Origin of the sequence: Nocardia yamanashiensis NBRC 100130, assembly GCF_001613325.1 — a bacterium.
Taxonomy (GTDB): Bacteria; Actinomycetota; Actinomycetes; order Mycobacteriales; family Mycobacteriaceae; genus Nocardia; species Nocardia yamanashiensis.
In genome coordinates, this window is sequence record NZ_BDCD01000009.1 from 114,096 (window position 1) to 170,332 (window position 56,237).

54 protein-coding genes, 1 tRNA gene and 1 pseudogene (1 of these 56 only partly in view) are annotated in these 56,237 nt (G+C 67.9%); 33 read left to right on the forward strand and 23 right to left on the reverse strand.

Going from position 1 to position 56,237, the window contains the following annotated elements; translation table 11 throughout:
* Positions 1-42 precede the first annotated feature (42 nt).
* The 3 genes from NY1_RS44465 (at position 43) to NY1_RS09570 (ending at position 1,295) form a co-directional block, all read left to right on the forward strand.
* Complete coding sequence (locus NY1_RS44465; protein ID WP_233434262.1) at positions 43-276, forward strand: dihydrofolate reductase family protein; 234 nt, start codon at positions 43-45, stop codon at positions 274-276.
* A 127-nt stretch (positions 277-403) separates the two neighbouring features.
* The gene (locus NY1_RS09565) at positions 404-826 is read left to right on the forward strand and encodes an Ig-like domain repeat protein (protein WP_067710545.1); all 423 of its coding nucleotides are present in this window, start codon (positions 404-406) and stop codon (positions 824-826) included.
* A gap of 70 nt (positions 827-896) precedes the next feature.
* Positions 897-1,295, forward strand: a complete 399-nt coding sequence (locus tag NY1_RS09570) for an NUDIX domain-containing protein (RefSeq protein ID WP_218028338.1) — start codon at positions 897-899, stop codon at positions 1,293-1,295.
* 30 nt (positions 1,296-1,325) lie between these two features.
* Here the strand turns inward: NY1_RS09570 and NY1_RS09575 are convergent, their stop codons facing one another.
* Positions 1,326-1,994: a TetR/AcrR family transcriptional regulator gene (locus NY1_RS09575; RefSeq protein ID WP_067710547.1), complete on the reverse strand. Its 669-nt coding sequence runs from the start codon at positions 1,992-1,994 to the stop codon at positions 1,326-1,328.
* A 121-nt stretch (positions 1,995-2,115) separates the two neighbouring features.
* Between NY1_RS09575 and NY1_RS09580 the strand changes: the two genes are divergently transcribed.
* The gene (locus NY1_RS09580; RefSeq protein WP_067710548.1) at positions 2,116-2,901 is read left to right on the forward strand and encodes a helix-turn-helix domain-containing protein; all 786 of its coding nucleotides are present in this window, start codon (positions 2,116-2,118) and stop codon (positions 2,899-2,901) included.
* Here NY1_RS09580 and metG read toward each other — a convergent pair.
* Positions 2,898-4,457, reverse strand: a complete 1,560-nt coding sequence (gene metG / locus NY1_RS09585; protein WP_067710549.1) for a methionine--tRNA ligase — start codon at positions 4,455-4,457, stop codon at positions 2,898-2,900. The genes NY1_RS09580 and metG overlap by 4 nt on opposite strands.
* Between metG and NY1_RS09590 the strand changes: the two genes are divergently transcribed.
* Both NY1_RS09590 and NY1_RS09595 read left to right on the forward strand, forming a co-directional pair.
* Positions 4,456-5,316, forward strand: a complete 861-nt coding sequence (locus tag NY1_RS09590; protein WP_067710550.1) for a TatD family hydrolase — start codon at positions 4,456-4,458, stop codon at positions 5,314-5,316. The two genes, metG and NY1_RS09590, sit on opposite strands and share 2 nt — an antisense overlap.
* Positions 5,317-5,549: 233 nt before the next feature.
* On the forward strand, positions 5,550-6,677 hold the full coding sequence (locus NY1_RS09595; RefSeq protein WP_067710724.1) for a resuscitation-promoting factor: 1,128 nt from the start codon (positions 5,550-5,552) through the stop codon (positions 6,675-6,677).
* Positions 6,678-6,725: 48 nt separating this feature from the next.
* Here the strand turns inward: NY1_RS09595 and NY1_RS09600 are convergent, their stop codons facing one another.
* Positions 6,726-7,496: an SDR family NAD(P)-dependent oxidoreductase gene (locus tag NY1_RS09600; protein ID WP_067710551.1), complete on the reverse strand. Its 771-nt coding sequence runs from the start codon at positions 7,494-7,496 to the stop codon at positions 6,726-6,728.
* A gap of 145 nt (positions 7,497-7,641) precedes the next feature.
* Here NY1_RS09600 and NY1_RS09605 point away from each other — a divergent pair, with 145 nt between their 5' ends.
* From NY1_RS09605 to rsmA, 3 genes are all read left to right on the forward strand, one after another.
* A complete protein-coding gene (locus NY1_RS09605; protein WP_067710725.1) occupies positions 7,642-8,799 on the forward strand; it encodes a lipase family protein in 1,158 nt (385 codons plus the stop codon).
* 132 nt (positions 8,800-8,931) lie between these two features.
* On the forward strand, positions 8,932-10,071 hold the full coding sequence (locus NY1_RS09610; RefSeq protein WP_067710552.1) for a lipase family protein: 1,140 nt from the start codon (positions 8,932-8,934) through the stop codon (positions 10,069-10,071).
* Between the two features lie 26 nt (positions 10,072-10,097).
* Positions 10,098-10,979: a 16S rRNA (adenine(1518)-N(6)/adenine(1519)-N(6))-dimethyltransferase RsmA gene (gene rsmA / locus NY1_RS09615; protein ID WP_067710553.1), complete on the forward strand. Its 882-nt coding sequence runs from the start codon at positions 10,098-10,100 to the stop codon at positions 10,977-10,979.
* Positions 10,980-11,000: 21 nt separating this feature from the next.
* Here rsmA and NY1_RS09620 read toward each other — a convergent pair whose 3' ends face one another.
* The 3 genes from NY1_RS09620 to NY1_RS09630 form a co-directional block, all read right to left on the reverse strand.
* Positions 11,001-11,528: an LpqN/LpqT family lipoprotein gene (locus NY1_RS09620; RefSeq protein WP_067710554.1), complete on the reverse strand. Its 528-nt coding sequence runs from the start codon at positions 11,526-11,528 to the stop codon at positions 11,001-11,003.
* Positions 11,529-11,613: 85 nt separating this feature from the next.
* The gene (locus NY1_RS09625; RefSeq protein ID WP_067710555.1) at positions 11,614-11,853 is read right to left on the reverse strand and encodes a hypothetical protein; all 240 of its coding nucleotides are present in this window, start codon (positions 11,851-11,853) and stop codon (positions 11,614-11,616) included.
* A gap of 52 nt (positions 11,854-11,905) precedes the next feature.
* A complete protein-coding gene (locus tag NY1_RS09630; protein ID WP_157762132.1) occupies positions 11,906-12,430 on the reverse strand; it encodes an SRPBCC family protein in 525 nt (174 codons plus the stop codon).
* Between NY1_RS09630 and NY1_RS09635 the strand changes: the two genes are divergently transcribed.
* Both NY1_RS09635 and NY1_RS09640 read left to right on the forward strand, forming a co-directional pair.
* Entirely contained in the window at positions 12,429-13,817 is a 1,389-nt protein-coding gene (locus NY1_RS09635) for a winged helix-turn-helix transcriptional regulator (protein WP_067710556.1), read from the forward strand. The genes NY1_RS09630 and NY1_RS09635 overlap by 2 nt on opposite strands.
* Positions 13,818-13,849: 32 nt before the next feature.
* The gene (locus NY1_RS09640) at positions 13,850-16,270 is read left to right on the forward strand and encodes a hypothetical protein (RefSeq protein WP_067710557.1); all 2,421 of its coding nucleotides are present in this window, start codon (positions 13,850-13,852) and stop codon (positions 16,268-16,270) included.
* Positions 16,271-16,346: 76 nt separating this feature from the next.
* Here the strand turns inward: NY1_RS09640 and NY1_RS09645 are convergent, their stop codons facing one another.
* The 4 genes from NY1_RS09645 to NY1_RS09660 all read right to left on the reverse strand — a co-directional run bounded on the left by NY1_RS09645 (position 16,347) and on the right by NY1_RS09660 (position 20,404).
* Entirely contained in the window at positions 16,347-18,587 is a 2,241-nt protein-coding gene (locus tag NY1_RS09645) for a heavy metal translocating P-type ATPase (RefSeq protein ID WP_067710558.1), read from the reverse strand.
* Positions 18,587-19,477, reverse strand: coding sequence for a DUF8832 domain-containing protein (locus tag NY1_RS09650; RefSeq protein ID WP_067710559.1), 891 nt, complete (start codon positions 19,475-19,477; stop codon positions 18,587-18,589). The genes NY1_RS09645 and NY1_RS09650 overlap by 1 nt, the downstream gene beginning before the upstream one ends.
* Position 19,478: 1 nt before the next feature.
* Positions 19,479-19,685 carry a heavy-metal-associated domain-containing protein gene (locus NY1_RS09655; RefSeq protein WP_067710560.1) on the reverse strand — a complete coding sequence of 69 codons (207 nt, stop codon included), beginning with the start codon at positions 19,683-19,685 and terminating at the stop codon, positions 19,479-19,481.
* Between the two features lie 104 nt (positions 19,686-19,789).
* Positions 19,790-20,404: a TetR/AcrR family transcriptional regulator gene (locus NY1_RS09660; RefSeq protein ID WP_067710561.1), complete on the reverse strand. Its 615-nt coding sequence runs from the start codon at positions 20,402-20,404 to the stop codon at positions 19,790-19,792.
* 93 nt (positions 20,405-20,497) lie between these two features.
* On the opposite strand from NY1_RS09660, the gene NY1_RS09665 reads away from it, so the two are divergent.
* The 3 genes from NY1_RS09665 (at position 20,498) to NY1_RS09675 (ending at position 24,089) form a co-directional block, all read left to right on the forward strand.
* On the forward strand, positions 20,498-21,250 hold the full coding sequence (locus NY1_RS09665) for an SDR family oxidoreductase (RefSeq protein ID WP_067710562.1): 753 nt from the start codon (positions 20,498-20,500) through the stop codon (positions 21,248-21,250).
* Positions 21,251-21,269: 19 nt separating this feature from the next.
* Entirely contained in the window at positions 21,270-22,208 is a 939-nt protein-coding gene (locus NY1_RS09670) for a 4-(cytidine 5'-diphospho)-2-C-methyl-D-erythritol kinase (RefSeq protein ID WP_067710563.1), read from the forward strand.
* A 69-nt stretch (positions 22,209-22,277) separates the two neighbouring features.
* Positions 22,278-24,089, forward strand: coding sequence for an ABC-F family ATP-binding cassette domain-containing protein (locus NY1_RS09675; protein ID WP_067710564.1), 1,812 nt, complete (start codon positions 22,278-22,280; stop codon positions 24,087-24,089).
* A gap of 209 nt (positions 24,090-24,298) precedes the next feature.
* Here NY1_RS09675 and NY1_RS09680 read toward each other — a convergent pair whose 3' ends face one another.
* Positions 24,299-25,204: a LysR family transcriptional regulator gene (locus NY1_RS09680; protein ID WP_067710565.1), complete on the reverse strand. Its 906-nt coding sequence runs from the start codon at positions 25,202-25,204 to the stop codon at positions 24,299-24,301.
* Positions 25,205-25,274: 70 nt separating this feature from the next.
* On the opposite strand from NY1_RS09680, the gene dapA reads away from it, so the two are divergent.
* The gene (dapA, locus tag NY1_RS09685; RefSeq protein ID WP_067710566.1) at positions 25,275-26,141 is read left to right on the forward strand and encodes a 4-hydroxy-tetrahydrodipicolinate synthase; all 867 of its coding nucleotides are present in this window, start codon (positions 25,275-25,277) and stop codon (positions 26,139-26,141) included.
* Here dapA and NY1_RS09690 read toward each other — a convergent pair.
* On the reverse strand, positions 26,138-27,025 hold the full coding sequence (locus NY1_RS09690; RefSeq protein ID WP_233434264.1) for an Abi-alpha family protein: 888 nt from the start codon (positions 27,023-27,025) through the stop codon (positions 26,138-26,140). The two genes, dapA and NY1_RS09690, sit on opposite strands and share 4 nt — an antisense overlap.
* Complete coding sequence (locus NY1_RS09695) at positions 27,022-28,344, reverse strand: DUF445 domain-containing protein (protein WP_067710727.1); 1,323 nt, start codon at positions 28,342-28,344, stop codon at positions 27,022-27,024. Before NY1_RS09695 ends, NY1_RS09690 begins: the two co-directional genes overlap by 4 nt.
* A 351-nt stretch (positions 28,345-28,695) precedes the next feature.
* On the opposite strand from NY1_RS09695, the gene NY1_RS44470 reads away from it, so the two are divergent.
* Entirely contained in the window at positions 28,696-29,571 is an 876-nt protein-coding gene (locus tag NY1_RS44470; protein ID WP_067710567.1) for an Abi-alpha family protein, read from the forward strand.
* A gap of 138 nt (positions 29,572-29,709) precedes the next feature.
* Complete coding sequence (locus NY1_RS09705) at positions 29,710-30,234, forward strand: nuclear transport factor 2 family protein (RefSeq protein WP_067710568.1); 525 nt, start codon at positions 29,710-29,712, stop codon at positions 30,232-30,234.
* A gap of 3 nt (positions 30,235-30,237) precedes the next feature.
* Here NY1_RS09705 and NY1_RS09710 read toward each other — a convergent pair whose 3' ends face one another.
* Positions 30,238-31,863, reverse strand: coding sequence for a peptide chain release factor 3 (locus tag NY1_RS09710; protein ID WP_067710569.1), 1,626 nt, complete (start codon positions 31,861-31,863; stop codon positions 30,238-30,240).
* Positions 31,864-31,905: 42 nt separating this feature from the next.
* Entirely contained in the window at positions 31,906-32,460 is a 555-nt protein-coding gene (locus tag NY1_RS09715; protein ID WP_067710729.1) for a TetR/AcrR family transcriptional regulator, read from the reverse strand.
* Positions 32,461-32,554: 94 nt separating this feature from the next.
* Between NY1_RS09715 and NY1_RS09720 the strand changes: the two genes are divergently transcribed.
* The 3 genes from NY1_RS09720 to pth all read left to right on the forward strand — a co-directional run bounded on the left by NY1_RS09720 (position 32,555) and on the right by pth (position 34,735).
* Positions 32,555-33,217, forward strand: coding sequence for a lysophospholipid acyltransferase family protein (locus NY1_RS09720; RefSeq protein WP_067710570.1), 663 nt, complete (start codon positions 32,555-32,557; stop codon positions 33,215-33,217).
* A gap of 296 nt (positions 33,218-33,513) precedes the next feature.
* Complete coding sequence (locus NY1_RS09725; RefSeq protein WP_067710571.1) at positions 33,514-34,110, forward strand: 50S ribosomal protein L25/general stress protein Ctc; 597 nt, start codon at positions 33,514-33,516, stop codon at positions 34,108-34,110.
* A gap of 43 nt (positions 34,111-34,153) precedes the next feature.
* Complete coding sequence (gene pth, locus NY1_RS09730; RefSeq protein ID WP_067710572.1) at positions 34,154-34,735, forward strand: aminoacyl-tRNA hydrolase; 582 nt, start codon at positions 34,154-34,156, stop codon at positions 34,733-34,735.
* A gap of 126 nt (positions 34,736-34,861) precedes the next feature.
* Here pth and NY1_RS09735 read toward each other — a convergent pair whose 3' ends face one another.
* Positions 34,862-36,514, reverse strand: a complete 1,653-nt coding sequence (locus NY1_RS09735; RefSeq protein ID WP_067710573.1) for a fatty acyl-AMP ligase — start codon at positions 36,512-36,514, stop codon at positions 34,862-34,864.
* 96 nt (positions 36,515-36,610) lie between these two features.
* Entirely contained in the window at positions 36,611-37,786 is a 1,176-nt protein-coding gene (locus tag NY1_RS09740; RefSeq protein ID WP_067710730.1) for an aminotransferase class V-fold PLP-dependent enzyme, read from the reverse strand.
* Between the two features lie 112 nt (positions 37,787-37,898).
* Here NY1_RS09740 and egtA point away from each other — a divergent pair, with 112 nt between their 5' ends.
* The 6 genes and pseudogenes from egtA to NY1_RS09765 all read left to right on the forward strand — a co-directional run bounded on the left by egtA (position 37,899) and on the right by NY1_RS09765 (position 43,150).
* Positions 37,899-39,164, forward strand: coding sequence for an ergothioneine biosynthesis glutamate--cysteine ligase EgtA (egtA, locus tag NY1_RS09745; protein WP_084534816.1), 1,266 nt, complete (start codon positions 37,899-37,901; stop codon positions 39,162-39,164).
* Complete coding sequence (locus NY1_RS45075; protein WP_267888403.1) at positions 39,161-39,295, forward strand: hypothetical protein; 135 nt, start codon at positions 39,161-39,163, stop codon at positions 39,293-39,295. Before egtA ends, NY1_RS45075 begins: the two co-directional genes overlap by 4 nt.
* Positions 39,292-40,632 (forward strand): ergothioneine biosynthesis protein EgtB, encoded by a 1,341-nt coding sequence (gene egtB, locus NY1_RS09750; RefSeq protein WP_067710574.1) that lies wholly within the window; start codon positions 39,292-39,294, stop codon positions 40,630-40,632. Before NY1_RS45075 ends, egtB begins: the two co-directional genes overlap by 4 nt.
* Positions 40,632-41,021: pseudogene (locus NY1_RS42735) on the forward strand (class II glutamine amidotransferase domain-containing protein); the annotation flags it as partial. The gene egtB and the pseudogene NY1_RS42735, both read left to right, overlap by 1 nt.
* A 713-nt stretch (positions 41,022-41,734) precedes the next feature.
* Positions 41,735-42,706, forward strand: coding sequence for an L-histidine N(alpha)-methyltransferase (egtD, locus tag NY1_RS09760; protein ID WP_067710576.1), 972 nt, complete (start codon positions 41,735-41,737; stop codon positions 42,704-42,706).
* Between the two features lie 54 nt (positions 42,707-42,760).
* Positions 42,761-43,150 carry a hypothetical protein gene (locus NY1_RS09765; protein WP_067710577.1) on the forward strand — a complete coding sequence of 130 codons (390 nt, stop codon included), beginning with the start codon at positions 42,761-42,763 and terminating at the stop codon, positions 43,148-43,150.
* Position 43,151: 1 nt separating this feature from the next.
* On the opposite strand, the gene NY1_RS09770 is transcribed toward NY1_RS09765, so the two are convergent.
* From NY1_RS09770 to NY1_RS09795, 6 genes are all read right to left on the reverse strand, one after another.
* Positions 43,152-43,790, reverse strand: a complete 639-nt coding sequence (locus NY1_RS09770) for a DUF2461 domain-containing protein (RefSeq protein ID WP_067710578.1) — start codon at positions 43,788-43,790, stop codon at positions 43,152-43,154.
* 1 nt (position 43,791) lies between these two features.
* Positions 43,792-44,556 carry a polyadenylate binding domain-containing protein gene (locus NY1_RS44015; protein ID WP_067710579.1) on the reverse strand — a complete coding sequence of 255 codons (765 nt, stop codon included), beginning with the start codon at positions 44,554-44,556 and terminating at the stop codon, positions 43,792-43,794.
* Positions 44,557-44,634: 78 nt separating this feature from the next.
* The gene (locus NY1_RS09780) at positions 44,635-44,952 is read right to left on the reverse strand and encodes a hypothetical protein (protein WP_233033580.1); all 318 of its coding nucleotides are present in this window, start codon (positions 44,950-44,952) and stop codon (positions 44,635-44,637) included.
* 270 nt (positions 44,953-45,222) lie between these two features.
* Positions 45,223-46,203 carry a ribose-phosphate diphosphokinase gene (locus NY1_RS09785; RefSeq protein WP_067710580.1) on the reverse strand — a complete coding sequence of 327 codons (981 nt, stop codon included), beginning with the start codon at positions 46,201-46,203 and terminating at the stop codon, positions 45,223-45,225.
* Positions 46,200-47,681: a bifunctional UDP-N-acetylglucosamine diphosphorylase/glucosamine-1-phosphate N-acetyltransferase GlmU gene (gene glmU / locus NY1_RS09790; protein WP_067710581.1), complete on the reverse strand. Its 1,482-nt coding sequence runs from the start codon at positions 47,679-47,681 to the stop codon at positions 46,200-46,202. The genes NY1_RS09785 and glmU overlap by 4 nt, the downstream gene beginning before the upstream one ends.
* A gap of 107 nt (positions 47,682-47,788) precedes the next feature.
* Positions 47,789-47,859: transfer RNA gene (locus NY1_RS09795), tRNA-Gln, on the reverse strand.
* Positions 47,860-48,084: 225 nt separating this feature from the next.
* Here NY1_RS09795 and NY1_RS09800 point away from each other — a divergent pair.
* The 7 genes from NY1_RS09800 to NY1_RS09830 form a co-directional block, all read left to right on the forward strand.
* Positions 48,085-48,714 carry a TetR/AcrR family transcriptional regulator gene (locus NY1_RS09800; RefSeq protein ID WP_067710582.1) on the forward strand — a complete coding sequence of 210 codons (630 nt, stop codon included), beginning with the start codon at positions 48,085-48,087 and terminating at the stop codon, positions 48,712-48,714.
* Positions 48,715-48,916: 202 nt separating this feature from the next.
* Positions 48,917-49,564 (forward strand): TetR family transcriptional regulator, encoded by a 648-nt coding sequence (locus NY1_RS09805; RefSeq protein ID WP_067710583.1) that lies wholly within the window; start codon positions 48,917-48,919, stop codon positions 49,562-49,564.
* Positions 49,565-49,759: 195 nt separating this feature from the next.
* The gene (gene mfd / locus NY1_RS09810; protein ID WP_067710584.1) at positions 49,760-53,377 is read left to right on the forward strand and encodes a transcription-repair coupling factor; all 3,618 of its coding nucleotides are present in this window, start codon (positions 49,760-49,762) and stop codon (positions 53,375-53,377) included.
* Between the two features lie 35 nt (positions 53,378-53,412).
* Positions 53,413-54,099, forward strand: a complete 687-nt coding sequence (locus NY1_RS09815; RefSeq protein ID WP_067710733.1) for a nucleoside triphosphate pyrophosphohydrolase — start codon at positions 53,413-53,415, stop codon at positions 54,097-54,099.
* Between the two features lie 139 nt (positions 54,100-54,238).
* Positions 54,239-55,237 (forward strand): hypothetical protein, encoded by a 999-nt coding sequence (locus NY1_RS09820; protein WP_067710585.1) that lies wholly within the window; start codon positions 54,239-54,241, stop codon positions 55,235-55,237.
* A gap of 101 nt (positions 55,238-55,338) precedes the next feature.
* Positions 55,339-56,040: a sensor domain-containing protein gene (locus tag NY1_RS09825; protein ID WP_067710586.1), complete on the forward strand. Its 702-nt coding sequence runs from the start codon at positions 55,339-55,341 to the stop codon at positions 56,038-56,040.
* A 119-nt stretch (positions 56,041-56,159) separates the two neighbouring features.
* A protein-coding gene (locus tag NY1_RS09830; protein ID WP_067710587.1) for a helix-turn-helix transcriptional regulator crosses the window boundary here: on the forward strand, positions 56,160-56,237 show its beginning. It continues 2,919 nt past the right edge of the window; only the first 78 of its 2,997 coding nucleotides appear in the window; the start codon lies at positions 56,160-56,162; its stop codon lies beyond the right edge, outside the window.

Below are 56,237 nucleotides of genomic sequence, written 5' to 3' on the forward strand. Positions count from 1 at the left end.
GGCGGTGCTCGGGCGGGGGAATGCCGAAGGGTTCATCGGGTATTGGTCGACGGTGGCGGGGGCGGGGACATTCTCGTCAACACCAGTCCGAGCATTCTGAAGCCGCTGCTGGCGGCAGACCTTGTCGACCGCCTCTACCTCGTCATCTGCCCGGAGATCGCCGGCGGTGGTGACCGGCTTTTCGAAGACGGGCTGCCGGGATCGGAATGGACAGTGGTACAACAGGAAATCGGGGAGCTCGGCGAGATCGCCGTGGTTTACGACTGGGTTCGGTGAGCGGCGGCCGGGCGGCGGCGAGGATCATGGTCTCGGTGGCTTTCCGTCGAAAACTGCACCGATGAATGAGTGAAGCACTATTGTTTCGGATTACTCACGCAGCTGTGAGTACCGAAGGAGCACACTCATGACGAAATTCCACCGGGCCGGCTTCGGCGCCACCGCCTTCGGCGCCCTGGCCGCCACCGCGGTCCTCGCCGCCCCGAGCGCGAACGCCCTGGTCACCGGCATCTCCGTCTCCGGCGACAAGTTCTGCACCGGCAAGACCTACACCGTCACCGTCGACGTCACGGTCACCTCATTCCTGTTCGACGTCACCCTGACCGACGGCAGCACCGAGGTCGGAAAAGCCAAGCCCTCCAACGGCAAAGCCACCTTCTCCTGGACCCCCACCACCACCGGCTCCCACACCCTGAAAGCCGTCCAGGAAGTAATCAGCAGCAAGACGACCACCGTCTCCGTCGTCGACTGCACCCCCACCGGCGGCGGCACCGGCTCCTTCGACGGCAACCCCTTCGCCAGCATCCTGAGCAGCCTCTCCGCCAAGTAACCCCCCGCCCCGAGCCCCCGACGATCGAGCCCGTCCGGCATCCCCGATGCCAACCCGGCAAGATCGTCGGGTGGGTGAAAAACATCTGGTCTACTGCCGCATCGAACGCGACGGCGCAATCCTGCTGATCCGCCGCGCACCCGGCGTCTTCCTATCCGGCCGCTGGGAACTCCCAGGCGGCGGCGTCGAACCCGGCGAACTCCCCGAAGCCGCCGCCATCCGCGAGGTATCCGAAGAAACCGGCCTCGCAATCCAAATCACCGCCGAACGCGCCACCCACTCCTGGATGGACATAACCGGCCGCCCCCTCCGCATCCACGCCCGAATCTACGAAGGCATCGAATCCGCCACTCACCCAGTAACTCTCAACCCCGCCGAACACGACGACCACGCCTGGTTCACCCCGGAAGAAGCGATTGCCCTCGACCTGGCCGACCATTTCCGCGCCGCACTGACCCCCAACCCCTGACCGGCTCAGCTCTGCACAGGGCGGCTCGGGTCATCGGGTGGGGGTGAAACCCAGGACGGCGTGGACGAATTGGATGAAGGTGGGGGCGAGGGTGGGGACTTGGGTGGCGCCTTCGGTGACTATTACGCGGCGGGTGCGTTCGGCTATGGCGTCGGGGATGAGGGCCAGCATGGTGTCGGAGAGGTGGGGGAGGGCGGGGTCGGATTTGCGGGCTTGTTCGTAGAAGAGGCGGTAGAGGGCGGCGAAACCGTCTACGGCCTGGTCTCGGAAGCCGACCGCGCTGGCGTCGACCTTGAAGGATTCGACGAGGATGAGGCGGGCGAAATCCGGTTCGGTGGCCACGGTTTCGCAGAAGGTGTTGACGATGCATTCGATGCGGGTGACGGCATCGGCGTCGGGAGGAAGCTGGGAGAGTTCGTCGGCTATGCGGGCTTGGACGATGTCCATGCCGGCGTGCACGGCCTCCACAAAGCACTGTTCCTTGTTGGTGAAGTGCTCGTAGAAGGTGCTGCGAGAGACGCGGGCGCGGGCGACCAGATCGGTGAGGGTGGTGGCGGCATAACCTTTGGCTTCCACGCATTCCACCATCGCCTCGATGAGGCGGCCGCGCTGTGAGGTGAGTACCGCGTCCCGGGCGGCGCGATGCCGCTCGTCGAAACTGGTGCGCTGCAATGTCGCCCGCACCTGCTGCTCCCGCATGCTGCCCTCTTTCGCCCAACCGATATCAACCGCTTCCTTATTATCGGCCGCGGTGTGAAACTGTTGCGTTCGGTGCTGCTGGCGGGTGACCTCAGTTCCGAATCGGGTATCGTCCGAGCCCGTGCTGGGAGCCATCGATCAGGGGACGGAAAAGCCGCTGCTGCGTGCGTATATGCGGTATCGGCGGGAGAGCCTCGGCCTGACCCAGCAGGATGTGGCCAACCGCATGTTCGTCAGCCTGTCGCTGTACCGGAAATTGGAGAAGGGCGAACGCCCGCTCACCGGCAGCCGGCTAGAGGATTGGTGCCGCGCCATGGACGCCCCGGTCTGGCTGATGGAAAAGATGGCGACCCTGGCCTTGCCGGGCATTTCCACCATCGCGGTAGGGAAATGGCCGCCGGTGCTCACCGCGGAGGATCTCGACCATCTCGAATGCTTTCCGTTTCCGGCGTTCTATCACAAGTTCCCGGAATACGAAGTGCTCGCCGCCAATCAGGTGGCCCGAGAGGCATTCCCGTGGCTGCACCCCGCACCGCTCGACGCCGAACGCCCGACGAATGTGATCGAGCAGATGGCCAGTGTGCCGGAAGCCCGTGCCACCCTGATCAATTGGTACGAGATCGTGCACCGCCTGATCTACATCCTCAAGACCAGCGCCCCCGGCATTGCCGATCCGGTGCGGCTGGCGCAGATCCTGGAAACCTGCCGCCGCGAAATCCCGGAATTCGAAACCATGTGGAACACCGAAATGGACGAGGAAACCTACAACCGGGCGACCGCCCTGGTCCGCACCCCGGACGGCGGCCGCCTGGCCTTCACCATGCGTTCCTACAACTCCTGGCACCCGAACGACCGCCAGTATCAGCTGTTCATGCTGACCCCGGCGCGCCTGCCGGACGAGCCTTAAGCCTTGGGCTCCACGTACTTCGGGAACACCACCTGCGGTTCCGGCAGCGCGATCCCGCCCTTCAGAGGCGTGCCGATATCGGCGAAATCGCGTCCGGTCTGACCGAGCAGATCCAGGATCTTGCCCGCCGACGCCGGAATCACCGGCTGCACCAGAATCGACACGATCCGCAGCACCTCGGAGGTCACGTAGAGAATGGTGCCCTCGCGCTCGGTGGCCTCCGCCGTGCCTTCCTTGGCCAGCGTCCACGGCGCCTGCGCCGAGAAATAGCGATTCGTCTCACCCAGGGTCAGCCACAACTGCTCCAGCCCCAAATGGATCTGCTGCTGGTCGAATTCGGCCCGCACCTTCTCCAGCAGCCCGCCCGCGCGATCCAGCAGCGCCTGATCGTCGGCGGTGAACGCGCCCGGCGTCGGCAGCACCCCGCCGAAATCACGCCCCACCATCTTCAGGCAGCGCTGCGCCAGATTGCCGTACTCGTTGGCCAGATCCGAATTGATCCGCCCCACAATGCCTTCGTGGCTGTAGGACCCGTCCTGCCCGTAGGAGATCTCGCGCAGCAGGAAGAACCGCACCGCGTCCAGCCCGTAGGTGTCCACCAGTTCCATCGGGTCGACGACATTGCCGACCGACTTCGACATCTTCTCGCCCTTGTTGTAGAGGAACCCGTGCACGAAAACGCGCTTGGGCAGCTCGATTCCGGCCGACATCAGGAACGCCGGCCAGTAGACGGTGTGGAAGCGGGTGATGTCCTTGCCGATGATGTGCAGATCGGCCGGCCAGAACTTGCGGAACTGCTCGGACTCGACGTCCGGGAAACCCGCGCCGGTCAGGTAATTGGTGAGCGCGTCCACCCACACGTACATGACGTGCGCCGGATCACCCGGCACCGGCACACCCCAGTCGAAGGTGGTGCGGGAGATGGACAGATCCTTCAGCCCCGCCTTCACATACGAGACGATCTCGTTGCGGCGCGTGCCGGGCGCGATGAATTCCGGATGCGTCTCGTACAGCTCCAGCAGCTTGTCCTGATAGTTGGACAGCCGGAAGAAGTAGTTCGACTCCTCGGTCCACTCCACCGGGGTCTTGGTGTCGGTGGAGATGCGGGTGCCGTCCTCGAGGACGGTGGTCTCCTCGTCGGTGTAGAACGCCTCGTCGCGCACCGAATACCAGCCCGCGTAGGTGTCGAGGTAGATGTCCCCGTTGGCGGCCATCTTCTCCCAGATGGCGATGGCCGCGGCGTGATGATCGGCGTCGGTGGTGCGGATGAACCGGTCGAAGGAGACGTCGAGGGCCTGGTCCATGCGCTCGAACACATCCGAGTTGCCGGAGACGTACTCCCGCTCCGGCTTGCCCGCGGCCTTGGCGGCCTGCTGCACCTTCTGGCCGTGCTCGTCGGTGCCGGTCATGAAGAACACGTCGAACCCGTCCAGCCGCTTGAAGCGGGCCAGGGCATCGGTGGAGATGTACTCGTAGGCGTGCCCGATGTGGGGCGCGCCGTTCGGGTACGCGATAGCCGTGGTGAGGTAGAAGGCGGGGCGTTCGGATGCGCTCATGGTGCTGTCTACTCTAAACGGCGTGTCCGCAAAGAGCAGCCGCCGACCTGCGCCCGAACCGCCCGAGCCGCTGTCGCCGCTCATCGACGCCCACACCCATATCGACGCGTGCGGCGCGACCACGCCGGAAGCGGTTGCCGCCCTGGTCGATCGGGCCCGCGCGGTGGGCGTGCGGGAGATCGTCACCGTGGCCGACGATCTGGAAGCCGCCCGGTTCGCGGTGCGCGCCGCCCATTGGGACGACCGGGTGTACGCGGCGGTCGCGCTGCATCCCACCCGCGCCAACGCCCTCGACGAAGCCGCCAAGATCGAGTTGGAACAGCTCGCCGCGGACCCGCGCGTGGTTGCGGTCGGCGAGACCGGGCTCGACTACTACTGGCCCGGCAAGCTCGACGGCTGCGCGGATATCGAGACCCAGGTGGAGGGTTTCCGCTGGCACATCGATCTGGCCAAGCGCCTCGGCAAACCGCTCATGATCCACAACCGGGAAGCCGATCACGATCTGCTGGCGGTGCTGCTGGACGAGGGCGCGCCGGAAGAGGTGATCTTCCATTGCTTCTCCTCGGACGCGAACATGGCCCTCGCCTGCGTGGAGCAGGGGTATGTGCTGAGTTTCTCCGGCACGGTGAGTTTCAAGAATGCCCAAGAATTGCGGGAAGCCGCGAAACTCGTTCCCGACGATCACATTCTGGTCGAAACGGACGCGCCGTTCCTGACCCCGCATCCCTTCCGAGGTGCGCAGAACGAGTCGTACGTGTTGCCGTACACGGTGCGGGCGCTGGCGGAGTTGCGCGAACAGGATCCGGCGCAGCTCGCCAAGATCACCACCGCCAATGCGCGCAGGGTCTACGGCATCTAGCGCGCCGCCCGGCGGAATACGGCCGCTCGCAGCTTTTTTCGCGTTTCGTATCTTCGGTGCGAAACGCCCTGCCCGATTAGCGCCGTGTGGGATAGCTCACTATGCTGTGTCGCGATCGTGATTTGCCTGTTGAGCGATATCGTCTCGTGATCTTCGATTTCGCTGATCGGCGCGGATCGGTTGTCAATCGCCAAAGCCGTCGTTATCGTACTGTGACCATGCCGGGATTTCCGATGAACGCACTGACGAAGATCAACTCGTCGCGATCGCCGCTCCTGTACGGAGCCATCGCGGCGATGCTCGTCACGCTCACCGTGGGCGCGGGCCTGGCCATCATGAACAAGAAGACCGTCACGGTCGTGGTGGACGGTCAGCGGGTCGTGCAGCACACCATGTTCGGTGACGTGCGCGGCGTGCTCAAGGACGCCGGGTTCGGCATCTCCGAGCGCGACGACGTATCCCCTTCCGCCGCTTCGAAAGTCGCGGACGGGTCCACCATCACGCTGAACCGGGCCCGCGAGGTCGCGCTCATCGTGGACGGATCGCCCTCCAAGGCGTGGACCACCGCGCTCACCGTGGCCGAGGCCGTGGTGAAACTGAACCTGCCCGGTGACGTGTTCACCTCGCCCGCCCGGCCGACCCCGCTGCCCCTGGAAGGCGCGCAGCTGCTGATCACCAATCCGCGCACGGTCGAGCTGGCCGATAACGGCGGCGCGCATTCGCTGGTCCGGCTGGCCGCGCCGACCGTCGGGCAGTTGCTGGAGCTGCAGGGCCGGCCGCTGATCAATCAGGACTTCGTGGAGCCGTCGGCCGATACGGTGCTGCGTGACGGCATGAAGATCACCGTCACCCGCAAGATCGTGCAGAACCGCACCGAGCGGGTGCCCCTCGAACCGACCGAGAACATCATCGAGGACCCGACGCTCAATATGAGCCGGACCGTGGTGGAGAACCCCGGGATTCCGGGCGTGCAGGACGTGACCTTCGCGGTGTCCATCGTGAACGGCAAAGAGGCGGGCAAGGATCCGGTGAAGGCCACCGTGGTCACCCCGGCCGCGCCCAAGACCATTCGCAAGGGCGCCAAGCCCGGGACCGAGGTGCCGGAAGTGCGCGACGGGACCACCTGGGACGCGCTGGCCAAGTGCGAATCGAACGGCAACTGGGCCATCAATACCGGCAACGGGTACTACGGCGGGATCCAGTTCGACCAGTCCACCTGGGAGCGTCAGGGCGGGACGCGGTACGCGCCGCGCGCCGATCTCGCCACTCGGGAAGAGCAGATCGCCATTGCCGAGGTGACGCGGGCGCGGCAGGGGTGGGGCGCCTGGCCCGCCTGCACCAGCCGGCTCGGTATCAGCTGAAACGAGAAGGGGCGTGAGGTCGAACCTCACGCCCCCTTTATTTCTCGACTACATCAGCGCTCCGCCGTCGATGCGGAGTTCGGTGCCGGTCATGTAGCGGCCGTCGTCCGACGCCACCATCGCCACCACGCCCGCGATGTCCTCGGGCTTGCCCAGCGTGCCGCCCTCCAGCCAGCCGGGGAGCCGGGCCATCAGGCTCCAATCGGCATCGGCCGGAAGGTCGAGGCCCGCGGTCAGGCTGGTGCCGATGCCGCCCGGCACGATGTTCACCGCGCGCAGGCCCTTCTTCACGTATTCGAGGGCGATGGTGTGGGTCAGGGCGTTGATACCGGCCTTGGACGCGGTGTAGGCCGCCATGTACGGCGCCGCGCCGAATGCCGACGTGGAGGAGAAGTTCACGATCACCCCGCCGTGCGGCGAATCGAGCAGCTGCGGAATGCCCGCCTGCACCATGAGGAAGGTTCCGGTGAGGTTCACCGCGAGCACCTTGTTCCAGGTCTCCAAGGGCAATTCGTGGGTGTGCCCGGCGCGCATGATGCCCGCCGCGTTCACGAGAACGTCCAAACCGCCGAGGAATTCGAAGGCCGTCGCGGTGGCGGCGGCCACCGATTCCGGATCGGCCACGTCCAGGACGACCGTCTTCAATTTGTCCCGCTGGTCCGCCGGTACCGCTTCCACCGTTGCGGCCAGGCCGTTTTCGCTCACATCCGCCGCCACCAGCTGCGCGCCCTCGGCCAGCAGGCGCAGGGCGATGCCCTGGCCGATGCCGGACCCGGCTCCGGTGACGAGTACCCGACGTCCATCAAATCTGCTCGACATGGCGAGAAATTAGAACAAGTTTCAGGTGGCGTCAATGCTTGCCGGGATAGCGAATTGCCAGAGAGCTTTTAAACTGGTCCGTTGTTCAAATCGTTTAGGCTCGATCGGGTTTGTTGATCATGGGTCGGGGCTGATGGAGGGTTTCATGCGGTTGTTCGGTTGGCGGACGCGGATTTTCACCGCGGCCGTGGCGTCCACGGGTGCGTTGCTGGTGCTGCCGGGCGTACCGGCACAGGCGGCCACACCGGGCAGCGTGATCGAAACCGTCGCCGCGCCGGACGGCTTCCGCGGACTCGCCAACGGCACCATCGTCGACTACTGGACCACCCGATCGAACGGGGAAGCGGTGCAGGCCAGCGGCGCGCTCTTCGTCCCCGACGGGCCGGCGCCGGCGGGCGGGTGGCCGATCATGGCCTACGACCACGGCACCTCCGGAATGGGTCCCGGATGCGGCGGGCAGACCAGCACCAAATTCAGCCGGCCCATCGAGGATCGGGTCATCCAGTACTTCGTGAACAAGGGCTTCGCCGTCGTCGCGCCGGACTATGTGGGGCTGGGGCGGTTCGAGACCGGGCCGCATCCGTACCTGGAGATCCGGACCGAGGCCACCGCCACCATCGACCTGGTGAAGGCGGCGCGCAGCAGCGACTCGCGGCTCTCGCGCACCTGGGCCGCCATCGGGTTCTCGCAGGGCGGTCACGCCGCGCTCGGCGCGGGCCACCTGCAGCGCACCGAAGCCCCGGACCTGGACTTCCGCGGCGTCATCGCCTCCGACCCGGCCTCCGATATCGAGAAGGTCGCGCCCTTCGTCGGTCCGTACGTCCCGGCGATTCCGGGTGATGCCGGTACGGCCGTCAACGGATTCGTGGTCAGCATCATGGCCGGGCTGCGCGCCACCCATCCGGAGCTGGACTTCGACAGCTACCTGACGCCGGTCGGGCAGCAGACCCTGGATCGGATCTCGAGGCTGTGCTTCCGCGACATCATGAGCTCGGTGCAGGGCATGAGCCTCGGCGAGCTGGTGAACAAGCCGTTGAACGACGAGCGCTTCCGGACCGCCATCGATTCGTACATGACCGTGCCGACCAGCGGTTACGACGCGCCGATTCTGTTGCTGCTGAACACCAATGACATCACCGTGCCCTCGCCGCTGCACGCCGCGCTGGCCGCGCAGTTCGCCGCCAACGGGGTGGATTTCCAGACCGTCGTCGGCACCGGTTCGCACACCCAGCTGAACCCGCAGATGTGGGATGCCATCGGGGCGTTCAGCGATCGGATTCTGGCTACCCCGGCGGTCTCCTGAGATCGGCTTGACCGGCAAGGCAATCCATCGGCAAATTCCCGATTCGTTAAGCTCTGAACTGATCTGACGGATGCTGCGGGCGGGGCTGATGGAGGAATTGTCTTGTTCACCAGTGGTTTTGTGAAAAGTTCGATGGCCGCTGCGGTCGCGGCCGGTGTGTTGTTCACGCTGCCCGCGACCGTCGCGCAGGCCGATCCGGCGGGAAGCCTGATTTCGGCAACCGCACAGCCGTCGAGCTTTCACGACATACCCAATGGGTCGGTGGTGACGTACTGGACGACCCGTTCCAATGGCGAGCCGGTGCGGGCCAGCGGGGCGCTCTTCGTGCCCGAGGGGCAGGCGCCGGCGGGCGGCTGGCCGATCATGGCCTACGACCACGGCACCACCGGGCTCGGCGCCGGATGCGGCGGGCAATCCGATCCCGCCACCGCGCCCTGGCCCACCGAACGCGCCAACGAAGACGAGATCATGCGGTACTTCGTGAGCCGTGGCTTCGCGGTCGTCGCACCCGACTATCTGGGGCTCGGGCTGTTCGAGATCGGGCCGCATCCGTATCTCGAACTGCGCAGTGAGGCGACCGCCACCATCGATCTGGTGCGGGCCGCGCGGGCGGCCGAGCCGGCGCTGTCGCGGACCTGGGCCGTCACCGGGGCCTCGCAGGGCGGGCAGGCGGCGCTCGGCACCTCCAACCTGCAGGTGAGCGCCGCGCCGGAGCTGGACTTCCGGGGCACCATCGCCATCGATCCGGCGTCGGATGTGGAGAAGTTCGTGCCCGTGGCCGGGCCGTGGGTGCCGGGGCTGCCGGGCGAATCCGGTTCCGGCATAGACGGATTCATCGCCGGGATCCTGGCCGGCCTGCGGGCCGCGCGGCCGGACGCGCAGGTGGACAGCTACCTGACCGATACCGGGCGGCAGCTGCTGGACAGCATCGGGGACGTGTGCCAGCCGGAGATCACCCGGCGCATGCAGGCCGCGTCGATCGGCGCGCTGCTGTCGCGGCCGCTGTCGCAAGGACCGCTGCCCGCGGTGCTGAACGATTACATGGCGGTGCCGGTGCGGGGCTACGACCAGCCGATCCTGCTGCTGGCCAATGCCACCGACACCACCGTCCCGTCGCCGCTGCACGCACTGCTCGCCACCCAGTTCGCGGCCAACGGCGTGGACTTCTCGACCGTGGTCGGCACCGGCAAGCACTGCCAGTTGAATCCGGCGATGTGGGCGGCCATCGACGCCTTCACCACGCGTGTCCTCGCCACCCCGACCGTGTCCTGAGCTGGCGGGTTGATAGGTTTACCGGAATGTCCGAACCCGAGAACGCCGGCCGCGGGAAAGCCGCTCTGCTCGGCCCCGCCGAAGTCCGCGAGCTGGCCGAGCGATTCGGCGTCCGCCCGACCAAGCAGCTCGGGCAGAACTTCGTGCACGATGCCAACACCATGCGCCGGATCGTGGCGACCGCCGGGGTCGGGCGCGAGGATGTGGTGCTCGAGGTCGGGCCGGGGCTGGGTTCGCTGACCCTGGCCGCACTGGATGTGGCCGATCGGGTGATCGCCGTGGAGATCGATCCGACCCTCGCGAAGCATCTGCCGGAAACGGTCCGCGATCGCGCGCCCGAGCTGGCCGACCGGCTGACGGTGGTCGGCATGGACGCCATGAAGGTGACCCGCGCCGATCTGCCGGCCGAGCCCACCGCGCTGGTCGCGAACCTGCCCTACAACGTGGCGGTTCCCGTTCTGCTCCACCTGCTGGCCGAATTGCCCAGTATCCGAACCACTCTGGTGATGGTGCAGCTGGAAGTGGCCGACCGCCTCGCCGCCACCCCCGGCGGCCGCATCTACGGCGTCCCCAGTGTGAAGGCCGGTTTCTTCGGCACCGTCCGCCGCGCCGGCACCGTCGGCCGCCAGATCTTCTGGCCCGTACCGCAAGTCGAATCCGGGCTGGTCCGCATCGACCGCTTCGAGGATTCCCCCTGGCCGCAGGACGAGGAGTTCCGCCGCAAGGTGTACGCCGTCGTGGACGCCGCCTTCGCGCAGCGCCGCAAAACCCTCCGCGCCGCCCTCGCGGGCTGGGCCGGTTCCCCCGCCGAAGCCGAAAAGCGGCTCACCGCAGCGGGAATCGCCCCCACCGCCCGCGGTGAAACCCTCGACACCGCCGCTTTCGTCCGGCTCGCCGCACAGAACTGAGCGAGCCGGACCCCACCGGCGTCAGAGCGAAACGCTCAGCCCTTCGATCACGGTCGCCGCGTCCGCCCCATCGTGATCATCGCGAATGGTGACCGTCAGCTGCACCAAGAACTGGTCATCCCCGTTCTCCACCACCACATACCGGTGATACGTCCACAACTGGAACGGCTCGACCTTGTAGCTCCCCGTGATCCCCGCCGACGGAAAACCCCCGAAGTCCGCGACATCGGTCTCACTGTCCCGCCACTCCGGCAGCCGCCGCGCATCCCCGAACGCGTAACTCAACAGCTCCTTCGCATCCACGGCCTGCGAGAACTTCACCACCAGCACGACCGCGTTATCGGCCCACCCGCCCTCGGGCGCCTGCGTCCACACCCCATAGGCCCCCGGGAACAACTGCGCCGGCACCTGCTGCCACCCCGCCGGCACCGCGATGGTCACCACCGGCGCCCCGGGCGTCCCCGCCGCCACCGGCGCGGCCTCCACCCCGGCCCCGGCCAGATACTCGGCAATGCTCGGATGCGCATCGGCCGGATTGACAGACGTCATCAGCTTTCCTCCTCAGGCAGCGGTCGGCCATCCCGTACCAGGACGGCGGGGTGAACCCTACCGCTGCACCCCCGCACCGGGGCGCTCAGGACAGCTCGAACCCCGCCTCTAACCAGTCCCCGGCCCCCGCGTGGGCAAGCAGTTTCCGGCGCTCCGGATGATCCTTCAAATCGGCCAGCACCCTCAACATCCGATCCGGATCGCATTGCAAGAGGTAGACCGGCAACCCGAGCCGGTCCGGCGCATCCCAGCCGCGGTGTTCGACCGGAGTCCGGTTGTGCGCCAACCGCAATGCGATCGTGGGGAAGGCGACACGAGCTGTCACGCTACCGCCGGGGCGAACCTGTGACTATCGCGGGGTGATGGGTTGTCGCAGGTCAGGAGGTTGTGGCGCGTTCTATGGTTTCGCGCATCACTTGGAGGCCGCGGTCTATGCGGAGGCGGGCTTCGGTGGCGGCGGGGTGGGGGAGGACGTCGGTTATCCAGAGGAGGCGGGCTTGGCCGGTGGGGGTGTCTAGGACTTGGAAGGAGGCGTGGTGGTGGGTGAGGGGGAGTTGGAAGCCTTCGATGGCGGAGTAGGCCAGGCGGCGGGTTTCGTCGTCGACGGTGATGATGAGTTCGCGGATTATGTTGCCGGTGGGCATGGTGAGGTAGCGGGTGTCGCCGTCTATGCGGGTGTCTAGGACGTAGCCGGGGAGTAGGCGGGTGTGGACGTTGGCGGTGTCGCGGAGGGCGTCCCATACCTGGGCGGGGGTGGCGGCGATGGTTGTTTCGGCGGTGACGGTGGCGATGGCGGGCTCCAATCCGGGTGGGGGCCAGGGTAGTCGGGGGTGGTGACATCGGGGTGCGGGGGCGGCGGGGGCTTCCGGACTGTCGGTGGGCGGATCTACGGTGCGGGGCATGAGTTCGACTGCGGTGCATTCGCTTACGTATCTTCGGCCTTCGGGGCTGGAGCGGTCCGGGGGACGGGATCTGCTCGGGTTGCAGACCAGCGGGGGGAGTACGCCCGGTGGGGCGGTGGCCAATCCGACGTTCTTTCGCGGGTTCGTCACGCGGCCGGAGGTAGCGGCGGGCGGGCTGCTCGCGGTGGCGGATGTGGCGGGGGCGCGGTATTACGATCCGCGGCAGACTCGGGCGGCTTCACTGGATCCGGTGGTGACGGCCAATGGGGATCGGTTGCGGTTCGAGTCGTTCTCCGCGTGCTGCGGGGTGCATGCGCGACTCGACGTGCTGGACAACGGAATCGACGGCGACATCGGCTACGGCACGACGAATGTCGACGTGAACACGCCGTTGCGGGATGCGTTGAACGGGGTGGGGGCGGGCGATCCGCTGCATCTGACCGTCGGGCCGGACGAGCTGGCGGTGGCGACCATCGGGGATCGGGTGGTGGAGAAGAAGGTGCCGCTGCCGGACCGGTGGCTGCGCGGGTTCGCCGAGACGCAGGTGATCACGGCGGGATTCGATGTGCGAGCCGAGGTTTCGGCCGCCGAGGCGGTGCGGTTCCTGCGCGGCCTGCCGCGCTCGGGAACCAATGCGTCGCGGGGCGGGCAGTGGGTGGTGGCCGCCGGCGGGCGGTTGCGAATCACCTCGCGGCCGGTGCCGGGGGCCGTGTGCCTGCCGGGACCGCAGCGACTGGGTGCACTGCAACGAGTACTGCGCCATGCGGATTCGCTGCGAATCTATGGTCCGCAAGCCGCCGGAGACAGCCCGCTGCTGGCCTCCGCCTGGGAGATCGGGCTGCCCGGCATGCGGCTCACGCTCACCCTGTCACCGGAGGCGGGACGGGGATTCTCCGGCGAGGGAACGGTTTTGGACGGCCTCGCCGATACGGACGCCGAATCGGACGCGGAACTGCTGTCGGTGCTGCTGGCCTGGGATCCGCGCATCGAGATCGGTGAGCTGGCGGAGCGGTCCGGCCTCACGCCGGAACGGGTGCGCGCGGCGCTGACCCGGCTCGGCGTCGACGGCCGCATCGGCTACGACATGGCCGAGGCGGCGTACTACCATCGCGAACTGCCTTATGCGGCAGGGCGAGTCGAGCGGCACAATCCACGCCTGAAAGCGGCCCGCGAGCTGGTCGCCGCCGACGCGGTGCGGTTGGATGCACGTGATCCCGCACTGGCGGACGTGGTGTCCGGCGGCTACACCCACCGTGTTCGTTCGGGCTCGGACGGCACCTTCGTCTGCACCTGTGATTGGTGGGCGGAGACCCGCGGCAACCGGGGGCCGTGCCGGCACGCCCTCGCGGTGCGGATCGTCCGCCGTGCCACACCCGTATTGCTCTGATAGTCGAAAAGCTCTGACCCCGAGGTGAATTCATGACCGCTACGATCGACGCCGACCGCCTGCTGCAGATCGAACCGGCGCACATTCCCGCCCGTATATCCCAGATGACGGCGGCAGAACGCAAGGCCATGGTCCCCGCGCTGAAGAAGGCGCGCTCCGCCCTGCCCCGCCGCAATTGGTGGGAGCCGACCTCCGAAAAGCATGTGGCGGTCCAGCTCTGGGGCCTCGGCTGCCTGTCCACCCCCACCGCGGTCGCGCAGTGGCTGTGCGCGGGCGTCACCAGGCAACCCGATACCGCCCCCGAAGCCCTGCTGGCCTGCCTGGAAGCGGGCGACCGCGACAATGCCTGGCGCGCCGAACTGGCCGCACAGCTGGCCGCCGGCCGGGCCGAACGCTGGCAGGGCCTGCCGTACTTCCCGCTGATCGTGCACCTGGTCCGCACCTCGGGCGCGCCGGTTCCCACCACCGACGAGTTCGTCCGAGCCTGGCTGACGAGCCGCTTCAGCCCGGACGGGTTGCCCGACCCGTGGCAGGCGCATCAGCTGCCGGCCGGCCCGAACCTGCTGGCGCGCTTGCGCATCGACCCGTTCCTGCCCGCCTTGGCCCGCCGCGTGGTGGAGGTGACCGGCCTGTTCCTCAACGACAATCCCCACCTCCCGGATGATTCCTGGCCGCACACCCTCGACGTGCTGTCCCGGGAAGGCGTAGTCGATCGGGACCTATTGCACACCAGCACCCTGAACGCCCTGCTACGCAATGACGGCCGCCCCTTGGACGCGACCAGCCGGCTCAGCGTGCTCACCGCCCTGCATGCCGAGCCGAGCGAATGCGCCGGCCGCACCGACGCTTACGCGCGATTGCTCGCCGAAGGCCGCTCGACGGTCGCCGGGCACGCCCAGGAGGTCCTGATCGGATTGCACGGCGCGGGCCTGCTATCCGACGACGAGGCGCTGGCGCTGTCCGATGAGGCGCTCGCCCGGACCGAGAAGAAACTCGTTCGCGCCCAATTGAGCTGGATGGAACGGATAGTGCGCGCCGAGCCCGCACACGCTTCGGCCGCGATCCGGAGTTGGTCGGCCGCCCTCGCGACGCTCGAGGACGCGGCCCTGCGCGCCCGCATCGAGAAGCTCATCGCCCGCTACCTGCCCAAGGCGGACGACGACACCCGCATGGATCTGGCCGTCGAAGCCGCGCCGGAATTGGAGGAGGAATTCCCGCTCCCCCTCCCGCCGGCGCCCGCCGTCCTCACCGGTCTGCCCGAGACCCCGGCGGATACCGCCGAGCTGTACCGCTGGCTGAAGACCGCCGACGACGAGGAAGAGTTCTACGGCGCACGTTTCCTCGACGGCCTCATCCGATTCGCCGCCACCGACCGTCCCGGGCTGACCGCGGCGCTGCGCCCACTGGTGGAAGCCGACCTGGCCGTCGTGAATTCCGCCGGAACCGCGTGGTGGCAGGACAAGTGGTGGAAGAACCGCGGCTGGGATCAACTGACCGTCGCCGCCGTCGCCACCGGCCTGCTCCGGGATCGGCCGCAGGGCAGTTCACACTCGGACATGGTGACCCTGCGCATGATCGAATGGGGCGAGCACGCGCTGACCGGCGCCCCGCTGCCGCCCTGCGCGCTGGCCACCCCCACCTTCGAGAACGGTCAGATCGCCGCCGCCGAACTGGTGGATCGCCTGCGCCGCTACCGTGAGGCGGGGGTGCGACCCGGACATCTCGAATTCGGTCAGGCGCTGGCGCGGGTCGCTCCGGAAGCGGACGCCGAAATCGCCATGGCGGCAGCGGCTTTGGGCATCCCCGAGGGATTCCGGCTGGCCGCCGTCCTGAACGGCGAACCGCCCGCCGATCTCCCCGCGATCCTGGACGGCGTGCAGCGCGGCCCCGACCACGAATGGGGCTGGATGCCGGTGGAAGCCGTCGACTTCCCGAATCCGGAGGTGCTGGCCCGCTGGCAGGAGTGGGAACCCCGCGATATCCACGCGGCGGTGGTGCTGGCGGAGCTGCCGGGCGTCAAGGGCCCGGGGGTGCACCGCCGCGTCATGTGGGCCCTGGTCGCCGAGGACGCGCGGGCCCGCACCGCCGGCGTCGATGCCCTGGTCACGCTGGCCGCCACCGCACAGCTGCAACCGGACCTGCTGGAACTCCCCGAATGGACTTCCGGGAAGCGCCTGGCGGGTTCGCTCCGGGATGCCGTGCTGGCCCTGGGCGCGCACCGCGCCTGGCCGGTGATCGACGTCCTGCTGCCGCCATTGCTGGCCCGCGAGAAGACGACCGGTCTCGCGGACGTCCTCGCGGTGGCCGCCGATTGCGCGCGGCGCTGTGGCGCGGTGGCCGACTATCCGGCCGTGGTGGAACTGGCGCAACGCCGCGGCTCCGGACGATTGGTCCTCGAGGCCCGGACCTTGCTCGCCGCCTTCGCGGGGAACGAGGCTCCGGTGGGCGTCTGATCCCGGAATGCGAAAGGGCCGTCCGGATCCGAGATCCGGACGGCCCTGCCGTGCCACAGGTTCCCGTGCGAGCGGTTCAGCCGCGGAACCGCCGCAACCGCAGCGAGTTGCTGACCACGAACACACTGGACAGTGCCATCGCCGCACCGGCGAGCATCGGGTTCAGCAGCCCGGCCGCGGCGAGCGGAATCGCCGCCACGTTGTAACCGAAGGCCCAGAACAGATTGCCCTTGATGGTGCGCAGGGTGGCGCGGGACAGCTTGATCGCGGTGGGCACCGCGCGCAGGTCGTCCCGGACCAGCGTCAGGTCGGCGGCCTCGATGGCGACATCGGTGCCGGTGCCCATGGCCAGGCCGAGATCGGCCTGGGCCAGGGCGGCCGCATCGTTGACGCCGTCGCCGACCATGGCCACGACCTTGCCTTCGGCCTGCAACTTCTTGACCACGTCCAGCTTGTCGCTGGGCAGCACCTCGGCGATGACCTGCTCGATGCCGACCTGGTCCGCGACGGTGCGGGCGGTGGCGGCATTGTCGCCGGTGAGCAGCACGGGGGTGAGCCCGAGCGCCTTCATCTCCGAAATGGCTTGGGCGCTGGTCGGTTTGACCGCGTCGGCGATGACCAGCACGCCGCGCGCCCGGCCGTCCCACGCCACCAGGATGGCGGTGTTACCGGCCCGCTCCGCCCGAGTCTTGGCGTCCGCCAAGGCTTCCGGCAGTTCGACCGACCAATCCGCCAGGAGTTCGGTGCGGCCGATGACGACCGCCCGTTCACCCACCAGACCCTGCACGCCCTTGCCGCCGTGGCTCACGAACTGCTCCACCCGTTCGGTGTCCAGCCCGCGCTCCTTGGCGCCGCTCACCACGGCCTTGGCGACCGGGTGCTCGGAACCGTGCTCGACCGCCGCGGCGATCGAGATCAGCTCGTCGACCTCCTGGCCCGCCGCCGGAATCGCTTCGGCGAGGGACATTTTGCCGGTGGTCACGGTGCCGGTCTTGTCCAGCACCACGGTGTCGATGCGCCGGGTGGACTCCAGCACCTGCGGGCCCTTGATCAGAATGCCCAGCTGCGCGCCGCGTCCGGTGCCGACCAGCAGCGCGGTCGGGGTGGCCAGGCCGAGGGCGCACGGGCAGGCGATGATCAGCACCGCCACCGCCGCGCCGAAAGCGGTCGCCACGGCCGCGCCAGTGCCGAGCCAGAAGCCCAGCGCCGCAACCGAGATGGCGATCACGATCGGGACGAACACGCCCGCCACCCGGTCGGCCAGCCGCTGTACCGGGGCCTTGCCGTTCTGCGCTTCCTCCACCAGCGAGGCCATCTGCGCCAGCTGGGTGTCCGCGCCGACCCGGGTGGCGCGCACGGTCAGCAGCCCGCCGGCGTTCACCGTCGCGCCGACCACGGCATCCTCGGGCCCGACCTCGACCGGCACCGATTCACCGGTCAGCATGCTCATGTCGAGCGCCGAATTACCGCTCACCACAACGCCGTCGGTGGCGACCTTCTCGCCCGGCCGGACCAGGAATTCCTCGCCGACCTTCAAATCGCCCACGGGGATCCGGATTTCGACGCCGTCCCGCAGGACCGCGACGTCCTTCGCGCCGAGTTCCAGCAGGGCGCGCAGCGCGGACCCGGCTTTCTCCTTGGACCTGGTCTCGAAGTACCGGCCCGCGAGAATGGCCACGATCAGCGTCGCCGCCACCTCGAAGTACAGTGCCGAGGACGAATCGCCGCGCGAAATGGCAAGGCTGAACGGATGTTTCATCCCCGCCATGCCGGCGTCGCCCCAGAACAGCGCGTACACCGACCAGCCGAAGGCGGCCAGGGTACCGAGTGAGATCAAGGTGTCCATGGTGGCCGCGCCGTGCTTGGCGTTCACCCAGGCGGCCCGATGGAATTGCGCCCCGCCCCAGAACACGATCGGCGCGGTCAGCGTGAGCGACAACCACTGCCAGTTGGTGAACTGCAGCGCCGGGATCATCGCCATGGCCACCACGGGCAGGCCCAGCGCCAGGCTGACCAGCAGCCGGTGCCGTAGTTCCTGGGTGGCGGTGCGCGGCGAATCACCGTCGGATTCCGCGGTTTTCACCGGTTCGTTGTGGTGGACGGCGGCGGTGTAGCCGGTGTCCACCACGGTTTCGATGAGCTTGTCCGGGGTCACCGACTCCGGGAAGCTGACCTTGGCTTTTTCGGTGGCGTAGTTGACGGTCGCGGTGACGCCGTCGAGGCGATTGAGCTTCTTCTCGATGCGGGACGCGCAGGAGGCGCAGGTCATTCCGCCGATATCGAGCTCGATCGACCGCTCCGGGGCTGGGGCGCTCATCAGTGACCTCCTCCGTGTTGCGTATGCGCACCCGATTCGGTTGCGGCAGTGGACGTTGCGTTGGTGAACTCGGCGGTGTGCACGACGCCGCCGTGTTTGAAGTCCAGGTACAGGCGGTAGTCGCCGGTGCTCGGCGCCTGGGCGTGGAAGGCCACGTCCGGGCCGGGCGCGGTCTTGCCGACCTCGCCTTCCGGGTGCACGTGCAGGTAGGCGAGGTCACTGGCCCGCAGCGCCACCAGGTGCGCGTAGGCGCCCAGATACGGCTGCAGATCGGTGACCGGTTTGCCGTCCCGGCTGACGGTGAACTTCAATTCGCTGCCGGCGGTGGACAGGTCGCCGGTGAGGGTGACGTCGTAGCCGTCCACCTTGGCGGTCTTGGACGGCGGCGGCAGCGGCTGCGGATTGGGTTGCCCGGCCACGCTCACGGTCCGGCTCAGCGTCAGTTCGCCGGGCCCGCCCGCGGGGGAGAAGTCGGCGAAGACCCGGTAGCTGCCGGGCTCGGCCCACTTCCAGTCCAGGGACCAGGTCCCGTCGGCGGCGAGTTGCGGATGCACGTGCCGGAACTGCGTCGCGTCGTTGCGGACCACGATCAGGTGCAGGTTCTGCTCGTGCAGGGTGTTGTACTGGGTGACGGCCCCCTGCGGTCCGGTGATCCGGAAGCTCAGGGTCCCTTGCTGATTCGGTGCGGCCGGAGCGTTGATCTCGCCGAGCGCGTAGCCGGATTCGTTGTCCAGCAGGCCCGGCGCCGCCTCGCTCGCGTGCCGGCTGTGGTCACTCGCGGTGGAGGCCGGCCCGGACGGGTCGCCCACCAGGGCCCCGATTCCGAGCGCGGCCCCGAAGAGAACGACCAGTCCGCCACCGAAGGCCGCGAACTTGAGTCGATCGTTCATCTCAGCTCGCCACCTCGTAACCGGCTTCGTCCACGGCCGCGACCACATCGGCGTCCACGAGGGGAGCGCTCGACTCGACCTTGACCAGGCCGGAGGCGAGGTCCACGTCGACACTGGTCACGCCGTCGATCTTGCCGATCTCCTTCTTGACCGATCCGACGCAGTGGCCGCAGGTCATTCCGGTGACGGTGTAGGTGCTGGTGGCCATTGTTCGACTCCTTCGCTCGCGCTTTCATACGGTGAGGGGGTATCCCCGACACCGAGAAACATACCCCCCATGGGTACCTGGCGCAAGTGCTTCGCCGAAGTGATTCAGGCCTCCTCCGGCTCCGGCGCATCGGGCCAGCTCAGCATGGCCAAGGCTGCCACGCGCTCGAGTTCCGACCGGTCGGCGCCATCGCGGGACGCCTGCGACATGCCGTTCAGCATCCCCCCGGTGAAGCGGGCGAGCGCGCGCGCATCGGTGTCCACGGGCAGCAGCCCGGCCGCCATGTCCGCGCGAATCCGCTGTTCGAATGCCTCGACATTGCCATTGCGCAGCCCGGTCAGCAGGTCCCGGATCTCGCTATTCGTGGTGTTGATGCCCGCGTGGATGACCATGCATCCCGGCGGTTGCTCCGGTGTGGTGTAGATGGCCGCCGCCTCGCGCAGGGTCCGCTCCGCCGCCGCCCGGGCGGTCGGTTCCTCCGCGAACGCGCGCGCCGCGAACCCGCCGTACCGCTCGCCGTAGGCCTCGAGGGCCTCGTTGAACAGCTTCTGTTTGTCCCCGAACGCCGCGTACAGGCTGGGGGTGCCGATGCCGAGTTCCTTGGTCAGATCGCTGACCGAGGTCGCTTCGTAGCCGCGTTCCCAGAACAGGCGAAGCGCTTTGTCCAGTGCGGCTGCGCGATCGAAGGACCGGGGCCGGCCCCGGGTGTGGATGGCCATGCGGCAATTTTATAGCGCTCGCTAAACAATGTGTTACGGTCCTTTCTGTAACGATCGCTAGATAAATCGATCGACGGATGAAGGAGCAGGTCAATGGGTGCACTCACCGGCAAGACGGCGCTGGTCACCGGCAGCGGGCGGGGTATCGGGCGGGCCATCGCGGAACGACTCGGCCGGGACGGCGCGCGAGTCGGCGTGCACTACAACGGGAACGACGCGGCGGCCAAGGAAACCGTGGCGGCGGTCGAGGCGGCGGGCGGTCAGGCCTTCGCGTTCGCGGCCCCGCTCGGCGTGCCGGGTGACGCCGAAGCCCTCTGGGCGGCTTTCGACGCACACGCCGACGGCCTGGACATCCTGGTCAACAACGCCGGCACCGACGGCATCCGGGAACCCATCGGGGGTACCGACGAGGAGTCCTTCGACCGCGTCTTCGCGATCAACACCAAGGCCCCGTTCTTCGTCACCAAGCTCGGCCTGGACCGGCTGCGCGACGGCGGCCGCATCGTGAACGTGTCCACCGGCCTGACCAAGGGCGGGCACATGACCTCGCTGATCGCGTACACCATGACCAAATCCGCCATCGATTCGCTGACCTCGATCCTGGCCAAGGAGCTCGGCGCGCGCGGCATCACCGTCAATGCGGTCGCCCCGGGCGCCATCGACACCGATATGAACGCCGACTGGTTGCGCACCCCCGAGGGCCAGTCCGCGACCGCCGCGCTCTCGCCGCTGAATCGGGTGGGCCAGCCCGCCGATGTCGCGGATATCGTCGGCTTCCTGGCCTCCGATGACTCGCGCTGGGTGACCGGCCAGTGGATCGACGCCACGGGCGGTGCGCTGCTCTGAGGGCGATTAGGCTTGCCCCGTGCTGTCTGTTGTGCCGAGTCCCGTGATCGTGCGCGCCCCATCGAAGGTGAATCTGCACCTCGGCGTGGGCGATCTCCGCGATGACGGCTATCACGATCTCACCACGGTGTTCCAAGCCCTTTCGCTCAGCGACGATCTGGAGATCTCGTCCGCCTCCGCCATGCGGGTCCGGGTGACCGGCGAGGGCGCGGACGAGGTCCCGACCGACAGCTCCAACCTGGTGTGGAAGGCGGCCGTCCGGCTGGCCGAGCAGGCGGGCCGCGCGCCGCTGATGGAAATCGGGATCTCCAAAGGCATTCCGGTGGCCGGCGGGATGGCGGGCGGCAGCGCCGATTGCGCCGCGGCCCTGGTCGGCCTGAACGAACTTTGGGAACTAGGCCTCGGCCGGACCGAATTGTCCGAAATCGCAGCCGAACTCGGCAGTGATGTCCCGTTCGCCCTGCACGGCGGCACCGCCCTCGGTCACGGCCGCGGCGAGAAACTGCTCCCGGTGCTGTCCCGCAACACCTTCCACTGGGTGCTCGCCCTGGCCAAGGGCGGCCTGTCCACCCCCGCCGTCTTCCGCGAACTCGATCGCCTCCGCGAAGTCGGCGACCCGCCTCGTCTCGGCCAGCCCGAGGAACTCCTCCAAGCCCTGGCCTCCGGCGATGCCAAACAGCTGGCCCCGCTCCTCGGCAACGACCTGCAAGCCGCGGCCCTGTCCCTGAAACCCGAACTACGCCGCACCCTGCGCGGCGGCGTGGCGGCGGGCGCGCTCGCGGGCATCGTCTCCGGCTCCGGCCCCACCTGCGCCTTCCTCTGCGAAGACGAGGAAACGGCCGTCGCGGTCGCCGCCGAACTCTCCGGCGCGGGCGTCTGCCGCAGCGTCCGCACCGCCCACGGCCCGGTCCCCGGAGCCCGCGTGATCGCCGATCCGGCCGATACCGCCAAGCGCTGAGAAAACCCCTGGGTCCACCTCGGTAGGCTGGCCGAGGGCAATTCGCCGTTCGCACGACACAGAGGACCCATGGCCAACCTCATCAACCTGGAACAAGTCAGCAAGAGTTTCGGGATCAAGCCGCTGCTCGACAACGTCTCCCTCGGGGTGCAGGAGGGGGAACGCATCGGGGTCGTGGGTCTGAACGGCGGCGGTAAGACCACCCTGCTCGAGGTGCTGACCGGGATCGAGGAGCCGGACAGTGGCCGGGTGAGTAAGCGCTCGGACGTGCGTATGGCCGTGGTCACCCAGCGCGGAGTGCTGCCCGAGGGCGCGACCGTCGGCGAGGTGGTCCTCGCCGGGCTGGCCGAGGATCAGATGACCGATGGCGTGGCCGAGCACGAGTGGGCCTCCAACACCCGCATCCGTTCGGTCGTCGAGGGCATCGGCATCGCCGACCTCGGTATGGACACCCCCGTCGCCAACCTCTCCGGTGGCGAACGCCGCCGCACCGCGCTGGCCGCCGCCCTGGTCCGCGACCTCGATCTGCTGGTCCTCGACGAGCCCACCAACCACCTGGATGTCGAAGGCGTCCAATGGCTGGCCGAGCATCTCGTCGCCCGCCGCAGCGCCCTCATCGTCGTCACCCACGACCGCTGGTTCCTCGACACCGTGGCCACCCGCACCTGGGAAGTCCAGGGCGGCGCCGTCGAAACCTACGAGGGCGGCTACAACGACTGGATCTTCGCGCGCGCCGAACGCGTCCGCCAGGCCGACGCCACCGAGGCCCGCCGCCGCAATCTGGCCCGCAAGGAACTCGCCTGGCTGCGCCGCGGCGCTCCCGCCCGCACCTCGAAGCCGCGCTACCGCGTGGAGGCCGCCGAAGCCCTGATCGCCGACGTCCCCGCGCCGCGCGACAGCGTCGAACTCGCGTCCTTCGCCCGGAAGCGCCTGGGCCGCGTCGTGATCGAGCTCGAGGACGCCACCCTCGCCACCCCCGACGGCCGCGAACTGGTCGGTGACCTCACCTGGCGGCTGGCCCCCGGCGAACGCGTCGGCCTGGTCGGCGTGAACGGCTCCGGCAAGACCACGCTGCTGCGCGCGCTCGCGGGCGAACAGGAACTCAAGTCCGGCAAGCGAATCCAAGGCCAAACCGTCAAGATCGGCTGGCTGCGCCAGGAACTCGACGACCTCCCCCTGGACATGCGCGTCCTGGAAGCGGTGCAGGACGTCGCCATGCGAACCATGCTCGGCGACAAGGAGATCAGCGCCGGCCAGCTGGCCGAACGCCTCGGCTTCACCCCCGCCAAACAGCGCACCCCCGTCGGCGACCTGTCCGGCGGCGAACGCCGCCGCCTGCAATTGACTCGAATCCTGATGAGCGAACCCAATGTTCTGCTCCTCGACGAGCCCACCAACGACCTGGACATCGACACCCTCCAGCAGCTGGAAGACATGCTCGACGGCTGGCCCGGCACCATGGTCGTCATCTCCCACGACCGCTACCTCATCGAACGAGTCTGCGACACCACCTGGGCCCTCTTCGGCGACGGCAAACTCACCAACCTCCCCGGCGGCATCGAGGAATACCTGAAGAAGCGCGCCGCCCTCACCACCGGCAAAACCGCCCCCGCCAAACCCGCCGCCACCCCCGCTTCGGCATCGAATACCGCTGCCCCCGCGACGGATTCGGCCGCCTACCGCGCCGCCCGCAAGGAACTCGCCAAACTCGAGCGCTCCCTGGAAAAACTCACCGACCGCGAAGCCAAACTCCACACCGCCCTCGCCGAAGCCGCCACCGACCCCGACAAACTGGTCACCCTCGGCGCCGAACTCAAACAAGTCCAATCGGAAAAAGAAGCCACCGAAGAACGCTGGCTCGAACTAGCCGACAACGCCTGACCAATCTGAAACGCCACCCCGGGAAACCCTTCCCGCCCATGATCAACGGCACATGAGTGCGGTGACACGCCGACAGTCCCCACACTCATGTGCCACTCGTCCCAATCCCTCCGTTCGAAATGGCGACAACGGCCGGAACGACGCTGGAAGGCGAGCGAACGGCCGTCGCTGGGGGACCACAGCCGGGGACGGCAGGCGAGGCGACCCCACTAATCTCGTTCGCTCGCGTTGCCGAACTGCGCTGCGGCGGAATGAAGTCCAGCACTCACCGCCGCGAAGGCAGGCTGGTTCCGGCTGCCGCGCCGGTAGGCGATGCGCGTACGGCGGCCGATCGGCAGGGGAGTGAGCACCACCCCCTCCGGCACATCGATCGCCGCGAGCTGCGGCACCACCGCCACCCCACCCCCGGCGGCAACGAGACGCAGCACTGTCGCGAAGTCGTCGATGCGATGCGCGATGCGCGGCTCGAACCCCTGGGAGTGACACGTCCGCATGGCCATCGAATGGCAGAGGGTGCCGTGATTGCCGACGATCCAACGGCTTTCGGCGTGACTGCGGATCACCTGGTCGCCCGGCACGTCCGGGGGTGTGGCGGAGGCCAGGTACACCACTTCGTCCAGGAGCGGTTCGAGTTCGATGCCGGAGCCCATGGCGGAGGGCACGTTGTCGTACTCGTGCACCAAAGCCATATCGAGCCGGCCGCCGCGCAGGAGATCCGGTACCTCGGCGGGGTCGACTTCGGTGACCGTCAGCTGCAGATCCTTTTCGATGCGGCCGATTTCCAGGAGTGCGGGCAGCACGATCGTGGGGAGGGCGGTGGGGAACGCGCCCAGGCGGATCGAGCCGGACAGGGCGGTCCCGGCCACCAGCGCCGCTTCGGCTCGTTCCAGTTCGGCGAGCACGGCTTCGGTGTGCTCGACCAACAGCGTCCCGGCCGGGGTGAGCGTGACCCGGCGTCCGGTGCGGGTCAGCAGCGCGCGGCCGGCCTCGCGTTCGAGGGCCGCGATCTGCTGTGACACCGCGGAAGGGGTGTAGGACAGCGCTTCCGCGACCGCCGCGATGGTGCCGCGATGGGCGAGTTCGCGGAGCAGCCGGAGTTTGCGGATATCGAGCATCAGTTCAGCTTACGGATGGCATCGAAAAGAGTAACTGGATCTTCACTAGTGAGCCGCCCAGACTTGGCCCATGACCTTCCACCCCACCGGCATTTTCGCCCCGCTGATCACCCCCTTCACCGACAGCGGCGAACTCGCCACCGCCGACCTGGAACGCCTCGCGCACAGCGTGATCGAAGCGGGCGCGGCCGGACTGGTCGCCCTGGGCACCACCGCGGAGGCCGCCACCCTCACCGCCGAGGAGCGCCGGGAAGTGGTGCGGATCTGCGGAAAGGTCTGCCGGGAACACGCCGTCCCGCTGCTCGTGGGCGCGGGGTCCAACGACACTGCCGGCACCGTGCGGGCGCTCACCGCCCTGGCCGCCGAAGCCGAGGTGACGGCCGCCCTGACGGTGGTCCCGTACTACACCCGCCCCTCCGAAGCCGGCATCGTCGCGCACTTCGAATACGCCGCCGACCACGGCCCACTTCCCTTGGTGCTCTACAACGTTCCCTATCGCACCGGCCGCGTCCTGGGCTGGGAGGCCATCGTCCGGCTGGCGGCGCACCCGCGCATCGTGGGCATCAAACAGGCCGTCGGCTCGGTGGACGCCGACACCGCTCAGCTCTTCGCGCATCTCGGGGACGCGTCGTTCTCGGTGCTCGCGGGCGAGGACACGCTGGTCTCACCGCTACTGGCGATGGGTGCGGCGGGCGGCATCCTGGCCACCGCGAACATCTTCCCGGCCGAGCTCGCCGAACTGCACCGGCTGTGGCGCGACGGCGAGGTCCCGGCCGCGCGCGAACTCGGCAATCGCCTGGTGGTCCCCGCGGAAGCCCTTTTCGCCGAACCCAATCCGACCGTGATCAAGGCCGTACTGCACGCGCAGGGCCGCATCTCGACCCCGAACGTGCGCCTGCCGCTGCTCCCCGCCGCGGTTCCGGAACTGTTCCGCTAGCCGTGCTGTTCGAGCTGCTGATCCAGCACCGGCACCGGTAGGCAGGTACGGACGAAACCGGCGCCGAAAGAGGTCAATTCGACGGTGCGATACAGCACCTTGGTCCCGAAACTGGTGCGCTTCAACAGCTTGCGCACCTCGGGCAGCGCCTCCAGCAGCTGATACCGGTTCGGATTGCCGAGCGGTTCACGCGATACGTCGATCAGCCCGAGCCGATCCAGATTGGTCAGGTACTCCTCGACCCGGTTCGGGTACCGCAGCCCCGCGTCCTCGCCGAGCAGCGTGAATTCGGCTCTGCCGGAAGTACGTCCGGTTCGCACCGCCAGCGCGGGCTGCGGACCGTCGAGGTAGAGGAAACGCACGATGCGGGCTTCGTCGGGCGCCAGCTCACCGAGAATCCGCGCGTAGGCCGGATGACAGGAGTCGTCCTCGTCGTGGAAATCCGCCGAGCGGCGCAGCAATTCGGCCCCCCGCGCCCGCAGTGCGGTGGCGGGGGAGTGCCCGGCCTCGCCCACGGGCTCGGCCGCCCCGAGATCGGGGACGGCGGGAGCGGGCACGCCCAGCGCCTGCCGCACCGAATGGCGTACCTGCGCACCGGCTTCGGAGAGAATCTCGCGCGGCGCCTGCCCCGCCATACTGCCGCGCAGCACCACCGAGGTGACCCCGAGCGCCGTGCTCAGACTCCATACGCTCGCCTCGACTGCGGCCGACATGGCCACGCGCACAACGCTGGTGGTGGCCCGGACCGGCCCCGCCGACGGCGCGCGCGGTTCCACCGGCACCGGCAGCGGCGCGCTCGCGCGCAGCACGATCTCGGTGGAGGTGTCCGCGCCGTCCACGCCGAAATCCGCGGGATCGTCCTCGCCCGAGCCGGATTCGCTCATACCCATGTGGTAGCCACTCCCGTTCCGAAGATCAGGAGATGAGCGTATCCGGCCAGCAGCCCCAGCGCGCCGCCATGGACGAACAAAAGCCATTCGTCTTGTTTGATGGCCGAACGCAGCATGTCCACGAACTCGGGCGGGGGCAGCGCCGACATTTGTTTGGCGATGTACTCCTGAACCTGCTTACCCTGCTTGACATTGAAGGCCGGGTCGGCGAACGCGACGGGCGCGATCTGCATGGTCTCGGAGGTGATGCTGGCCTGCAGCGAGTCGTACTCGCGGCTGCCGAGCGCGAACTTCACCACCGAACGCGCCGGTCCCAGCGCCCGGTCGGCCGCCGGCTTGAGGGTGTCCTCGAGCATCTGCATGGTGCGGTCCGAGCGCGGGCCGTTGAGCAGTTCGTCGCCGATATTGGCGAACGTCATGACCTCGCTGGCCACCAGATCGGCATAGCCCTCGGTGATCTCCCCCTGCCGCTTGATGAGCAGCCCCTGCCGCCACGGGCACCACCACTTCGGGTAGGCCGGGGCGAAGATCATATTGATGCCGATCCAGTTCACCACCCAGCCGATGATCACCCCGCCCAGCGGCAGCACCAGCAGCGCCGACCAGCCGGTCAGGTGCAGGATGGCGACCAGCACCAGACCCATGGGCGCGCCGAAGTAGAACCCGAAGTTCTGCATGAACCGCAGTTCCTTGGCCCCAAGCACCTGGAAGACCGAGTTCAGCATCTGCGGGCGGGCCTGGAAATAGCGAATGACCATCGACTTGACGTCGAGCAGCTGATCGATGTTGTTGCCGAGTTCGTCGGTGAGTTCGCGCAGAATGCTCGGCAGTTGCTCACGCACCCGGGCGTGCACCATCTCGCGCACGCCATTGGGCAGGTTGTACCAAAGTTGCGGATGTTCGCGTTTCAAGATCTCTTCGACGATGTCGCGGATCTGAAGTTCTGCAATTTCGGTCAAATGTTCAGCAAGCTTGTCGGGTTCCAGTTCCCGATAGAAGTCACCGACATTCCCGAGTTTCGCCAGCCCTTTGTCGACGGCGATGGACGCCATCTTGTCCGCGCGTGACGGAACGATCCCCTGCCAGCCCATTCGCCCGTCGTACTGCAGTAGCGGCAGCACCTGAATCCGCTTGGGCAAGTAGGGAAACAGCGCCGCCAGACCGGGCATCCGGAAACCGTGGAACGCGATCGGCTTGAACAGCATGAGCACGCCGGTCCAGTTGGTGATGTAACCGATCACGCCGGTGAACAAGGGGATCGTGATCAATTCCAGCAGAATTGTCGGATGAACTCCGAAAACACTCTCTAGCACGACACCCTCCTGCCGACCCGCACACCGGAACCGCCGCCGGCGCATCAACCCCATCGGCCGATTCGGACCTTACTGGTTCTTTAGGAATCGAGTCCAGTGGCGGAGTGTCTGGGTCGGAGATCTCGGTCACAGTGTCGGGCCCCGATGTTCCCTACCTCAGATGAGACCACGAGAATGGCCCTGACCACATCCATATCGCCTGTGCTTTGGGGGTGTTGGGGGTCATGGCTGGCGGGGTACGCCAGGCATGAAGGCGGTAGCCTTCGCATGGTTCGCCAGGTTCGGGGTGCCTGGGGGCCCCGCGACGGCAATAATCTGTGAACGATCTAGTTCACCTGGCGATATTCGGAGATGGACGTGGCAGACGACAGGACCGGCGAAGTGGTCCGTCCGGGTTCCCGTGCCGTGGAACGCAGTGCCGATGTGGAGCAGCGGGCTATCAGTAACGAGGCCAGACTGATTCGCGGGGTGTTCCGGGCGGCGGGCCTCGCCGCCGGTACCGCGGTGCGCGGTAGTCAATGGGCGGTCGGAACCAGCCTCGAGATCACCAAACAACTGACCCAGGCCGCGCTCGACGGGGAATCGTCGCAGGATATCGCCGAGCGCACGGGCAATGCGCTGCGTTCGATCGCGCGCAGCGCGCTGGGCGTGACCGAGGGGTCGGTCCGCGAGATCGTCAGCTACGTGCCGACTCCCATGGGTGCGCCGCCGCCGTCGATCAACGGCGGGCTGGTGCGGTCCGGGAGCGGGGACGAGCTGCGCCGTCGCGGGGACGCGCTGCTGGCGCGGTCCGCGGACGTGTATTTCACCGAGGACGTGCACCCGGCCTACGACCGGATTCTCGATCAGCTCGCGCCCGATGAGGCGCGCATCCTGCGGTTCATGGCCTTGAACGGGCCGCAGCCGTCGGTGGACGTGCGGACCAATCGGCCGCTCGGCATCGGTTCGGAACTGGTCCAGGGCGATCTGACCTCGGTGCCCGAGCAGGCGGGAGTCCGGTATCCGGACCGGGCGCGGCACTATCTGATCAACCTGAGCCGGCTCGGGCTGACCATGACCTCCGAGGATCCGGTGGTGCTGTCGCGCTACATGGTGCTCGAGGTGCAGCCGGTGGTGGAGACCGCCCTGAAGAAGGCCGGCCGGGTCCCCAAGATCGTCCGAAAGAGCCTGCGGCTGACCGAGTTCGGCGAGGATTTCTGCAACACCTGTTTCAGCATCGGCAACTGAGCGCATCCGGATCCGGCGGGGGGCTCGCGGGGATCGGGCCCCCGAACCCCCTTCCGTACGTGGCGCTCTGATAGCAATCCGGTACAGATCTGCCGCAATCGGCGAAGGTTCCGCATCCCTGATGGGATTGTGGGAGGTATGGACTCCGAGGCCGTCGCCGCTATCAGCCGGTTGAAGTTCCGGTATCTCCGCGCCCTGGACACCAAGGCGTGGGAGGAGTTCGCGGACACGATGATCCCGGAGGCCACCGCTACCTACAGCGAATACCTCCAGTTCGAATCGCGCGATGCCTTCCTCGCCTTCATGCGCAATACGCTCGGCCCGCACGTGATCACCGAACACCGCTGTGACCACCCGGAAATCGATGTGGACGGGGATACGGCCACCGGGACCTGGTATCTGGCCGACACCGTGCTCATTCCGGGCCACAATATGCTGCTGCGCGGCGCGGCCTTCTATTCCGACCAGTACGTACGTTGCGAAGACGGCAAATGGCGGATCGCGCACACCGGCTACGAGCGCACCTACGAAGTGGTGCTGTCCCTGTCGGATCTGCCCAGCCTGCGCCTGACCTCCAGTCGCTGGGGCCTGATCGCCCGCGATCCAGCGGACGCCCCGCGCACCGAACCATCCAATCCGGATGGCTCGGGCACGCTCGGCTGAGCCTTATTCGGTTCCGGCGACCAGCAATTCGAGGGTCAGCTCCGGCATCTCCTTGGCGATGTACTGCAACCGCCACTTGTCCGAGAACAGCGCCAGCAGCACCCCGTCGGTCCGGGTGAAGACCTCGACGCCGCGCTGGCGGTGCAATTCCTCCGCCGAGGCGGCATCGGTCTTGCGGGCCAGCTGGTACGGCAGATTGTCCAGCTGCGTCTCGACGTTGTACTCGCCCAGCATGCGGGCGGTCATCACCTCGAACTGCATGGGACCGACGGCCGCCAGCACCGGCGAGGCGTCGCCGCGCACGTCATTGCGCAGCACCTGCACCACGCCCTCGGAATCGAGCTGGTCGATGGCCTTGCGGAACTGCTTGTACTTGCCCGCCGACTGGGCGCGCAGCACCGCGAAATGCTCGGGCGCGAAGGACGGGATCGGCGGGAATTCCACCTTCTTGTCCACGTACAGCGTGTGCCCGGGCGCGAGCGCGGTGGCGTTCACCAGACCCACCACGTCACCCGGGTAGGCGGTGTCGACGGTGGTGCGCTCGCGGCCGAACACGGTGAGCGCGTACTTGGTGGCGAACGGCCGCCCGGTCTGTGCGTGCGTCACCACCATGCCGCGCTCGAATTCGCCGGACACGATGCGCATGAAGGCCAGCCGGTCGCGGTGCGCGGTGTCCATACCGGCCTGCACCTTGAAGATGACGGCGCTGAAGGGCTGCGTGGTCTCGCGCGGATTGCCGTTCACGTCCTTGCGGGCGCGCGGCGGCGGCGCGAGTTCGACGAGCGTGTCGAGGAGTTGGCGCACACCGAAATTCAGCATGGCGGAGGCGTAGATGACCGGCGAGGTGTGCCCGGCCAGGAACAGTTCCTGGTCGTGGTCCTGCCCGGCGGCGGAGAGCAGTTCGCTCTCCTCGGCGGCATTGAGCCAGACGTCGCCTTCGCGTTCGGCGGCCTGCTCGGGTGTGTAGTGCTCCTCGGGCGCGATGGTCGCGCCGCCCGCGGTCCGGGTGAAGTGGATGTACTCGGTGGGCGCGCCCTCTTCGCCGCGGCGCAGCAGGCCGCGGAAGTCGCCCGCGATGCCGACCGGCAGGAACAGCGGGGTGGGGGTGAGGCCGATCCGCTCGATGATCTCGTCGAGCAGTTCCAGCGGCGCCTGACCCGGGCGGTCCCACTTGTTGATGACGGTGATGACCGGGATGCCGCGATCGCGCGCGACCTGGAAGAGCTTGAGCGTCTGCGGTTCCAGGCCCTTGGCGGCGTCGATGAGCATGACCGCGGCGTCGACCGCGGTGAGCACCCGGTAGGTGTCCTCGGAGAAGTCGGAGTGGCCGGGGGTGTCGACCAGGTTGATCACGCAGTCGCCGTATTCGAACTGCAGCGCGGTGGAGGAGACCGAGATGCCGCGCGCCTTCTCCATTTCCATCCAGTCCGAGACGGTGGCCTTGCGGCCCGCCTTGCCGTGGATGGCGCCCGCCTCGGAAATCATCTTGGCGTGCAGCGCCAGCGCTTCGGTGAGCGTGGACTTACCGGCGTCCGGATGCGAGATGACCGCGAAGGTGCGCCGCCGTGCCGCCTCGTCGGCCAGCCGCCCGGAAGACGATGCGGGCGCGCTGGAGGTCGGGGAACTCACGGGGGACTCCTTTTGTGCGGACGAGGCAACCGGTCCAGGGTACTAGGCCAGATGTTTCGCGACCGCCCCGGCCACCAGGCGTCCGGGGTCCGCGCCCGGGGCGACAGCCTCGATACTGCGGTTGACCACCACGGTCGCGATGCCGTGCAGGTTGGTCCACAGGTTGAGCGCGCGTTCGCCGGTGGGGTCGTCGGCGCAGGCCGCGACGAGCTCGCGCCACCAGCGGAACAGGGGGAGCGTGGTGGTGCGGCGCAGGTCCGCGCCCGCGCCTTCGAGGAGGTCGTGGCGGAACATGAGGGTGAACATCTCGGGGCGCTCGACGGCGAAGTCGAGGTAGGCGCGGCAGGCGCGTTCCACCCGCTCGACGGCCGTATTCCCTTGCGCCGCTTCGAGTCTGGACTTCAGGTCGGCGTAGCCGCGCACCGCGACGGCCGCCAGCAGCGCATTGTGGGTGGGGAAGTAGCGGCGGGGCGCGCCGTGCGAGACGCCGGTTTCGCGGGCGATGGCGCGCAGGCCGAGTTGCCCCGCGCCCACCTGCTCGAGCAGGTCGACGCCGGCGCTGACCAATCGTTCGCGCAATGGTTCCTCGACTCCCATGCCGGTCATTCTCATCGCAACCTCCCCGAAAGTGTTGTAGACACTGTCTATCTGATGGTAGACAGTGTCTACAAGCTCATCCGGGGAGGTAATCATGTGGTACTGGCTGTTGAAACACGTGCTGGTGGGTCCGCTGCTGCGGTTGGTCGGGCGGCCGAAGGTCGAAGGGCTGCACCATGTTCCGAAGGACGGGCCGGTGATCATCGCGGCCAACCATCTGGCGGTGGTCGATTCGCTCTACCTGTGCCTGGTGCTGGACCGGCCGGTCACCTTCATCGCCAAGCAGGAGTACTTCACCGGTGCAGGCGTGCGCGGCCGGATCAATCGCTGGGTGATGAAAGCGACCGGTCAGGTTCCCGTGGACCGCACCGGCGGCACGGCCGGATCCGATTCCCTCGCCGCAGCCACCCGCATTCTCGAAGGCGGCGGCATCTGGGGTATTCATCCCGAAGGCACGCGCTCGCCCGACGGCCGTATCTACAGGGGCCGCACCGGTGTCATCCGGGTCGCGATGGAAACCGGCGCTCCCGTCGTGCCGGTCGTCCTCTCCGGAACCGACAAGGTCAACCCGCGCAATCGCAAACTCCTGCGCTTCGCGAAGGTCCGAGTCTCCTTCGGCCGCCCCCGCTACTTCCTCCCCGCGGACCAGCAGGGCGTACGCACCGCCACCGACGAACTCATGGCCGATTTGGTCCGCCGCTCCGGCCGCCCCTACGTCGATTGCTACGCCGCCTCTTTCAAGAAATCCGCCGCATAGCGGACGTGCCGACCCGGGACGGGGGTTCGGGGGCGGCCCCCGAACCCCCTAATTCTTTCGGGGGGCCGGGGGCGGAGCCCCCCGCTGCAAAGAGGGAATTTCTGCATGTTAGAGTTCTCAGGTTGTCTCGGCGAGGGTGTGGCACTAGCTGCCCACCGTGATCGACGCGGCTCGGCCACTTCAGCCGTCCCCGTTCGTTCTTCGCCGATGACGAAGCAGACGAACACAGTCAGGGTGCACCGTCCCCTGGCGACAGCTGACATTACAGCCCGGACGAGCCGTAGGAGTAGACAATCATGTCCGACGCCAGCCTTCTCGCAGCCTCTGTACGCACCGAGTTCGGCAAGGGCGCTGCCCGCCGCACCCGTCGTGACGGCAATGTGCCCGCCGTGCTCTACGGCCACAACGAAGAGCCGCAGCACCTGTCGATCAACGCGCGCGATTTCGCCGCCATCCTGCGTGAGCACGGCACCAACGCCGTGCTGAACCTGGACATCGCGGGCAAGAAGCAGCTGGCGCTGACCAAGTCGGTCGTCGTGCACCCGATCCGCCGCTACATCGAGCACGCCGACCTGCTGATCGTGCGTCGTGGCGAGAAGGTCACCGCCGACGTGCACGTCGCCCTGACCGGCGATGCCGCCTCCGGCACCCTGGTCACCCAGGAGACCACCACCCTCTCCATCGAGGCCGAGGCCCTGCACATCCCCGAGTCCATCGAGGTTTCGATCGAGGGCGCCGAGGCCGGCACCCAGATCCTCGCCGGCTCCATCGCGCTGCCGAAGGGCGTCACCCTGGCCGGCGATGCCGAGGCCCTGATCGTCAACATCATCGCCGCCCCGGCCGCCGCCGCCGAGGAAGAGGCCGAGGCGCCCGCCGAGGAAGCCGCCGAGTAATTCCGTCTCCCAACGGTTTCCGGACTGAAGCGACAGCTGTCCTATGACTGAGGCAACGGCCGGGCCCGCGCTCGTGGTCGGACTGGGTAATCCCGGACCCGACTACGAGCGCACCCGGCACAATGTCGGTTTCATGGTCGCCGATGTGCTCGCGGAGCGCGTCGGCGGCCGTTTCGGTGTGCACAAGAAGTCCGGTGCGGACCTCTTGGAAGCGCGCCTGGACGGTCGCAAGGTGCTGCTGGCCAAGCCGCGCACCTATATGAACCTCTCCGGCCGCCCGGTCGCCGGGCTGGCGAAGTTCTTCAATGTGCCCGCGTCCGACATCATCGTCGTGCACGACGAGCTGGATCTGCCCTTCGGCGCGGTCCGGCTCAAGCTGGGCGGCGGCGAGGGCGGGCACAATGGCCTGCGCTCCATTTCGCAGGCCATCGGCACCAAGGATTATCTGCGGGTCCGCTTCGGCATCGGCCGTCCGCCGGGCCGGCAGGATCCCGCCGATTACGTGCTCAAGCCCTTCTCCGCGCCGGAGCGCAAGGAAGTCCCGGTCATCGTCGAGCAGGCCGCCGACGCCGTGGAATTGCTGCTCCGCGTCGGCTTGGAAGCCGCGCAGAACCAATTGCACTGAGCGCCCCCGCCTCTCCGCGACTTCAGCGCGCGGCTGAGTGCCGCCGCCAGATGTGCACGCGTGCCGGCGGCTGGGTGCCGAACCTATTTCGGGCGTACCCGGTGAGTTACCCCGAAGGTCGCGAAATCAGTTGTCGCGTAAGGCCGTTGCCGTCGCGGAGCGACGGAGTTTGCCCGACGAGGTTTTCGGGAGCGCACCGGGGCCGAGCACGGTCACGCTGCGCGGGCGCACTCCCACTTCCGAGAACACCGCGTGCACGATCTCGTGCTCGATGCGTTTGACCTCGTCCGGGTTCTGGTGGTCGTTGGATTCCACCACCACCGCGAAACTTTCGCGTTTCTGGCCCGCGTCCAGGCGCACCGCGACGGCATTGCCGGGGCGAACTCCCTTGACGCGCAAGGCCGCTCGCTCGATATCGGTGGGATAGATATTGCGGCCGCCCATGATGATGACGTCCTTGACGCGCCCGCAGACCACCACCAGTCCGTCCTCGGTGAAATAGCCGATATCGCCGGTGTCGAGCCAGCCGTCGGCGTCCTGTGCCGGGCGGAAGCCCGCGGTGGTGACATAGCCGGAAGTCACCGCGGGGCCGCGCAATTCGATCAGGCCCACGCTGCGCACCGGCAGCGGCTGCCGGTCGGCGTCCACCACCCGGCCTTCCAGATTGTCGACCAGATAGCCGAGGGTGGGCAGTCGCCGGATGCCGCCGTGATGATGTTCGGGATGCCGGACCGGGACCGCTTTGCCGAGCGCTTCCAGCAGATCGGCGTTCACCACGTCCAGGACCTGGCCCAGCCCGGGATCCGGAATGGACACCGCCAGGGTGGTTTCGGCCATGCCGTACACCGGGGTGAGCGCCATGGGATTGAGCCCGAACCGTTTTCCGGCGTCGGCGAGCGCGTCCATGGTGTCGGCGTCCACCGGTTCCGCGCCGTTCCACATGTAGCGCACGCTGCTCAGGTCCACCGCGCCGTCGGGGGCGTTGCGCAACCGGCGCGCGAGCAGCGAATACGCGAAATTCGGTGCGGCGGTGACGGTGCCGCGATATTTCGAGATCAGTTCCGCCCACAGGATAGGCCGCGCCAGGAAGTCCAGGGGCGTCACGCACACCACTTCTGCGCCGAATTGCATGGGGACGCTGAGGAATCCGACCATGCCCATATCGTGGAAGAGCGGCAGCCAGCTCACCATGACGTCGTCGTCCAGCTGGAATTTCACGCGGTCGAACATGGCGTAGGCGTTGACGAAGAAATTGCCGTGCGTGATGCGGACGGCTTTCGGTGAACCGGTCGATCCGGAAGTCAACTGCTGCAGGGCGATATCGGATTCGCCGGTGGGCAGCGGGTCGATGGGTGTACCCGCCCGCATGGCGTCGATGGTCACCACATTGATGCCGCGTTCGCGCAGCAGCGGTTCGGCGATCTCGAACGGCGCGCCCAGGATCACCGCGCGCGCTTCGATCATGTTCAGCACGGTTTCGGTGTCGTGGGCCCACATCTGGAGATCGGTGCGCGGAGTGGGCTGATGCAGCATGGTGATCGACGCGCCGCGCATCCAGACCGCCTGGCAGGCGGGCGCGATATCAACTGGCATACCGGCCAGTACACCGACGGCGTCGCCCCGCCCGATGCCCGCCGCGGCCAGCCCGCCCGCCATTGCCCGTGCGATGCCGTGGATTTCGCCCCAGGTCTGCCGGAGCGGTGCGTCCGGCTCGCCGGTCACCAAGCCGCGTGCAGAGTGCTGGGCCGTCGCGTACATCTCGTCGGTGAACCGGCTCATGGTCCAACTCCCTCAACGCAGATTCCGGCCGGGATATCTCTAACTATCCCGCTGCCGGCGGACCCTGTTAACCGTTTCGGGGAGGTCGGTACGTGTTCAGGCGGTGAGATTCGTGAGAACTCCGGCGAATCGGTCGAGATCCTCGAAGCTCACGAAGCAGTGCGGGGAGGCGCGGACCACCGAGCCGAGCCCGCGATCGGTCATGTCCAGCAGCGTGGAACCGCGATGGCTGACCGTCACCGTGATCGATTCGCCCGCCAGCCGGTCGCGCACCGCGATCGGTTCCAGCCCGTCCACGGTGAACGACACGATGCCCGCGTGCTGGGTGCCGCGATCCCGCACGGTGACGCCGGAGATCTCCTGCAGGGTCTTGCGCAGGTACTCCGCGCGCTCGGCGATGGCCGCGTACACCGCTGCGGGGCCGAGGTCGAGCAGATAGCGCACCGCCGCCCCGAGACCGAGCCGGGCCGCCACATCGCATTCCCAGAATTCGAACCGACCGGCGTCGGGGGCCAGGGTGTACTCGTCCGGACCGGTCCAGGCGGCGCTGTGCAGGTCCAGCCGGCCCGGTTCCATGGTGGCGGCCAGCTCGGGCCGGACGTACAGGAAACCGGTGCCGCGCGGCCCGCGCAGCCATTTGCGGCCGGTGGCCGAGAGCGCGTCCACGTCCAGTTCGGTCACGTCCAGGGGTAGCTGACCGGCGGATTGGCAGGCGTCCAGCAGTACCAGCGCGCCCACCCCGTGCGCGATGCGGGCCGCCTCGGCGACCGGGTTCACCAGGCCGCCATTGGTCGGAACATGCACCAGCGACACGATTTTCACGCGTTCGTCGAGCATGCCCGCCAGCGCGTCGAGATCCAGCTGCCCGCTGCCGTCGCTGGGGATGGCCTCCACCACCGCGCCGCTGTGCCGGGCGCGCTGCAGGGCGGCGATGGCATTGCTGGCGTAGTCGGCGCCGGAGATCAGGATCCGGTCGCCGGGGCCCAGCGGCACCGAGTAGAAGAAGTCGGTCCAGGACCGGCTGGCGCTGTCGCTGAGCGCGATGGCTTCCGGCCCGGCATTGATCAGTTCACCGATGGCTACCTTGACGCCGTACAGGTCCTCCAGGCGCTCGTTGGCGGCCCGGTAGCCGCCGATCTCGGCTTCGCGGCGCAGGTGGGCGACGGTGGTGTCGACGACGATCCGCGGGGGCAGGGAGGAGCCGGCGCTGTCCAGGAACACCTGGTTCTCGCAGCCCGGGGTATCGGCGCGCAACCGCGCGATGTTCACCATGGAATCGACCATAACGGGTGGTGTGTTCTCCAAAACGTCAGATTTGTTGTCGGAGTCCGTCGCTACCCTGGTTTGGGTCGGCTGACCGCCGGCCCGAGGAGTGGAGGTTGGCATGGCAGTGACGGTGATGCCCGAATCCCGCACCGAGCAGTCGCCCGATGTCGGGTTCTCCTCCCGCGCGGCCGCCGAGGCGTATATCGGCGGCGTCTGCTTCAAGGTGGGTCCACCGAGCCTGATCGGCGCCGAACTGGAATGGCTCACCGCCCAGGGTGGGAGTTCGGCGTCGGATCCGCGTCCGGACCTGACTGTGCTGGCGGACGCGCTGGGAATCCATACGCCACAGTCCATCTCGCCCGATTCCCCGGCCGTGGCGCTGCCGGGTGGCAGTCGGGTGACCATCGAACCGGGTGGTCAGATCGAATTATCCAGCGCCCCTTTCGCCTCCGCCGCCGAGCTCGCCGCGAGTCTCCGCGCCGATGCCTCCCGCCTGCGGGAGTTGCTCGAATCCCGGGGCATTCGAACCTTTTCCGCCGCCGCCGACGCGAGTCGGACCGCGCAGCGTGTGCTGCGGCTGCCGCGCTATCGCGCCATGGAACGGTCCTTCGCCGGTATCGGGCCGTTCGGCGCGCTCATGATGTGCAATACCGCCGCCACCCAGGTCAGCGTGGACGCCGGGGCCGATGCCGCCGAAGTGGCGGCGCGCTGGACCCTGCTCTACAGTGCCGGACCGGCGCTGCTGGCCGGTTTCGCCTGTTCACCGGTGCTGGCGGGCGCGCCGCCGGGGGAGTGGGCCTCGCAGCGCATGCGGGCCTGGATGCGACTCGATCCGCTGCGCACCCGGCCCTCCGTGCAGGATTGGGCCGATCCGATCGCCGGGTACGCGCACTGGGCCCTGGATGTTCCGCTGCTGTGCGTGCGCTGCGACGAGGACGTGGACTGGACGGCTCCGCCGGGCGCCACCTTCGCCGACTGGTTGTGCGGTGCGCTGGACGACGAACTCGGCCGCCGCCCCACCCGCGCCGACCTCGACTACCACCTGACCACGCTGTTTCCGCCGGTCCGGGCCTCGGGGCACCTCGAGGTCCGCTACCTGGACGCGCAGCCGGGCGACACCTGGACGGTGCCGATCCACGTCTTCGACGCGCTGCTGTCCCGCCCGGAGCTCGTCGCCGAGGCGACCACCCTGGCCAAGCCCACCGCGGACCGATGGACCGACGCGGCCCGCTACGGCCTGGCCGATCCCGAATTGCGCGCCGCCGCCGTGGATCTGTTCGACCTGGCCGCCGCGCATGCCGAAACCGATACGGCGGCAGCCGAACTGACCGCCGCGGCGGAACGATGTCGCAGCGGCCGCACCCCGACCGAGGACCACTCGTGATCGGCACCCTCACCCGGCCACCGCGCCACCGCCATGCCGGGCTGCCCGCGCCGGGCCGTCCCGCGCCGCGCCGCCGCGCCGAGGATGCCGCCGTCCCGACCTCGATGACCGAATTCGGAGTTCTCTCATGACCATTCACCTCCCGGGCGCGGATCGCGCCGAGACCGAACAGCTCCGCACCAAGATCGCAGACACCCTGGATCGCGCCCGCCGCCGCACCGCCGGTCTCACCGAGTGCGTGGACGAAGCCGAACTGGTGGCCCAGCATTCGCGGATCATGAGCCCGCTGGTGTGGGATCTCGCGCATATCGGCAATCAGGAAGAGCTTTGGCTGGTGCGGGATGTCGGCGGCCGGGAACCCGTGCGCGCTGATATCGATCACCTCTACGACGCTTTCAAACACGCGCGCGCGGACCGCCCCGCGCTGCCGCTGCTGAACCCGGCGGAAGCGCGCACCTATGTGGGCACCGTCCGCGACAAAGTGCTGGATGTGCTGGAGCACAGTCCTTTACGCGGTGATGAGCTGGTGAACCGCGGGTTCGCCTTCGGCATGATCGCCCAGCACGAGCAGCAGCACGACGAGACCATGCTGGCCACACATCAGCTCCGCACCGGCGAAGCCGTGCTGTCGGCTCCCGCCCCGCCGCCGTCCCGGGTGCACGTCTCCGGCGAAGTGATCATCCCCGCGGGCGAATTCGTCATGGGCACCGACACCGACCCGTGGGCCCTGGACAACGAACGCCCCGCGCACCCGGTCCACGTGCCCGCCTTCGCCATCGACGCGGCGCCGATCACCAACGAGCAGTACCTGGCCTTCCTCGCCGACGGCGGCTACGACCGCCCCGAACTCTGGTCCGAGCGCGGCTGGGCGCACCGCCTCGAAGCGAACCTCACCGCCCCGCAATTCTGGGAGCGGGACGCCAACGGCCAGTGGTGGCGGCGGGTTTTCGGCACCATGCAGCCCGTCCGCCCGCATCAGCCGGTGGTGCACGTCTGCTGGTTCGAAGCCGAGGCCTACGCCAATTGGGCGGGCAAACGCCTGCCCACCGAAGCCGAATGGGAGAAGGCCGCCCGCTTCGACCCCGCGTCGGGCCGCACCCGTCGCTACCCCTGGGGTGACGCCGATCCCACCGCGGCCACCGCCAATCTCGGCCAGCGCCACCTGGAACCGTCCGACATCGGCGCGTATCCGGAAGGCGCTTCCCCGTCCGGCGTGCACCACCTCATCGGCGACGTCTGGGAATGGACCGCTTCGGGTTTCGACCCCTACCCCGGTTTCCGCGCCTTCCCCTACGCCGAATACTCCGACGTGTTCTTCGGCGGCGACTACAAGATGCTGCGCGGCGGCTCCTTCGCCGCCGACCAGGTGGCGGTCCGCGGCACCTTCCGCAATTGGGATCACCCCATCCGCCGCCAGATCTTCTCCGGCTTCCGCTTGGCCAGAGACCTACGCCCGGACGAACACTGATGTGCCGCCACCTGGCCTACCTGGGCCCGCCGACGGCGGTCGGTGAATTGCTTACCCGCGGCCCGCATTCGCTGCGCACCCAGTCGTGGGCTCCGCGCGAAATGCGCGGCGGCGGAACGATCAACGCGGACGGTTTCGGCGTCGCCTGGTGGCTGCCCACCGAGTCGACCACTGCCGATCACGGGCCGGGCGTCACCTGGCACGGCGGCGCGTCGCCCGATCCGCGCGATACGGCCGTGGATTACGCGGCAACGGTGAGCCGGTACCGCAATGCCGCGCCGATCTGGACGGATCCGGCGGTGGACGAGGTGCTCCCGCAATTGCGGTCGACCGCGGTGCTGGCCGCGATCCGGTCGGCGACCGTCGGCATGCCGGTCGAGCGGGAAGCCTGCGCGCCGTTCACGCACGGCCACTGGGCGTTCAGCCACAACGGGGCCATCCCGGATTGGCGGAACACCCTGACCGCCGTCGCGGCACGATTCGGTTCGCCGTCGCTGCTGGAGGCGGAGTCGCTGACCGACTCCGCGGTGCTGTGGGTGATCCTGCACGACTTGCTGACTCGCACCGAGGGCACCGGACGTTACGGGGCGCGGGCGGCTTCGACCGGGAGCGGTACGGAGACTGGAGGGTCGGCGGTTTCGTTCGGTGCCGGAGTCAGCGTGACGGCCACTTCCGGTGCTGTGCCGCGGACCTCGTCCTGGAGTTGGCACTCGGAGACGGACACGGAGGGGTTCGGCTCGGCGTCGGTATCCGCCACTGTCGTAGCGGGGGCGTCGAGCGGCGCTGCCGGTGGCAACGCCGGAACCGGCCGGAACAAGGGGGATGGGCCGGGAATCGTGCTGCGCGAGGTGGTTCGGGAGATCGTGGCCCGGTCGCCGAAGGCCCGGTTGAATTTTCTGCTGGGGGATGGGGAAACGGTGTGGGCCACAACGTGGCATCACTCTTTGGCGGTGCTGGTCACCGATGAATTCGCGGTGGTGGCCTCGGAGCCGTATGACGACGACGCCCGCTGGCGGTCCATTGCGGACCGGCAGCTGGTGGTCGTCCGGCCGGGGTCGCTGACCGTCGAATCGCTCGAAACCGATGACGAAAGGGCTGGTTCATGACCTCGGCGACGCTGGAGATTCATCTGACCGACGACGATATGACCGCGGCGCTGCGGGCCGATGTGCGTCAGGGGCTGAGCGCTTCGCCGAAGACCCTGCCGCCCAAGTGGTTCTACGACGCGCGCGGCAGCGAGCTCTTCGAGAAGATCACCGAACTGCCGGAGTACTACCCGACCCGGACCGAGCGGGCGCTGCTGGAGCGGGTGGTCGGGCAGATCGCGCGGATCGCGCAGGCCGAGGTGCTGGTGGAGCTGGGGGCGGGGTCGGCGGCCAAGACGCGGCTGCTGCTCGAGGCGCTCACCGCCGAAGGACCGTTGAAGAAGTATGTGCCGCAGGATGTTTCGGTGGCCGCGCTGACCGCTTCGGCGGATGAGGTGGCGGCCGAGTTCCCGGGGCTGAGCGTGCACGGGGTGGTCAGCGACTTCACGGCCACGCTGGAGAATCTGCCGCGCGGCGGGCGGCGCATGATCGCGTTCCTGGGTGGGACCATCGGGAATCTGGTGCCGCGGGAGCGGGCCGAGTTCCTGGGCGGGATTCACCAGGTGCTGGAGCCGGGGGAACAGTTGCTGCTGGGTGCGGGGCTGGTGATCGACCCGGCGGTGCTGGTGCCGGCCTACGACGATGCGGCCGGCGTGACCGCGGAGTTCAATCGCAATGTGCTGCATGTGCTCAACGCGCGGCTGGGCGCGGACTTCGATCCGGAACGCTTCCGGCACATCGCCCTGTGGGATGCCGAGAACGAGTGGATCGAGATGCGGCTGGAGGCGACGGCCGATATGACCGTGCGCATTCCGGAGCTGGATATGACCGTGGAGTTCGCGGCGGGCGAGCAGATGCGCACCGAGATCTCCGCGAAGTTTCAGCGTGCGGGACTCGAATCCGAGTTGCGCGCAGCGGGTTTCGCGACCGAGCGCGTGTGGACCGATCCGGATGAGCGGTTCGCGCTTTTGCTGGCCGAGCGCCGGTAGTAAACCGGCAATTCCGGCGGTGGTTGACCTGTCCCCGATCTAGGATCGGGGACAGTGAAGCCGTGGGAGATTTTCGGCCTCGTCCTCGGAGTCGCCGCCTTTTGCGTAGCTCTGCCGTCGTTGCTGGGCTGGCGCCGGGCCCGGTTGTGGCTGGTGGCGGGTTTGCTGCTGCTCGCCGGTGCGGGTGCGCTGCTGTTGCTCCCGCTCCCGCATCCGGCCGGGGATGTGGACTGCGGTTCGGTGGTCGCGCCCCGGCACGAATGGACCGGACCCGCCATCTGTCGCGATCCCGGCTGCACCGGACCCGATTTCGTGGTTCCGTGCCGCCGGAATCGCCTGGCGCGCACCCAGGTTGCCGCATTGGTCGCGGCAAGCGCTCTGATGGCGATCGGGCTCAGCGTCCGGTCCATCCGGCGCGAAGCGCGCGAGGACGGACCGGACTGAGCTATTTCTGCTCGGTGACCGCGGCCAGCCAATCGTTGAGCGGCCGCAGTTCCTCCCACGCTTTCCGGATCTCGTCCCGGGCGCGCGGCGTGGTCAGCCATTTCGGCGCGCCGAATTGCTTTCCGGCGGTGAGGGATTTGTGCCGCAGCAAATCGATGCGCGGATGGTCGAGTTCGTAACCCTTGGGTTTGGTCTTGAGCTTGTCGCCGCCGATCTCGTAGCCGGCCGAGATCAGCCGCGCCAGTATGCCTTCCAGCTCCGGCCCGCGCACGTCATCGGCGATGGCGATGCGCAGCGCCGCCAGTTGGGCGGGCGGCGCGGCGTAGATCCCGCCCGCCACGAACAGCCCGGCCGCGCTGATCTGCACGTACCAGCCGCCGAACTGCGCGGTGTGCACGATCGCGCCCTGATGGTTCTTGTACGGCGTCTTGTCCGCCGCGAACCGCACGTCCCGGTACGGCCGGAAGATCTTGGCCGTACCGAAATCGCTTTCCAGTTCGGCGGCAAGGGCTTTCATCGGGTCCCGGACCGACTCCTCCCAGACCTTCTTGTTGGCATTCCAGAAGGCCTTGGAATTGTCGGCTTCGAGGTCCTCGTAGAAATCGAGCCCGGCGAGCGGGAATCCGTCGAATCGCGTCATATCAGCTGTCGGTCGGGATCATTCCGCTGTCGATGATCAGGAAACCGATCACCAAGCCCAGCACCATGCACACGCCCGCCGCGATGGCCGCCCACTTGCCCAGCGCCTCGCCCTTGTTGTGGCCGACGATGCCGAGCACGATGCCGGCGATGCCGAACCCCGGCGGGCAGAAGATCAATGCGATGGCGGCGCAGATGAATCCGATGATGGAGAACACCTGCGGGCCGGTGTGCTGCTGCGGCGGCTGGCCGTAGGGCTGATAGCCCTGGCCGTACGGCTGCTGACCGTAGGGCTGCTGCGGATAGGCCGGGAATCCACCCGGCTGCCCCGCCGCGCCCGGCTGCTGCCCGTAATCCTGCCCGTATCCCTGCTGCCCGTATCCCGGTTGTGGATAACCCCCGGGCTGGGAACCCATGGGCGGGTAGCCGTACTGACCGCCCGCCGGATACCCCTGCTGCCCGCCCGGCGGCGGAGGCGGGGGAGTGCTGCCCGGATACGGCGGATACCCCGCATCGGGCGCTGCGCCGGGCCGGTAGTGCATGGTGATGTCGTCTTGCGGCTGCGGGATACCCGGAACGGGTTCGGCACGCGGGCCCGGCGTGGATTCGGAGCCAGGTGTGGACGTGGTGCCCGGTGTGGATTCGGAGCCCGTGGCGGCTTCGGAGCTCGGCGCCGGTGCGGATTCGGCGGCCTCGGGGGCGTCCTTCTTCTTGAAGAGCTCACCCGAGCCGGAGTCGGATTGCGGTTCATTCGGCGGCGTGCTCATGTCGCGCCCTCCTCGATGTGGTGTGAACAGCCCCCCATGGTTATCACAGCCGGGCGCCCGAAACGAAACAGTGCAGCCTCAGTCGCCGGGTTCGTCGATGATGTCCATGGCGGCGACCTCGGCGGGCCGGTCGTCCTCGGACCGGTACTCCTCGCGCCGCCGGCGCCGCGTCCATTCCTGATCGAGTTCCTCGCCGATGCCCAACCGGCCGTCGTCGTCGCTCTCGCGATTGCGGATCACCAGATCCTCGGGCGGGTCGGTGATGTACCGCTCGTACTCGCGAACCTCATCGGCCTGATCATCGTCACCCAGGTCGTAGTCGAGGTCCTCGACGTCGTCGGTGTCGAAGACCTCGTCCATCAACTGGTCCTCGTCATCGTTGCGCCGGTCGTCCATACGGCCTCACCTCTCCGCGCATCAGCGCACCAGTAGCAAACCGCCAAGTTCGCACTCAACGCTACCGCCGCGCCCCGGCACAGGTGTCGATTGGCACCCGCTCGATACCAAAGTGCCCGGTGAGCAGAAACCGAAAACGCCCGCCGTGCCTTGGCGGCACGGCGGGCGAGGGCGTTCCTCCTCCACCACACGACGAAGCGCCGCCGTGCCTACTGGCACGGCGGCGCTGTCGATCTGGGGGTTCGGGGGCGAAGCCCCTGAGAGTTGTCTCTACGCCGACCCGTTGAAAAGGCCGGTGACGGAGCCGTTTTCGAAGACCTCGCGAATGGTCTGCGCCAGCAGCGGGGCGATCGAGAGCACGGTCAGCTGCGGGAAGCGCTTGTCCTCGCTGATCGGCAGCGTGTTGGTGACCACGACTTCCTTGGCACCGCAGTTGGCGAGGCGCTCGGCGGCCGGGTGCGAGAGCACACCGTGGGTGGTCACGATGACCACGTCGAGCGCGCCGGCTTCCTTGAGCACCTTGACGGCGCCGGCGATGGTGCCACCGGTGTCGATCATGTCGTCGATCAGGATGCAGATGCGGCCCTCGACCTCACCGACCACGCGGTTGGCGGTGATCTGGTTCGGCACCAGCGGGTCGCGGGTCTTGTGGATGAACGACAGCGGCGCGTCGCCCAGCGCGTTCGCCCACTTCTCGGCGACCTTCACGCGACCGGCGTCCGGGGACACCACGGCGATATTGTCGAGCGCGTAGTTGTTCCGGATGTACTCGACCAGCTGCACCATGGCGTGCATGTGATCGACCGGCCCGTCGAAGAAGCCCTGGATCTGATCGGTGTGCAGGTCGACGGTGATGATGCGGTCCGCGCCCGCGGTCTTCAGCAGGTCGGCGATGAGGCGAGCCGAGATGGGCTCACGACCGCGGTGCTTCTTGTCCTGGCGCGCGTACGGGTAGAACGGCAGTACCGAGGTGATGCGCTTGGCCGAACCGCGCTTCAGCGCGTCGATCATGATCAGGTGCTCCATGACCCACTGGTTCAGCGGGGCCGGGAAGCTCTGCAGCACGAAGGCATCAGAACCGCGAACCGATTCCTCGAACCGGACGAAGGTCTCGCCATTGGCGAAATCCCGGGCGGTCTGAGGGGTGATGTGAACATTGAGTTCCTTCGCCACCTCTTCCGCCAGCTCGGGATGAGCGCGTCCCGAGAACAGCATCAGGTTCTTCTGGTTGTCGGTAGAGAACGCGGTCACGGACGTTCGCCATCCTTTTGCTCGTTGGAAATTTCGTTGGCCGCCAGTGCCGCTTCCGCTGCCTTGGCCGCGTCGGTGCCGGGGCGATTGCGCTGCACCCAGCCTTCGAGATTGCGCTGCGCTCCACCCGACACCGCGAGAGCCCCCGGTGGAACATTTCTACGCAGCACAGTACCTGCTGCGGTATACGCTCCGTCACCCACTGTCACAGGTGCGACGAACATGGTGTCGCTGCCGGTGCGAACATGCGAACCGACCACGGTGTGATGCTTCTTGACCCCGTCGTAATTGACGAACACGCTCGACGCGCCAATATTGCTGTGCTCGCCGATGGTGGCGTCGCCGACATAGGTGAGGTGCGGGACCTTGGAGTGCGCGCCGATGGTGGCGTTCTTGGTCTCCACGAACGCGCCCAGCTTGCCGTCCTCGCCGATGACGGTGCCGGGCCGCAGGTAGGTGAAGGGGCCGACATTGCACCCGGCGCCGATGGTGGACTTCTCGCCGTGCGCGCGAACTACTTTCGCGCCGTCGCCGACCACCACGTCGGTCAGCGTGGAGTCCGGGCCGATCTCGGCGTCCTCGCCGATCACGGTGTGGCCCAGCAGTTGTACGCCCGGCCGGATGACCGCGTCCCGGCCGATCTGCACATTCCCATCGATCCAGGTGCTGGCCGGATCCACGATGGTGACCCCGGCGCGCATGTGCCGTTCCACGATGTAGCGATTGAGCGTGCGACCCGCGTCGGCCAGCTGCACCCGGTCGTTGACGCCGGTGACCTTGGCCGAATCCAGCAGGCGCGCACCGTGAACGGCGTGTCCGGCCTCGCGGGCCAGCTTCAGCACATCGGTGAGGTAGAGCTCGTGGCGGGCGTTGGCGGTGGTGATCTGGGAGAGCATCACCCGCAGCACCCGGGCGTCGAAAACGTATACGCCGGAATTGACTTCGGTGAGGGCGGCCTGTTCCGGGGTGGCGTCGGCGTGTTCGACGATCTCCAGCACCCGGCCCTCGGCATCGCGCACGATGCGGCCGTAACCGTTGGCGTCCTCGGGTTCGAAGGTCAGCACGGTGGCGGCCGAGCCGTCGGAGTAGCTGCGGTGCTCGTCGAGCAGGGCGGAGAGCGTATGTCCGTCCAGCAGCGGCACATCGGCGTAGGTGACGAGCAGGTCGCCGTCGAAATCCTCCGGGATCTCGGTGAGCGCGCACTGCACGGCGTGGCCGGTGCCGAGCTGTTCTTCCTGGACCGCGCGGTCGATGTCACGGCCGAGTTCTGCGGCCACCTCGGTGACGGCGGCGCCGACCGCTTCGCGGTCGTGTCCCACCACCGTGATGAGGTACGTCGGGTCGATCTCGTTCGCCGCGTGCAGCGCGTGTGCGAGCATGCTGCGGCCGGCCAGCGGGTGCAATACCTTGGGGGTCTTGGACCGCATTCGGGTTCCGGCACCGGCTGCGAGAACGACGACGGCGGTCTGCTGTGGCATGGATCTCCCTCGGCTGCCGGTCATCGTGCTGAGTTCTTGGTTGCGCCGCCCACAGTTTTGCTGTGTCGGCTATGTGCCGGGGCAACGATAGTGCCCCCGCTCGAGAGCTCCGCCGCCAGGACTCGAACCTGGACTAACTGAACCAAAATCAGTGGTGCTGCCATTACACTACGGCGGATCAATCACCCCGCGGACCGTACGGTTCGCGCGGCGGCATGACTGGCATTGCGATGTAGATACTCGCATGCCGGAGCCCGTTCGTCGAACCGCTTAAGCGAAATCCGGCATGTGTGTCGATAGGGTACAGACAGAACATATGGGGGCAGACGCCCATCGAGCAGCCGTGAAGGGATGGGTGAGCATGACGTCGGGCGACGGAACCAGCAGGCCATCGCGGCCGCGCATGACCGGAACCCAACGGCGGCAGCAGCTCATCGAGATCGGGCGGGCGCTGTTCGCGGAGCGTGGGTACGACGCGACTTCGATAGAGGAGATCGCGCAGCGGGCGCAGGTGTCGAAACCTGTGGTGTACGAGCACTTCGGGGGCAAGGAAGGGTTGTACGCGGTCGTGGTCGATCGCGAGATGTCGACCTTGCTCGAGATGATCCGGGAATCGCTGACGCAGAACCGGTCGCGGGTGCGGCTGGAGCAGGTGGCGCTGGCGTTGCTCACCTATATGGAGGAGCGCACGGACGGGTTCCGGATCCTGATGCGGGATCAGCCGGTGTCGGCGGCGGAGGGCACGTACTCCTCGCTGCTGAACGAGGCGGTGAATCAGGTGGCGCACATTCTCGCCGGGGATTTCGAGCGCCGCGGGTTCGACACCTCGCTTGCCACGCTGTACGCGCAGGCGCTGGTCGGGATGGTCGCGACGGCGGCCACCTGGTGGCTCGACGAACGGCAACCCTCCAAGGAAGTGGTTGCCGCGCATCTGGTGAACCTGTGCTGGAACGGTCTGACCCATCTGGAGTCGGAACCGAAACTCGCCTCGGAATGGCCGAGCGGCAAAGGTTTAAAGAACCCAACGGTCTGATACGTCCGTTGTCGGGCGGTAGAACTGGACAGTTAACCAGCGAATTGCGAAGGAGGACGGGCCGAATGCTCGAATCGGCTGGCATCGCGCAGCCGGGTGGTACGGTTCACCCATCCTTCGAGTGCTGTTCGAACTGTGATGTCGGTCAACTTCGGGATGTCGGTCTACTTCAGGATGGCTGGTTTGATGACAGGCGGATCTGATGGCTAGGCAAGCGCGTGCGGAGATCACTCGCGATTCCGTGCTCGCGGGCGCGGCCGATGTCTTTCTGCGGCTGGGTTACGCGAACGCGTCCCTGTCCGAGATCATCGCGCAGTCGAATGTGACCAAGGGCGCCTTGTACTTTCACTTCGGCTCCAAGGAAGAACTCGCGCGCGCCGTCGTCGATCAGGGCAACGAGCGACTGGTCAGCGCCTGCCAGGGTTTCTTCGATCCCCGCGTGCCGGCGCTCGAGGCCTGCATCGGAATCACCTACGTGGTGGCGGATCTGACCATGAACGATCCGATGGTCGGCGCGATGCTCAAGCTCACCCACCAGATCGGCGACTACCGCGGCGCGGCCGGTGACAATATCGCCAAGACCTGGGGCGAGACGCACCGTTTGCTCGCCGAACGCGCCATCCAGCAGGGCGACCTGAAGCCGGACCTGGACCCGGAGACCATCGGCCTGCTGCTGCAGGAGATGACCACCGGCGTCCACATCGTCGCCGTCAGCACCGAATCCATCGACCAGATGGCGACCCGCATGGAACGCGCCTGGTTCTTCCTCCTCCCCTCCATCGTCCCGGACGAGAAGGTCGCCTACTTCCGCGAATTCGCCGCCCGCCGCCTCCGCCGCTACGTGCAGTAACCCACTCCCGGGACCCTCAGGGGCAAGCCCCTGAAACCCCATTGGGTGTGGGCGAGCCCCTGTGAACTTGCTTTCCGGGGGTCCTCAGGGGCTTGCCCCTGAGAGGTCCGAGAGTTGGTTGACGAGGGTGTCGGGGCGGGCGACTAGAGTGGGTTGGTCGTGCTGAAACGCTGATCTGCGCCCAGGAGTCTCCTTATGCCCGAGCATCGTCCACCTTTGGCGGGACTGGCCGCGGTGGCTGGTGCCGATGCCGCTCTCCAGCAGGTCAGAGACCTGATCGGGCGCGACTCGGCCATGCTGGTGGCGCCCTCGGCGGTGCGGCCGTTCGTGGCCGCCACCATTGCCGGGGAGCGGCCGCTGGTGGTGGTCACCGCCACCGGGCGGGAGGCCGACGATCTGGCCGCGGAGCTGGCGGAGATACTCGGGGACAGCGTCGCGTTGTTCCCGTCCTGGGAGACGCTGCCGCACGAGCGGCTGTCGCCGGGAGCGGACACCGTCGGCAAGCGGATGCAGGTGCTGCGGCGGCTGGCGCATCCGGACGAGGGGATCTACGGCGCCCCGCTGCGGGTGATCGTGACGACGGTGCGTTCGCTCATGCAGCCGATGGCGCACGGGCTGGGCGATATCGAGCCGGTCGTACTGCGCCGGGGCACCGAGTTCGATTTCGACGAATTGCTCACGCGGCTGGTGGAATTCGCCTACGAGCGGGTCGACATGGTCGGCAAGCGCGGTGAGTTCGCGGTGCGCGGCGGCATCCTGGATATCTTCCCGCCGACCGCGGATCATCCGGTGCGCGTGGAGTTCTGGGGCGACGAAGTGTCGGAGTTGCGCTCCTTCGCGGTCGCCGACCAGCGTTCGCTGCACGACGACCCGGTCGACATGGTGGTCGCGCAGCCCTGTCGCGAACTGCTGCTGACCGACGAGCTGCGAGCCCGCGCCGCCGAAGTCGCCACCGAGAATCCGGTCGACGCCGCCCTGGTGGAAATGCTCGACAAGCTCGCCTCGGGCGTACCGGTCGAGGGCATGGAAGCGCTGCTGCCGGTGCTGCAGCCGGGCGAACTGCAATTGCTCACCGACGTGCTGCCCGCGCAAACCCATGTGCTGCTGTGCGATCCGGAGAAGATCCGCACCCGCGCCGCCGACCTTGTTCGCACCGGGCAGGAGTTCCTGGAAGCCTCCTGGACGGCCGCGTCCTTCGGTGGCGCGGCCCCGCTCGGCGCGTACGGCCTGGACCTCGCCGCATCCTCCTACCGCGGCCTGGACGAAGTGCACGCCGACGCCGACCGCCACGGCCTGCCCTGGTGGACGCTGAGCCCGCTCGCCGCCGACCACCCGGACGAGATCGTGCTCCCGGTGCTGGCCGCCCCGTCCGCGCGCGGCTCCGAGGAACTCGTCGCCACCATCTTCGCCTCGCTGCGCGCCCACGTCTCCACCGGCGGCCGCGCCGTCATCGTGGTGGCGGGACACGGTACGGCGCAACGCATTCAGGAACGCCTGGCCGACGCCGAGGTCCCCGCCGCACCCCTGGCCGCGGGCGCCGAACCGGTGCGCGGACTGGTCGGCGTGCTGTGCGGCTCCCTGCACGACGGCGTGGTCTTCGACGACGCCAAACTGGTCGTCGTCGCCGAATCCGACCTCACCGGCAATCGCGTCACCGCACCCGGCGAGGGCAAGAAACTGCCCGCCAAACGCCGCAACCAGGTCGATCCGCTGGCCCTCACCGCCGGTGACATGGTGGTGCACGATCAGCACGGCATCGGCCGCTTCGTGGAGATGATCGAGCGCACCATCGCCGGCGCCCGCCGCGAATACCTGGTCATCGAATACGCGCCCAGCAAGCGCGGCCAGCCCGGCGACCGCCTCTTCGTCCCGATGGACTCCCTGGATCAGCTCTCCCGCTACGTCGGCGGCGAGATGCCGTCGCTGTCCAAGCTGGGCGGCTCGGACTGGCAGAACACGAAACGCAAGGCCCGCAAGGCGGTTCGCGAGATCGCCACCGAACTGGTGCAGCTCTACGCCGCCCGCCAGGCCGCCCCCGGTCACGCCTTCGCCCCGGACACCCCGTGGCAGCAGGAGATGGAGGACGCGTTCGCGTTCACCGAGACCCAGGACCAGCTCTCCGCCATCGCCGAAGTGAAAGCGGATATGGAGAAGTCGGTGCCGATGGACCGCGTCATCTGCGGTGACGTCGGCTACGGCAAGACCGAGATCGCGGTGCGCGCGGCGTTCAAGGCGGTGCAGGACGGCAAACAGGTCGCCGTGCTGGTGCCGACCACGCTGCTGGCGCAACAGCATCTGCAGACCTTCACCGAGCGTATGGCCGGATTCCCGGTGGTGGTGAAGGGCCTGTCCCGCTTCACCGATCCGGCCGAATCCCGGGAAATCCTGGAGGGCATGACCACCAAGGACGTCGATATCGTCGTCGGCACCCACCGGCTGCTGCAGACCGGCGTGCGGTGGAAGGACCTCGGCCTGGTCATCATCGACGAGGAACAGCGTTTCGGCGTCGAGCACAAGGAGCACATCAAGGCGCTGCGCACGCACGTGGACGTGCTCACCATGTCCGCCACGCCGATTCCGCGCACCCTGGAAATGTCCCTGGCCGGCATTCGCGAGATGTCGACCATCCTCACCCCGCCCGAGGAACGCCACCCGGTGCTCACCTATGTCGGCGCGTACAACGACAAGCAGGTGGCCGCCGCGGTGCGCCGCGAACTGCTGCGCGACGGCCAGGTGTTCTACGTGCACAACCGGGTCGCCTCGATCGACAAGGCCGCCAAGCGGATTCGCGATCTGGTGCCGGAGGCGCGGGTCGTGGTGGCGCACGGCCAGATGAACGAGGACATGCTGGAGAAGACCGTGCAGGGCTTCTGGGAGCGCGAGTTCGACGTGCTGGTGTGCACCACCATCATCGAAACCGGTTTGGACATCAGCAATGCCAACACCCTGATCGTGGAACGCGCTGACGCGCTGGGTCTTTCGCAGCTGCACCAGCTGCGCGGCCGCGTCGGCCGGTCCCGCGAGCGCGGGTACGCCTACTTCCTGTACCCGCCGGAGAAGCCGCTCACCGAGACCGCCTACGACCGCCTGGCCACCATCTCGCAGAACTCGGATCTGGGCGCGGGTATGGCGGTCGCCATGAAGGACTTGGAGATTCGCGGCGCGGGCAATGTGCTCGGCGCGGAACAGTCCGGTCACGTGGCGGGCGTCGGCTTCGACCTCTACGTGCGCTTGGTCGGCGAGGCGGTGGAGGCGTACCGCGCCGCCGCCGACGGCCGGCCCATCACCGTGGACGAGGAGGTCAAGGAGGTCCGCATCGACCTGCCGGTGGACGCGCACATCCCGCCCGACTACATCGGCTCCGACCGCCTGCGCCTGGAGGCGTATCGCAAACTCGCTGCCGCCCAGGACGATTCCGGGCTGGCGGCCGTGGTCGAGGAGCTGGTGGACCGTTACGGACCGCTGCCCGTGGAGGTGGGCCGCCTGGTGTCGGTGGCCAAGCTGCGGCTGCTGGCGCGCGAGTACTCGATCGCCGAGATCGGCGTCACCGGAACCACTCTCAAGGTGTCGCCCATGCAGCTGCCCGACTCCAAGCAGTTGCGCCTCAAGCGGCTCTACCCGAACGCCACCTACCGCCCGACCACCGGCATCGTGCAATTGCCGCTGCCGCGGGTGGAGGACAGCGTGGGCGCGGAGCGGGTGCGCGATGTGCAGGTGCTGCAATTCGTTGCCGACCTGCTGCTCGCGCTGGACGGCAAAGCGCCCGGCGCGGTCGATGTCCGGGTCGCGACCGAGGCCGCGGCGGCGCGGTGAGCCTGGATCCGGATACCGCCGCGGATACCGCGCGCATGACCGCGGCGCTCGGCGAAGCGGTCGAGGTGATGGACCGGCTGTGGAATTTCGGCGGCTGGGAGGTCACCCAGACCCACGATTCGCTGCGCCCGTACCTGCTGGAGGAGACCTATGAGCTGCTGGACGCCATCCAGGAGGCCGACGCGGACACCATCCGCGAGGAACTCGGTGACCTGCTGCTGCAGGTGCTGTTCCATTCCCGGATAGCCGAGGCCGCAGGCGAATTCACCGTCGCCGACGTGGCGGCGGCCCTGGTCGCCAAGCTGGTCAACCGCAGCCCCCACCTCAGCGATCAGGACATCGACCCTGCCGCGCCGCTGGCGGAGAAGATCGCCGCTCAGGAATCCGCCTGGGAACTCCGCAAATCCGCCGAGAAGGCCCGCCGCTCCTGCCTGGACGGCATCGCCATGGCCCAGCCCGCCCTGGCCCTCGCCGAGAAGGTCCGCTCCCGCAGCGCCAAAGCCGGCCTCCCCGCCACCCTGATCCCCACCGCCCTCCGCACCGTGGAACTCGGCGGCCCCGACAGCGCCGAAGAACGCCTCCGCAAAGCCACCCTCACCTTCGCCGCCGCTATCCGCACCGCCGAAGACGCCGCCGAATCCGCCCGCGGCGAACGCGCCCCCCTCACCGCCGAGGATTGGCTCGAATATTGGCCGAAAGGCCCAGCCCAAGGCGACAACTGATCTCGCGAGAATCGGGGTAACTCCCCGGGTACGCCCGAAATGGTTTCGGCTCCTGGCCGCCGGCACGCGTTGCGAAGAGTTAGCGGCACTTGGCCGGGCGCTCTAGTCCCGGGGAGGCGGAACAGCTAGCGTCAACGGGGTGAGTGACGAGGAGCGTGGATCTGTCACCGAGTTCTACCCGTCCCGGGCGGGTACCGTCGGCGCGCTGCTGTTCTTCCTGGTGCTGACCGTTTTGCCGTTGCCGGTCGTGCTGGACAGCGCCGAGCATCCGGCGATGCGGCTGGGCGGGCTGGTGACCGTGGCGCTCTTCGGTTTCGGCGTGTACGGCATGCTGCACGAGCTGCTGAGACCGCAGCCGACCTTGGTGATCACCGACGCGGGCTTCACCTATCGGGGGTTTCCGCATGTCGGCTGGCACGAGGTGGAGCGGCTGCGGTTGCGGGTGGGGCGGTTGCGGCGCGGCGGCCACGAGGAACGTTTCGCCGAGGTGATCCTGCGCGATCCCATCGAATTCCGGTCCCGGGTAGTGGCTTTGGGCGATGTGCGCAAACGCCGCGATCCGGATCGCCCGCTGTACATCCTGCCCGAGCGACTACCCGTGCCGGTGGCCGAGGCGGTCGAGGCCATGGTGGCGCACTATCCGCCGCTGGTGCTGGCCGACGGCGACGAGGCCCCGATGGCGCGCTCCGGCGACCTGTCCGCCGATCTGGAGATGGTCGAGGCCGCACTGGTCGGCGTGCTCACCGATATGCTCCCGCCGGGCTGGGCGTTCGCGGTGCTGTGGTTCGTGCTGGTCGGCGAGGAGGGGCACGCCGGCATCCAGGTGCAGCTGGCCGACGAATCGGTGCGCAATGTGAAGCTGGCCGACGAGACCGACGAGGACATGGTGCTGGCCGAGGAGCTGCTGGCACTGCTGGGCCGGCACAAGGAGCTGTCCTACGACCAGATGACCGGCACCTGGCTGAGCGGCCGGGTGGCCACCAAGGTCGATGCCGACGGCGTGCAATTCCAGTTGTCGCGCAAGGAGATTCCGGAGTGGGTGCCGGTCCCGGAACCGGATCAGTGCCGCCGCGAACTGGCCGCCTTCCCGCGCGCCGGGGACGAGATCCCGCAGTGGATGCGGGAGCGCATCGCCTGAAACGCCCGGCGCGCCGGATGCCGGACCCGTCCTCACCGGACGCTCGGCCCCTCGTCCCGTTCGCCGCTATGCTCGGGTTGACCGCGGCGCGAGGAGGGCATATGCGGGGGCGCGGTATCGCCATGGGGTTGGCGCTGCTCTTTCTGGTGACCGGTTGCGGCGGGGTCGTGAACGGTACGGCGGCACCGGATCCGGCGGTGGTGAAGCTGCCGAAGCTGACCGCTGACAAGATCCCGGACATGCTGCTGACGCCCGACGAGACGGGCAAGATCGTGGCGTCGAGCAAGCTGGTGCAGAAGTTCGAGAACACGGTGCCGACCGTCCCGAAGTACACCTACAGTCCGCCGGACTGCGGTTCGCTGCTCTACAGCGGGGACAAGCGCAGTTACGGCGACACCTGGACCGGGTACCGGCTGCGGTCGTATCAGGAACCGGGGGACGACTACGACCACAATATTTTCCAGGCCGTCACCACCTACAAGAATTTCGTGGTGGCCGAGGACCTGGTGGCGAAGTACCGCGCTTTCCTGGCGAGTTGCAAGGACAGCGATGTCACCAACACCTCGACCGAGACCGGTAAATCCAACACCACGCGGGTGACGGCGATCCAGCACAATTCCGATCCGTCGGCGGTGTCGGTGGACTGGGTGCTGACCTCGAAGTCGAACAAATGGTTCTGTTCGAACACCATTCGCACGGTGGGCAATGCGGTGATCGAGACGGCCAGTTGCGCCACCGCGGACGCCCGCACCGCCGCGATCATCGCCGACAAAATCGCGGCGAAGATCAAACAACAGCACTGACTTTCACGTACCGGACATTCCGGTCGACTTTGCGGGAGCGGCTAACACCGGCGGCATCGGCGCTGATTAGCAGGTTGTGCCCAGACCATGTGTCCCGCGTCACTCCCGCCCCTTCCGCCATGTCCGGCGAGGGTGAATTGATCGGCCGGGACGCGGAACTCGGGCTGCTGCGGGTCGAACTCGCGGCGGCGCTGGCC

Excerpts from the sequence above, each read along its gene's own strand:
- NY1_RS09565 (WP_067710545.1), top strand. The coding sequence starts at position 404 with ATGACGAAATTCCACCGGGCCGGCTTCGGCGCCACCGCCTTCGGCGCC.
- NY1_RS09575 (WP_067710547.1), bottom strand. The coding sequence starts at position 1,994 with ATGCGGGAGCAGCAGGTGCGGGCGACATTGCAGCGCACCAGTTTCGAC.
- NY1_RS09590 (WP_067710550.1), top strand. The coding sequence starts at position 4,456 with ATGGTGCTGTCTACTCTAAACGGCGTGTCCGCAAAGAGCAGCCGCCGA.
- metG (WP_067710549.1), bottom strand. The coding sequence starts at position 4,457 with ATGAGCGCATCCGAACGCCCCGCCTTCTACCTCACCACGGCTATCGCG.
- NY1_RS09595 (WP_067710724.1), top strand. The coding sequence starts at position 5,550 with ATGAACGCACTGACGAAGATCAACTCGTCGCGATCGCCGCTCCTGTAC.
- NY1_RS09600 (WP_067710551.1), bottom strand. The coding sequence starts at position 7,496 with ATGTCGAGCAGATTTGATGGACGTCGGGTACTCGTCACCGGAGCCGGG.
- NY1_RS09605 (WP_067710725.1), top strand. The coding sequence starts at position 7,642 with ATGCGGTTGTTCGGTTGGCGGACGCGGATTTTCACCGCGGCCGTGGCG.
- NY1_RS09610 (WP_067710552.1), top strand. The coding sequence starts at position 8,932 with ATGGCCGCTGCGGTCGCGGCCGGTGTGTTGTTCACGCTGCCCGCGACC.
- rsmA (WP_067710553.1), top strand. The coding sequence starts at position 10,098 with ATGTCCGAACCCGAGAACGCCGGCCGCGGGAAAGCCGCTCTGCTCGGC.
- NY1_RS09620 (WP_067710554.1), bottom strand. The coding sequence starts at position 11,528 with ATGACGTCTGTCAATCCGGCCGATGCGCATCCGAGCATTGCCGAGTAT.
- NY1_RS09635 (WP_067710556.1), top strand. The coding sequence starts at position 12,429 with ATGAGTTCGACTGCGGTGCATTCGCTTACGTATCTTCGGCCTTCGGGG.
- NY1_RS09630 (WP_157762132.1), bottom strand. The coding sequence starts at position 12,430 with ATGCCCCGCACCGTAGATCCGCCCACCGACAGTCCGGAAGCCCCCGCC.
- NY1_RS09640 (WP_067710557.1), top strand. The coding sequence starts at position 13,850 with ATGACCGCTACGATCGACGCCGACCGCCTGCTGCAGATCGAACCGGCG.
- NY1_RS09645 (WP_067710558.1), bottom strand. The coding sequence starts at position 18,587 with ATGAGCGCCCCAGCCCCGGAGCGGTCGATCGAGCTCGATATCGGCGGA.
- NY1_RS09650 (WP_067710559.1), bottom strand. The coding sequence starts at position 19,477 with ATGAACGATCGACTCAAGTTCGCGGCCTTCGGTGGCGGACTGGTCGTT.
- NY1_RS09655 (WP_067710560.1), bottom strand. The coding sequence starts at position 19,685 with ATGGCCACCAGCACCTACACCGTCACCGGAATGACCTGCGGCCACTGC.
- NY1_RS09660 (WP_067710561.1), bottom strand. The coding sequence starts at position 20,404 with ATGGCCATCCACACCCGGGGCCGGCCCCGGTCCTTCGATCGCGCAGCC.
- NY1_RS09665 (WP_067710562.1), top strand. The coding sequence starts at position 20,498 with ATGGGTGCACTCACCGGCAAGACGGCGCTGGTCACCGGCAGCGGGCGG.
- NY1_RS09675 (WP_067710564.1), top strand. The coding sequence starts at position 22,278 with ATGGCCAACCTCATCAACCTGGAACAAGTCAGCAAGAGTTTCGGGATC.
- NY1_RS09680 (WP_067710565.1), bottom strand. The coding sequence starts at position 25,204 with ATGCTCGATATCCGCAAACTCCGGCTGCTCCGCGAACTCGCCCATCGC.
- dapA (WP_067710566.1), top strand. The coding sequence starts at position 25,275 with ATGACCTTCCACCCCACCGGCATTTTCGCCCCGCTGATCACCCCCTTC.
- NY1_RS09690 (WP_233434264.1), bottom strand. The coding sequence starts at position 27,025 with ATGAGCGAATCCGGCTCGGGCGAGGACGATCCCGCGGATTTCGGCGTG.
- NY1_RS44470 (WP_067710567.1), top strand. The coding sequence starts at position 28,696 with ATGGACGTGGCAGACGACAGGACCGGCGAAGTGGTCCGTCCGGGTTCC.
- NY1_RS09705 (WP_067710568.1), top strand. The coding sequence starts at position 29,710 with ATGGACTCCGAGGCCGTCGCCGCTATCAGCCGGTTGAAGTTCCGGTAT.
- NY1_RS09715 (WP_067710729.1), bottom strand. The coding sequence starts at position 32,460 with ATGGGAGTCGAGGAACCATTGCGCGAACGATTGGTCAGCGCCGGCGTC.
- NY1_RS09720 (WP_067710570.1), top strand. The coding sequence starts at position 32,555 with ATGTGGTACTGGCTGTTGAAACACGTGCTGGTGGGTCCGCTGCTGCGG.
- NY1_RS09725 (WP_067710571.1), top strand. The coding sequence starts at position 33,514 with ATGTCCGACGCCAGCCTTCTCGCAGCCTCTGTACGCACCGAGTTCGGC.
- pth (WP_067710572.1), top strand. The coding sequence starts at position 34,154 with ATGACTGAGGCAACGGCCGGGCCCGCGCTCGTGGTCGGACTGGGTAAT.
- NY1_RS09735 (WP_067710573.1), bottom strand. The coding sequence starts at position 36,514 with ATGAGCCGGTTCACCGACGAGATGTACGCGACGGCCCAGCACTCTGCA.
- NY1_RS09740 (WP_067710730.1), bottom strand. The coding sequence starts at position 37,786 with ATGGTGAACATCGCGCGGTTGCGCGCCGATACCCCGGGCTGCGAGAAC.
- egtA (WP_084534816.1), top strand. The coding sequence starts at position 37,899 with ATGGCAGTGACGGTGATGCCCGAATCCCGCACCGAGCAGTCGCCCGAT.
- egtB (WP_067710574.1), top strand. The coding sequence starts at position 39,292 with ATGACCATTCACCTCCCGGGCGCGGATCGCGCCGAGACCGAACAGCTC.
- egtD (WP_067710576.1), top strand. The coding sequence starts at position 41,735 with ATGACCTCGGCGACGCTGGAGATTCATCTGACCGACGACGATATGACC.
- NY1_RS09770 (WP_067710578.1), bottom strand. The coding sequence starts at position 43,790 with ATGACGCGATTCGACGGATTCCCGCTCGCCGGGCTCGATTTCTACGAG.
- NY1_RS44015 (WP_067710579.1), bottom strand. The coding sequence starts at position 44,556 with ATGAGCACGCCGCCGAATGAACCGCAATCCGACTCCGGCTCGGGTGAG.
- NY1_RS09780 (WP_233033580.1), bottom strand. The coding sequence starts at position 44,952 with ATGGACGACCGGCGCAACGATGACGAGGACCAGTTGATGGACGAGGTC.
- glmU (WP_067710581.1), bottom strand. The coding sequence starts at position 47,681 with ATGCCACAGCAGACCGCCGTCGTCGTTCTCGCAGCCGGTGCCGGAACC.
- NY1_RS09800 (WP_067710582.1), top strand. The coding sequence starts at position 48,085 with ATGACCGGAACCCAACGGCGGCAGCAGCTCATCGAGATCGGGCGGGCG.
- NY1_RS09805 (WP_067710583.1), top strand. The coding sequence starts at position 48,917 with ATGGCTAGGCAAGCGCGTGCGGAGATCACTCGCGATTCCGTGCTCGCG.
- mfd (WP_067710584.1), top strand. The coding sequence starts at position 49,760 with ATGCCCGAGCATCGTCCACCTTTGGCGGGACTGGCCGCGGTGGCTGGT.
- NY1_RS09815 (WP_067710733.1), top strand. The coding sequence starts at position 53,413 with ATGACCGCGGCGCTCGGCGAAGCGGTCGAGGTGATGGACCGGCTGTGG.
- NY1_RS09825 (WP_067710586.1), top strand. The coding sequence starts at position 55,339 with ATGCGGGGGCGCGGTATCGCCATGGGGTTGGCGCTGCTCTTTCTGGTG.